Origin of the sequence: Amycolatopsis sp. WQ 127309 (assembly GCF_023023025.1) — a bacterium.
Lineage (GTDB): Bacteria > Actinomycetota > Actinomycetes > Mycobacteriales > Pseudonocardiaceae > Amycolatopsis.
In genome coordinates this window covers 2,091,748-2,148,834 of sequence record NZ_CP095481.1, presented here as the reverse complement: position 1 = coordinate 2,148,834, position 57,087 = coordinate 2,091,748, and the positions used below count along the sequence as shown (strand labels likewise).

Here is a 57,087-nt window from a genome sequence, read left to right as displayed (position 1 = left end):
CCGCGGCGATTCTCGAGGCCGTCAAATCGCTCTAGCGCCGCGCTTCACGCTGTAGGTGATCACCGAACCCAGGACCAAGGCGACGCCGAGGGAGAGCAGCATGCTGATCCCGGGTTCGGTGATGATCTGGCCGCCCGCGTAGCCGAGGAAGGCGACGTAGGACGTCCAGAGCGTGACGCCGACGGCCGACGCGGTGAAGAACTCCGCCATGGGCCACCGGAGGGAGCCGGCGAGGAGGGCGCCGACCGTCCCGCCCGACGGCAGCCAGCGGGCCACCACCAGCACCGGCCGCGGGTGGCGCTGCAGGCGGCCGTCGAGCCAGCCGATGCCGGCGGCGATCTTCTTCCGCCGGCTCAACCGGTCCAGCGCCGCCCGGCCACCGAACCGGCCGAGGGCGTAGAGCGCCTGGTCGGAGACCAGGCACCCGGCCGTGGCCACGGCGATGACCAGCGCCAGCGACGTCCCGCCCTGCGCCGCCGCGATGCCCATGCCGAGGAGTGTCACCTCGGTGGGCAGCAGCGGCACCAGCGAGACGACGAACAGCACCAGCAGTCCTGCCGTAGTCGCGTCCACACCTCCATTAACCGCCCGCGCGGCCCGGATGAATCCCGATCAAGGGGGACTCACAGGAAGCCGACAGCTCTTCCACAGATTGGGTGAACCATGTCAGGAGTTGTCATGGTTCGGGGTGATCGTGAGGTCATGAGCACCGAATCGAACACCCTGTCCGGAAAGGTCGCGCTGGTCGCCGGCGGCACCCGCGGTGCGAGCCGGGCGATCGCGGTCGAGCTGGGCCGCGCGGGCGCCTTCGTCTACGTGACCGGCCGCAGCAGCGGCACCACGAAGTCCGAAGTGGACCGTCCGGAGACCATCGAAGAGACCGTCGAGCTGATCGAGCAGGCGGGAGGCCAGGCCGAGGCCGTCCGGGTCGACCACCTGGAGCCGGCGGAGGTCGCGGCGCTGGCGAAGCGGGTCGACGCCGCACACGGCGGCCTCGACATCCTGGTCGACGGCATCTGGGGCGGCGACCAGCACCTGGGCTGGGGCAAGCCGGTCTGGGAGCACGACCTGGACGCCGGCCTGCGCATGATCCGCCTGGGCATCGACGCGCACCTGATCACCGGCCACCACCTGCTGCCGCTGCTGATCCGCCGCCCGGGCGGCCTGGTCGTCGAGATGACCGACGGCACCGCGGAGTACAACGCGAACTACCGCGAGGGCACGTCGCTGCCGTTCTACGTCGCGAAGGCGTCGGCGCACCTGCTCGCGATCGGTGAAGCCGCGGAGCTGTCGGCGCACGAGTGCACGGCGGTCGCGTTCACGCCGGGTTACCTGCGCTCGGAGGCGATGCTGGACATCTACGGCGTCACGGAGGAGAACTGGCGCGACGCGCTGGAGAAGACCCCGCACTTCGCGATCTCGGAGTCCCCGACCTTCTGCGGCCGCACAGTGGTGGCCCTGGCCACGGACCCGGAGCGGCACCGGTGGGCCGGGCAGACGGTGAGCAGCGGCCAGCTGGCGCGGGAGTACGAAGTCGACGACACCGACGGCAGCCGCCCGGACGCGTGGCGCTACATGGTCGAGGTGGTCGACGCGGGCAAGGAGGCGGATACGACCGGCTACCGCTGACCGCGGCCCGGCCTGTGGACTACCCGCTGTTGCGGGCCGCGACCTCGGTGCCGATCGCCGCGAGCGCGGCCCGGATCTCCGGCGGCGTCACGACTTCCACGCCGGGGCTCAGTGCGACCAGCTGGCCGAGGCCGATCTCGGTGCTTTCCAGGGCCAGTTCGGCTTCGGCCCAGCCGTCGGCTGTCGGCTCGCCCAGCGCTATCACCGTGTGGGCCAGGTCTTCGGCGCCGAACACGCGTCGCAGGCCGCGTACCGCTGTCCGGTTCAGCCGGGCTGTCACCCGCAATGGGCGGTCCACCTGCTCGAACGTCGCCGATGCCGCGCGCCACCAGCCCGCCAGGTCGAAATCCGGTGGCCGCTCGAAGCGCGCTTCCAGCTCGGCGGCCGTCAGGATCCGGGAAACGCGGTACGTGCGGCGCGCGTCGTCGTCCGGCACGCCCGCGACCAGGTACCAGACGCCCGCCTTGAGCACGAGACCCAGCGGTTCGAGCACCCGATCGGCGACCTTGTCGCGGCGCCGGTAGCTGATCGCGATCCGCCGTTGCGCCCAGACCGCGCGGGCCACCGTCGCCAGCTCGGGTGAGGAGTCCGCGGCGCCGAACCAGCCCGGCGCGTCCAGGTGGAAGCGGCCCGCGACGAGCGCGGCCTGCTCGTGCAGCTCCGGCGGCATCCCCGCCGACACCTTGGCCCGCGCCGCGCTGCCCGCGGTGTCGAGGCCGAGCCCGGCCAGCGCCTCCGGCACGCCCAAGGCGAACAGCGCGACGGCTTCCCGCGCGGTCAAGCCGTCGAGGCCCGCGCGCCAGCCGTCGACCAGGCGGAAGCCGCCGTGCCGGCCCGGCTCCGTCCACAGTGGAACGCCGGCGTCCCGCAACGCCGTCAGGTCGCGGTGCATGGTGCGCTCGGAGACGCCCAGCTCCTCCGCGAGTTCAGCGGCGGTCGCGCTGCGCCGCCGTTGCAGCGTGAACAGCAGCGCGACCAGCCGCTCGGCCTTCACCGGTTGGCGCGGTTCACCGCCGAGACGACGGCGCGCAGCGACGCCGTGACGATCGACGGGTCGATCCCGATGCCCCAGAACACCCGGTCCGAGATCGCGCACTCGATGTACGACGCGGCGCGCGCGTCGTCGCCCGGCGAGAGCGTGTGCTCGGAGTAGTCCAGCAGGCGCAGGTCGAAGCCCACCGTCGAGAGCGCGTCGAAGAACGCCGCGATCGGCCCGTTGCCGCGGCCGGTGACCTCGTGCTCGTCACCTTCCACGCGCACCGTCGCGGTGATGTCGTACTCGCCGTCACCGTTGTCGCGGACGTGCTGGCGCACCAGCTCCAGCGGCGTCTTCAGCTCCAGGTACTCGGCCGAGAAGGCGTTGTACATCGTGGTCGGGTCGACCTCGCCGCCCTCGGTGTCGGTGTAGCGCTGGATGACCTTCGAGAACTCGATCTGCAGGCGCCGCGGCAGGTCGAGCTGGTGCTCGGCCTTCATGATGTAGGCGACGCCGCCCTTGCCGGACTGCGAGTTCACCCGGATCACGGCCTCGTACGTGCGGCCGACGTCCTTCGGGTCGATCGGCAGGTACGGTACCTCCCACGGGTACTCGTCGACCGGCACGCCCTGCTTGCCGGCGGCGTCCTTCAGCGCGTCGAGACCCTTGTTGATCGCGTCCTGGTGCGAGCCGGAGAACGCGGTGAACACCAGGTCGCCGCCCCAGGGCGAGCGCTCGGGCACCGGCAGCTGGTTGCAGTACTCGACCGTCCGCTTGATCTCGTCCATGTCCGAGAAGTCGATCTGCGGGTCGATGCCCTGGCTGTAGAGGTTCATGCCCAGCGCGACCAGGTCGACGTTGCCGGTGCGCTCGCCGTTGCCGAACAGGCAGCCCTCGATCCGGTCCGCGCCGGCCTGGTAGCCCAGCTCGGCGGCGGCGATGCCGGTGCCGCGGTCGTTGTGCGGGTGCAGCGACAGGATCACCGAGTCGCGACGCGCCAGGTTCCGGCTCATCCACTCGATCGAGTCGGCGTAGACGTTCGGCGTGGCCATCTCGACGGTCGCCGGCAGGTTCAGGATCACCGGCTTCTCCGGCGTCGGCTGCCAGATCTCGGTGACGGCGTTGCAGACCTCGAGCGCGTACGACAGCTCGGTGCCGGTGTAGGACTCCGGCGAGTACTGGAAGCGGAAGTCGGTGTCCGGCTGCTTCGCGGCCAGCTCGACGACCAGTTCCGCGGCCTGCGTCGCGATCTTCTTGATGCCTTCGCGCTCCTCGCGGAAGACCACGCGGCGCTGCAGGATCGACGTCGAGTTGTAGATGTGGACGATCGCGCGCGGCGCGCCTTCGAGGGACTGGAACGTCCGCTCGATCAGCTCGTGGCGGCACTGGGTCAGCACCTGGATGCTGACGTCGTCCGGGATGGCGCCTTCTTCGATGATCTCGCGGACGAAGTCGAAGTCGGTCTGCGACGCGGCCGGGAAGCCGACCTCGATCTCCTTGTAGCCCATGCGTACGAGCAGGTCGAAGAACTTGCGCTTGCGCGCGGGCGACATCGGGTCGATCAGGGCCTGGTTGCCGTCCCGCAGGTCGACGGCGCACCACAGCGGCGCGCGGTCGATGCGCTTGTCCGGCCAGGTGCGGTCGGGGACGTCGATGTTCTCGATCAGGTCGTACCAGGGGCGGTAGCGGTGCACCGGCATGGACGTGCCGCGCTGGGTGTTCCAGGCGGGCTGATCAGCGGGCGCGGTGCGAGAGGGTTTGCGGATGCGCGAACTCATGGAAAGGGTTCTCCTGAAAAACGGGTGCGGACGACCGGCACCACGAAGCCCCGCGACGGGGAGCCGGTCCGGTCAGGCCCCGTCGCGGCAGCGAAGCAGGAGAGCACGCGCCACGCCCCCACCATAACCATCGAGCCAGGCCGGGGGGAAGTGAGGTCGCGATCCAACCGTTACGTCATCATCCGCCATCCGAGTTACCAGCGGGTAGCAATCGGCCCAGTGCCGTGCGAAACTGCGGGCATGGCTGAACACGCAGAGTCGTCGGCGTCTTCGGAGGACACGGAGACGCGCGTCGCCCGCCGGGCACCCGTCGACTGGCGTCGCGCCGGGGGCAAGGTGGCCAACGCGGTGGCGTCGATCGTGCGCTGGGTGGGCTTGGTCTTCGCCGCGATCCTGGTGATCCACGTGATCTTCACGGTCGGCTCGGCCAACCCGGACAACGGCATCGTCTCGTTCGTCCACTCCTGGGCGGACGGCTTGGCGCTGGGCTTCAGCGACCTGTTCACACCCGCCGACGCCAAGCTGCGGGTCCTGGTGAACTTCGGCATCGCGGCGATCTTCTGGCTCGTGGTCTCGGGAATCCTGGCGAAGGTGATCCGCCGGGTGGGCGGCGGTTCCTGATCTCACGGTGATCACGATCGGCTGACCCGGGGCGCGACCTCGTAACGCAGTGTCGTCGCCAGGCGACATCAGCACGCCGGAAGGGGTGCTGATCATGTCCGTTTCACAGCCTGTCGCGACGGTGCCGAGTGCGGTCGTCCGCCTCGGGAGCCGTTGGTACTTCGTCGTCACCATCGCCACGATCGGGTTCTTCGCGTGGGTTCCGTTCGTGCACGCCGCCGTGCGGCTGGGCCGGAAGTCGCTCTACGTCAAGGCCGCCGTCTTCGGAGTGGCGGCCGCGCTCATGGGCGTGCTGATGTCCCTCGCCCCGAAGGACGCCGCGGGCAAGGTCGTGGGGTCGACCGGGAACCTGCTCACGTCGATCGCGGTGGTCCTCGGACTCGTCGTGGTCGCCGTCGGCTGCGTGCAGCAGGCCAAGCTGCGCCGCGAAATCCTGCGCCAGGTCCCCGGCGAGCGCCTCGACGGCCCCGATCCGGCGCTCGCCGCCGCGCTGGCCGCGCGTGATCGCCGCACCGAAGCCCGGAAGCTCGCCACCGAGGATCCGCTCATCGCGCGCGACCTGCGGGTCGGCCGTCCCGACCTGCCGCGGAACTACGACGACGGTGGCCTCGTCGATCTCAACAACGCGCCGGCGGACGTGATTGCGTCGGTTTGCGGGCTCGACGCCGCTACCGCCGAAGCCATCGTCGACATCAGGGCGACCGTGGGCGGGTTCGCCGCCGTCGACGACGTCGGCGCCGTGGTGCCCTTCGGGACGCTGGACCGCATCCGCGACCGGGCCGTGGTCCTGCCGGTCTAGAGCGCCGGGTTGCCCCACTTTTCGGTGAACGCGAACTCCTCCAGCGGGATCCGGACCCGGTCCGCCTTCTCGCGCTCGATCCGCCAGTCCTCCTCCAGGACCTCCGGGTGCGCCGGCGAACCGACCGCGATCGCCACCTTCGGGACCGCGTCCGCAGGCAGTGCGAACGTCGACTGGACCGCCTCCGCCGAGAAGCCCGCCATCTGGTGGGCGATCAGCCCCAGCTCCACCGCCTGCAGCACGAGGTTCTCCGAAGCCAGCCCGAGCCCGTACTCCGTGTAGGGGACGTCGCCCTTCGCGTTCGTCGTCACCATGACGCCGATCAGCAGGAGGCTCGCCCGCCGGGCCCACGCCTGGTTGCCCGAGTTGAGCGTCGCCAGGATCGCGTCGAACGCCGGCGTGCCGCGGACGCCCACCAGGTACCGCGCCGGCTGGGTGTTGCCGAACGACGGTGCCCAGCGGGCCGCCTCCAGGAGGGCTCGCAGCTGGTCCGGGGTGACGACGGCAGACGCGTCGTAGGCCCGCGGGCTCCAGCGCTCGGCCATCAGGGAGGCGATCGGGATGCTCGTCACAGCTGGTTTGCGCACGATCGAAAAGCTACAGCGGCGCGAAGCGCCTCCGCTGAGGGTGGTGGCGGGGGCATGGATGGAGGTTCCGAGGAGTGCGCTGCATCACTCGGAAGGAAGGGCTCCGCGCATTTCCTTGGTGTTACGGAAGATTTACTTCCGCGCTGCCCCGAGCCGGTGGCCGGCGCCACTCGATGGTGTGGCAGGCCGCTGAACCCCCGGTAGGCTCCTTCTCAACTATGGGACGCGGGGGCTCTCCGGTGCCCACCAGGGAGCAGACCCGGCCCGTCGAGGAGGTTCGGGCGTGGCCCTCGTGGTCCAGAAGTACGGCGGATCGTCGCTGGAAAGTGCCGACCGGATCAAGCGCGTCGCGGAACGGATCGTCGCCACCAAGAAGGCCGGCAACGACGTCGTCGTGGTCTGCTCGGCGATGGGTGACACCACCGACGAGCTGCTCGACCTGGCGCAGCAGGTCAACCCGGCGCCGCCGGAGCGGGAGATGGACATGCTGCTCACCGCGGGTGAGCGCATCTCGAACTCGCTGGTCGCCATGGCCATCGCGGCCCAGGGGGCCGAGGCGTGGTCGTTCACCGGTTCGCAGGCCGGCGTCGTCACGACGTCCGTGCACGGCAACGCGCGCATCATCGACGTCACGCCGAGCCGGGTCACCGAGGCCCTCGAGCAGGGCTACGTCGCGCTGGTGGCGGGGTTCCAGGGCGTCGCGCAGGACACCAAGGACATCACCACGCTGGGCCGCGGCGGTTCGGACACCACCGCCGTCGCACTGGCCGCCGCGCTGAACGCCGACGTCTGCGAGATCTACTCCGATGTGGACGGTGTGTACACCGCCGACCCGCGGGTGGTGCCGGACGCGCGCAAGCTCGACACCGTTACCTACGAAGAGATGCTTGAGCTGGCCGCGAGCGGGTCGAAGATCCTGCACCTGCGGTCGGTCGAGTACGCGCGCCGCTACGGCGTCCCGATCCGAGTCCGTTCTTCCTACAGTGACAAGCCGGGCACCACGGTGACCGGTTCTATCGAGGAGATCCCCGTGGAACAAGCGCTGATCACCGGTGTCGCGCACGACCGCTCCGAAGCCAAGATCACGGTCACCGGCGTACCGGACCACGCCGGTGCCGCGGCCCGGATCTTCCGCGTGATCGCCGACGCCGAGATCGACATCGACATGGTGCTGCAGAACGTGTCGAGCACCATCTCCGGCCGCACCGACATCACCTTCACGCTGTCGAAGGCCAACGGCGCCAAGGCCGTCAAGGAGCTGGAGAAGGTCAAGGCCGAGATCGGCTTCGAGTCCGTGCTCTACGACGACCACGTCGGCAAGGTCTCGCTGGTCGGCGCCGGGATGCGGTCGCACCCGGGTGTCACGGCGACGTTCTGCGAGGCGCTGGCCTCCTCCGGCGTCAACATCGAGATCATCAACACCTCGGAGATCCGCATCTCGGTGCTGATCAGGGACGCCCAGCTCGACGACGCCGTACGCGCGATCCACGCCGCGTTCGAGCTCGGTGGCGACGAAGAAGCTGTGGTCTACGCGGGGAGTGGTCGCTGATGGCGGACGGGCTGCGGGTCGGGGTGGTCGGCGCGACCGGCCAGGTCGGCGCGGTGATGCGCAAGCTGCTGGCGGAGCGGGAGTTCCCGATCGCCGGGCTCCGGTACTTCGCTTCGGCGCGCTCGGCGGGGTCGAAACTCCCGTGGCGCGACAGCGAAATCACGATCGAAGACGCGTCCACAGCGGACCCGTCCGGATTGGACATCGCGCTGTTCTCCGCGGGCGGCTCGACGTCGAAGGCGCAGGCGCCGCGGTTCGCCGACGCCGGCGTCACGGTGATCGACAACTCTTCGGCGTTCCGGATGGACCCGGACGTGCCGCTGGTCGTCAGCGAGGTCAACCCGGAGGCCATCAAGGAAGCGCGGAAGGGGATCATCGCGAACCCCAACTGCACGACCATGGCCGCGATGCCGGTGCTCAAGCCGCTGCACGACGAGGCGGGCCTGGTCCGGCTGGTCGCGTCGACCTACCAGGCGGTGTCCGGCAGCGGGCTGGCCGGCGTCGACGAGCTGGCCGGTCAGGTTCGCGCCGGAGCGGAGCACGCGGCGCTGCTGACGCACGACGGCGCGGCGATCGCCTTCCCCGCGCCGAACAAGTACGTCCGTCCGATCGCGTTCAACGTCCTGCCGATGGCGGGGTCCATTGTGGACGACGGTGAGCTCGAGACGGACGAGGAGAAGAAGTTCCGCAACGAGAGCCGCAAGATCCTGAGCATCCCGGGGCTGGGCGTGTCCTGCACCTGCGTGCGGGTCCCGGTGTTCTCGGGGCACTCGATCTCGGTCAACGCGGAGTTCGCGCAGCCGCTGACGGTCGAGCGCGCGACGCAGCTGCTGGCCCACGCGCCGGGCGTCGAGCTGTCCGACATCCCGACCCCGCTGCAGGCGGCGGGCAACGACCCGAGCTACGTCGGCCGCATCCGCGTCGACCAGGGCGTCGGCGGCGGCCGCGGGCTCGCGTTGTTCATCGCGAACGACAACCTGCGCAAGGGCGCGGCGCTGAACGCGGTGCAGATCGCGGAGCTGATCGCGCAGCAGTAGGTCCGACGTCGAAGGCCCCCTCGGTCGTCGAGGGGGCCTTCACGCGTCCCGGGCCGCGTTCCGGCAAGCCCGCGCGCGCAGGGTCGCGAACTGCTTCACCGGGTTCGCGGACCGCTTGACGTCGGTGTCGAAGTTCCAGACGTAGCCGTCGGCGTGCCCGCCGAGCCGCCGGAACTGGGCGACGGCTTCGTCGTGACGGCCGTTGTGGTGCAGAGCGTAGATCGCGTAGCCGCGGTCTTCCCGGGTAGCGGGGTGCTCGGCGCCTTCGCCGTCCAACCAGGGCAGGGCCGCGTCGAGGGCGTCCCGGACGTAGCGGCTTCGCCAGATCGGGTTGCCCTCCATGGCCATTTCGAAGGCCGCGTGCAGAGGCAGTGGCGTCAGCGACGGCGCGAAAGCCGCAGCACCGGCGGCGAAATCGAGCAGGCGCTCTTCGGTGCCGTGCCACTTCGGGCACCAGTACTGCAGCGCGCGGTTGTGGCCGAGGCGGTGGGCAGGCGCGCGGACGAGCAGACCCGACCAGATCCCGTCGAAGGGCTGGTACCGGACTTCGAGCCCCATGCAGATGGTGACGAGGGTCGCCCAGGGTGTCGGATCCGTTCCGGCGAGTTCGGCCGCCTTCCAGGCGGTGTCGCGGGCGTATTCCAGCAGTTGGTAGAAGGGCACGAACTGCTGCCGGTCGGTGTGCCGGGCGCCGGCGTTGCCCCGCCGCTGCCAGGCCAGGGCGACGAACGTCTGCGCCTGCACGACAACGGCGTCGGGATCGTCTTCCCGCTCGGCGAGCCAGTCCCGCAGCCATTGGCGTTCGGTGGTGGCCGTCTTGGCGAGGGCGTCGACGACGGCGGTGCGCCGGTCCCAGTCACCGTTCAGGGTGGCGACGAGGGTGGCCGCGGGGTGCCAGTCACCGGCGAGGGCGGCGGAGACGGCGGCGGCGAGACCGGGCTCGTCGAAGTGCGGCTCGGCGCTGAGCCCGGCGTCCGGAACCATCCCCCGGGCAGCGGCCGCGGGGCCGGGTAGCAGGCCCATGTCCGTTCTCCTCCACAGTGGACGATCGGAAATCGCCTTGTCCGATTCCCCGTCAGGGGGGATTCTAAGTCCCGAAACCATTTCCAGGGGAGGAAATCATGTACACGGCTGTCGACGGTGCCCGCGTGCCGATTCGGATGTGGGCTGATCCCGCGTCCGTCGAAGAGCAGGCCATGCGGCAGCTGCACAACGTCGCGAACCTGCCGTGGGTGCACGGGGTCGCCGTGATGCCCGACGTGCACTACGGCAAGGGGGCGACCGTCGGCAGTGTCATCGCCATGCGTGACGCCGTTTCGCCCGCCGCGGTCGGCGTGGACATCGGGTGCGGGATGAGCGCGGTGCGGACGTCGCTGACCGCGGCCGACCTGCCCGACGACCTCGGGAAGCTGCGCCGTCGCATCGAAAACGCCGTGCCGGTCGGGTTCGGGTTGCACAAGACGCCCGTGAACCCGGCGAAGGTGCACGGCGTCGGTGGCTGGGACGCCTTCTGGAAGGGCTTCGGCGAGCTGCACACCGGCGTCCAAGAGCTGCACGACCGGGCCGCGCGGCAGATCGGGAGCCTCGGTGGCGGGAACCACTTCATCGAGGTCTGCCTCGAAGAAGGTGTCGGCCGCGTCTGGCTGATGCTGCACTCGGGGTCGCGCAACATCGGCAAGGAGCTCGCGGAACGGCACATGGCCGTCGCGCGGAAGCTGCCGCACAACGCCGACCTGCCCGACCGGGACCTCGCGGTGTTCGTCGCGGGCACCCCGGAGATGCAGGCGTACCGGCGTGACCTGTTCTGGGCGCAGGACTACGCGGCGCGCAACCGCGCCACGATGGTCGCGCTGGTGAAGCTGGCGCTGGCGGACGTCGTGCCGGGCACGACCTTCGACGACGCGATCTCGTGCCACCACAACTACGTCGCCGAAGAGACCTACGACGGCGTCGAGCTGCTCGTCACCCGCAAGGGCGCGATCCGCGCCGGCTCGGGTGACCTGGGGATCATCCCGGGCAGCATGGGGACCGGTTCGTACATCGTCCGCGGGCTCGGCAACCAGTCGTCGTTCCAGTCGGCGTCGCACGGCGCCGGCCGCCGGATGTCGCGGACCAAGGCGAAGAAGCTCTACACCGCGGACGACCTGGCGGCGCAGACGGCGGGCGTCGAATGCCGCAAGGACTCGGGTGTCGTCGACGAGATCCCGGCGGCGTACAAGGACATCGACTCGGTCATCAAGGCCCAGACCGACCTGGTCGAGGTCGTCGCCCACCTCAAGCAGGTGGTCTGCGTCAAGGGCTGAGCGGTACCTTGGGTGATATGACAAGTTGGGGGAGGACGGCCGCGTTGCTGGCCGGGGCCGCACTGCTGCTGAGCGGGTGCGATCAGGTCAGCGACGCGGTCGACCAGGGCAGCAAGACCGCGGACAAGGTCGGCGCCTGCGCCGAGGCGCTCGGGCTGGCGGACCTGAATCCGCTCGTCGACCCGCAGCGGCTCAAGGAGCGGGCCGCGGACAAGGCGCAGCGGCTGCGCGCGCTGGCCGGGAACGTCGGCGACCAGGACGTCAAGAACGCGCTCCTCGGCATGGCGGACTCCTACGTCGAGGTGCAGAAGGAACGCATCGAGGACGCCGGCGTCGTGGCCCGGTGGGCCAAGCGCAACGTCGGCAAGCTCGACGCGCTGCGCACCGCCTGCAGCTGACGGCGTCAGCAGGTCTCGGCGAGCGCGGGTACCGGCGCCGGTTCGGGCCTGCGGGGCCGGCGTAGGCCGACCAGGCCCGCCGACGCGATCACCAGCCCGCCGATGCCGGCCGCGGCGAAGCCCCAGGCCGGGCTCGAGTGGTCGATCGCGAAGCCGACCACCGGGCTGCCCGCCGCGAGACCGAGCCGGGTGAACCCGTCCATCAGCCCCATCGCCTCGCCGCGCACCCGCGGCGGCGCGAGCCGGCTGACCGTCTCGGTGGTCGCGGCCAGCGTCGGCGCGCAGAGCAGGTTCGTCGGGATCAGCACGAGCGTCAGCAGCCACCACGGCTGTTCGGCGAGCCCCACGGGCACTACCAGCAGCGCGAGCAGCAGCATCAGCACGCCCTGGGGCAGCGACCGCTTCACCGAGCCGTGCACGATGCCGCCGGTGATCGACGCGGCGCACATCACCGCGATCACCAGCCCGGTCACACCGATGTCGCCGTGCGCGCGCAGGGTCGCGAGTGTCGCCAGCTCGGTGCCGACGAGCACGAACAACGCGCCCGCGGCGACCATCAGCGTGCCCACCAGCCTGCCGGTCAGCCAGCTGCGCAGCGGCGGCCGGGCGGTGGCCACCCCCTGTTCGGCGGCGTCGCGGATCGGCGGGTTCACCAGCCAGATCAGGAACGCCGTGCCGCCGAAGAGCACGCCGAGCGCGCTCAGCGTCCACGTCGGTGAGAACGCGGTGATCGCTGCGATCCCGGCTGCAGGGCCGATCATGAACGTCGCCTCGATCGAGATGGTGTCCAGCGAGTACGCCGCCCGGCGCTCCTCGACCGGGACGAGCGTGGCCAGCACCTGCCGGGCCAGCGAGCCCGCGGGCACCGAGAGCATCCCGGCCGGGACGGCGACCGCGGCGAGCGCTTCGAACGGCAGGTGCGGCGCGAGGATCCAGAACGCCGTGGTGCCGGTGCCGCAGACGGCGACGATCGGGCGCAGCCCGTACTTGTCGAAGGCCCGGCCGAGCAGCGGCGCCCCGAGGGCCATCCCGAGCGTGACGCCGGCGCCGACCAGCCCGGCGGCGCCGTAGCCGCGGCCGAGCCCGGTGACGACGTACAGCGTCAGCAGGACGCCGTTCATGGTCATCGGCAGCCGGGCCAGGAACATCATGGCCATCGTCGAGGGGACGCGGGGGACGGAGAGCACCCGGCGGTAGGGCTGCAGAGGCACGCCTCGATGAGAACCCAAGGTGGTACGCGCGTGCAACTTATTTCTCGGACCTGGCGCCCGGACATCGTGAGAGCTACTCTCATTTGGTAGTCACTACCAAATGGGGGTCACTATGAATCAGCTGTATCCACGCAGGTGGTGGGCGCTCGGGGCGCTCGCGGTGAGCCTGCTGACCGTCGGCCTGGACCTGACTGTGCTGAACGTCGCCGTACCGACGCTGGCCGTCGACCTCGGCGCCACGACCACGCAGCTGCAGTGGTTCGGCAACGCCTACACGCTGGCGCTGGCCGCGCTGCTGCTGCCGGCGGGCCTGCTCGGTGACCGGTTCGGCCCGAAGAAGCTGCTGCTCGGCGCGCTCGCGGTGTTCGGGCCGGCGTCACTCTGGTGCGCCTACGCCGGCTCACCCGGCGAGCTGATCGCCGCCCGGGTCCTGCTGGGCGTGGGCGCCGCGTTCCTGATCCCGCTGTCGCTCTCGCTGCTAAACATCCTCTTCCCGCCGGAGGAACGGGCGCGGGCGCTGACGACCTGGGTGCTGGCGACGTTCGTCGGCATCCCGCTCGGCCCGCTGCTCGGCGGCTGGCTGCTCGACCACTTCGCCTGGGGCTCGGTGTTCCTGATCAACGTCCCGCTGACGGTCGTCGGCCTGGTCGCGGTGCTGTTGCTGGTGCCGCTCACCCGCGGCTCCGGCCGGGGCGGGATCGACTACCCGGGCATCGCGCTGTCGGCGGCCGGGCTCGTCGCGCTCACCTACGGCTTCGTCCACGCGGGCGAGCACGGCTGGGCCGACCCGGTGACGTACGGGCTGCTCGGGCTCGGCGCCGTCCTGCTCGCGGTGTTCGTCCGGGAGCAGACGCGGGTGGCCGCGCCGCTCGCCGACCTCGCGCTGTTCCGGGAGCCGCGGTTCGTCTGGGGCGCGGTGCTCGCGACCGTCGCGTCGTTCGCGTTGATGGGCCTGCTGTTCGTGCTGCCGCAGCTGTTCCAGGCGGTGCAGGGCGCCGACGCGCTGCAGACCGGAGTGCGGCTGCTGCCGCTGATCGGCGGGATGCTGGTCTCGGCGAAGATCGCCGAACGGCTGGTCGCCGCGTCCGGCGTCCGCGTGGTCGTCACCGGCGGGTTCGTGCTGCTCGCGGCGGGGCTGGGCTGGGGTGCGACGGCGCCGGCCGCGGCCGGGTACGGCCTGACGATCGGCTGGGAGAGCGTCATCGGCCTCGGCACCGGGTGCACCCTGCCGCCGCTGATGTCGATGGCGATGGGCGCGCTGACCGAGGGCCGCTCGGGCGCGGGTTCGGCGTTGATCCAGGTGCTGCGCCAGGTCAGCGGCACCATCGGCGTCGCGGTGCTCGGCACGGTCCTCAACGGCGTTTACCGCGACGGCGTCGTCGTCGCGGGGCTGCCCGCGCCGGTGGCCGACGCGGCCCGCGGGAGCGCGTCCGCCGCGGTCGCCGTCGCGGCGAAGCTGCACCTGCCCGGGCTGGCCGATTCCGCACGGGCGGCGTTCGCCGACGGCATGGCCGCGACGCTGTGGGTCTGCGCCGGGCTCGGCGTGGCCGGCGCGCTGCTGGCGGCGCTCTTCCTGCCCGGCCGCGCGGCCGCCGGGACCGAGCCGCGAGAATCGGAGCATGACGTCGTCGCCGGCTGAGCCCACGGGGTTGCGAGAGCGCAAGAAGGCCAAGACGCGGGCCGCGATCCAGCGGCACGCGTTGCGGCTGTTCCGGGAGCAGGGCTACACGGCCACGACGGTCGACCAGATCGCGGCCGCGGCGGAGATCTCGCCGAGCACCTTCTTCCGGTACTTCCCGACGAAGGAGGCGACGGTCCTCTACGACGCCCTCGACCCGATGATGGTCGAGGCCGCGCTGGCCCAGCCGCCCGAGCTGAGCTTGATCGGCGCGCTGCGGGCGACGTTGCGCGACGTCTACGAGGCACTGCCGGAGGACGCCTGGCAGGACGAGCGCGAGCGGCAGCTGCTGGTGTTCAACGAGCCGGAGCTGCGTGCCCCGATGCTGGAGCAGTACGGCGCCGGCATCGACCTGCTCGCCGACCTCGCGGCCCGCCGCGCCGGCCGGTCCGCGACCGACTTCGAGGTGCGCAACTGGGCGGGCGCCGTGGTCGGCGTCGTGCTCGCGGCGTTCTACACCGCAGGCGGCGACCCGGACCTGCTCCTGAACTCGCTCGACGAGGCCTTCGCGCACCTGGAGGCGGGCCTCCCGCTCTGAAGCATTTTCCGGTTCGTGCTCCCACCACGGGGAACGCGGTTTTCGGCGCACCTTGTGGGTGGCGGTGCGAGCGTGCGGGCCGCCCTTCTGGAGCAGTTGCGACACGCGGTCCCACGGAGTGATGAAGCCAATTGATCACCAGTTGCACCCGGATGAGTGGCCGAACTGTTCCATAGTGGACGGCCGTGACCCGTGGTGGCGAACGGGATCGTCTCGGATGATCTTCAGGGGTATTGGCAAGGTTTCGGCGTTAATCAATTGCGGGTGAGTTCGCCGTTTCCGCATCCGGCACGTAAGGGTAGGAAAACGTCACCAACCGGTGAGAGGGTGGCTTATCTCCGATACGGCGGGTATCGCTTTAACCCGTCAGGTCTCCCGAGGCCAGGAGGTAAAGGTATGAAAGGCAAGTTCGGGCGGTCCATCGCCCTGGTAGCCGCCGGCAGTCTGCTGGCTGTCGCGACGGCGGGCATCGCTTCGGCGAGCCCGGACGGGGGCAAGGGTTCCTCCAGCACCCAGGCCCTCGCCGCGCAGGTGCTGCAGATGCGTGACGACCTGACCAAGGTGGCTTACGCGGGCAACGTCGGCGCGACCCGGTCCGACCTGGGGCAGATGAGCCCGGTGATGTCGGACATCGCCGCCGGGAAGCGCTACACGATCCAGACCGACACCCAGCAGCTCGCCGGGCTGGCCAAGGGCCGCGCGGACGAGTCCGTCCGGCTGCTGACCGACCCGACGGCCAAGGCGCGCCAGCTGCCGCCGTTGCCGCTGCCGATCCCTTCGCTGCCGGACCTGCCGGGACCGCTGAAGATCGTCAGTGACCTGGTGAAAGCACTGCTGGGCGCGGTAACGGGCATTCTCGGCGGCCTGCTCGGCGGGCTCCCGGTGCCGCCGTTGCCGCTGCCGGTACCGCCACTGCCCGCGGGCTGAGCCATCGGAGGAACAGGGGGACCCGGAGCCCGGCGGCGGACATTCCTCCGCGCCGGGCTCCGGGTCGTTTCCCGGGGCGCCGGTCAGTCCTCAGTGGACTGATCCGGCCCCGCGTCAGTCGCGAATGGACAGACCCTGGCGCAACGCTCCCGCCGTCTCGGCGAGGGCTTCGCGGAACCTCGTGCCCACGCCCGTGAAGTTGATGAACCCGTGGATCAGGTCCTCGTGCCGGCGCAACGCCACCTCGACCCCGGCGTCGGCGAGCTTCTTCGCGTACGCCTCGCCTTCGTCGCGCAGCGGGTCGAAGCCCGCCGTCACGACCAGGGCCGGCGGGAGGCCGCTCAGGTCGTCCGCGCGCAGCGGGGAGAGGCGCGGGTCGGTCAGGTCGCTGCCCTTCGGCACGTAATGGCCTTCGAACCACTTCATGTGCGCGTCGGTCAGGAACAGGTTCTCGGCGAACAGGTCCTGCGAGCGGTAGCGCTGCGCGAAGTCGGTGGCCGGGTAGATCAGCAGCTGGAACGCCGGCGCCGGGCCACCGCGCTTGACGGCCTGCTGGGCCGTCACCGCGGCGAGGTTGCCGCCCGCGCTGTCGCCGCCGACCGCGATGCGGGCCGGGTCGGCGCCGAGGTCGCCCGCCTTGGCGTGCGCGAAGTCGAACGCGGCCAGCGCGTCGTCGGCGGCCGCCGGGAACGGGAACTCCGGGGCCAGCCGGTACTCGATCGACAGCACCCGCACCCCGGCGTGCTTGGCCAGGAAGCGGACGGCGTTGTCGTGGCTGGCGCGGGTACCGATCACCCAGCCGCCGCCGTGGAAGAACACCAGCAGCGGCGACTTCTCCGGCAGCCCGACCGGCGTGTAGAGCGTCGCCGGGAGATCGCCGTCCGGGGTCGGCACGGAGAGTTCGCGCACCGAGACGGGCTCGATCGACTTGCCGCTCACCAGGTGCCGGCCGACGTCGAGCAGGGCGCGGGAGCTGTCGACCGAACCTTGGACCAGCTCCGCGCCGGAGAGCTTCTGCAGCCGCAGCAGCAGCTGGGCGTCGAGGGCGAGGTCTTGGCCGTCGAGGCGCACCGGGCGCCCGGCCACCGCCCGCCGGACCGGCTCGGGTAGCCAGAACACGAGCTGGGACGCGGCGGCCTGGACGCGGACCGGGAGCGGGATCGCCATCGTTGCCTCCTGTGCATCGGTGCCGCCCAGATGTTACTTGCCAGTAGGTAGCTGGTCCAGTGGGCCACCGGCTGTGACCTGGACCTCCGTCCCAAAGTCTGGTCCTCCACTTAAGTGGAGGGGTTAGCCTGGAAAGCGTGACTTCAGCCAAGACGGTCAATGTGCTCGGGATCGGCGGCTCTCTGCGCGAGGGCTCGCAGTCCGAACGCGCGCTGCAGATCGCGCTCGCCGCCGCGGCGGAAGTCGGCGTCCGGACGCGGCTGCTCTCCGGCCCGGACCTGGTGCTGCCCTTCTACGACGCAGGCGAGCCGGCGCGCGACGAACGCGCGATGCAGCTCGTCGACGCCGTCCGCCACGCCGACGGGCTGATCGTCGTCTCGCCGGGCTACCACGGCGCGCTGTCCGGCCTGGTCAAGAACGCCTTGGACTACGTCGAGGACCTCCGCGACGACGCCCGCCCCTACCTCGACGGCCGCGCCGTCGGCCTCGCCGCCGTCGCGTACGGCTGGCAGGCCGCGGTCACCACCCTCGAGCAGCTGCGCACGATCACGCACGCGCTGCGCGGCTGGGCCACCCCGCTGGGCGGTTCGATCAACTCGGCCGAGACCAAGTTCGACGACGGCGGCGGCGCGTCCGACGAGAAGAGCACCCGCACGCTGCGGCTGATCGGCCGTCAGGTCGCCGAGTTCGCGGTGTCGCGCCACTCCTGAGCGTTTCGCCCGGCCGGTGCCGGGTAACCGAAGCACGTGATGCCTGCCATGTAGGGGCACTGTTCCGCAGGTGCGGGATGTTGTACCCACTGAGACGCTCGACGCGGAGCGTCCCCGGAAGAAGGCAGGCGAAGCATGGGTCAGGCGATCTACACCGCGGTGGCGACGGCACGCGGAGACGGCCGCAACGGCGAGGTCACCTCGTCCGACGGCGTCATCGACGAGTCGTTGGCCATCCCGAAGGAGATGGGTGGCCCGGGCGGGGACAAGACGAACCCCGAACAGCTCTTCGCCGCCGGCTACTCGGCGTGCTTCCACAGCGCGCTGCAGCTGGTCGCGCGTCAGGCCAAGGTGGCACTGCACGACACGACCGTCACGGCCGAGGTCAGCGTGCTCAAGCAGGACGTCGGTTTCGGTCTCGGCGTCGCGCTGAAGGTGTCGCTGCCGGGTGTCGAGCAGGCCCAAGCCGACCAGCTGGTCGAGCAGGCCCACCAGGTCTGCCCCTACTCCAACGCCACCCGCGGGAACATCGAGGTCGCGCTCTCCGCGACCGTCTGATCCCGCTCCGGCTTCCAGGAAAGGATCAAGCATGGCCAAGTCCCCGATCAAGAGCCCGCTGGCCGAGGCCGACAAGGAGATCACCGGCAACGCCCTCCAGGCGACGCTGGTGGACCTGGTCGACCTCTCCCTCATCGCCAAGCAGGCGCACTGGAACGTCGTCGGCGCGAACTTCCGCAGCGCGCACCTGCAGCTCGACGAACTCGTGACCACCGCGCGCGAGTACGTCGACCAGGTCGCCGAGCGGGCGAACGCCATCGGCGTCTCACCGAACGGCAAGGCGAAGACCGTCGTCGAGAGCTCCGGCGTACCCGACTACCCGGACAACTGGCAGTCGGTCGAGTCGACCGTCGCCGCGATCGTCGACATCCTTTCGACCCTCATCGAGCGGCTGCGCAAGCGCATCGACGAGACCGACAAGAGCGACCTCGTGACGCAGGACCTGCTGATCGAGATCACCCGCGCCCTCGAAGAGGCGCACTGGATGTGGCAGGCCCAGCAGGCCTGACCCCGTCTCGCGAACGGCCGGTTCCTCCGGGAGCCGGCCGTTCGCGCGCTCAGTGGTGGAACGCCGTCGCCTTGGCTGGGTCCTTGGAGCGGCCTCCTTCCTTCTCCAGCTCCGGGACCACCCGGGCCAGGTCGGCCAGCAGCAGGTCCGCCAAGTCGTGCGTGAAGCCGTTGCGGACCACGATGCGGAGCACCGCCAGGTCCGTGCGATTGGCCGGGAACGTGTACGCCGGCACCAGCCAGCCGCGCTCGCGCAGCCGGCGGGACACGTCGAAGACGTCGAAGTTCACGCCGGGGCGGGTGGTGACCGCGAACACCGGCAGCTGGTCGCCGTGGGTCAGCAGCTCGAACGGGCCCAGGTCGGCGACGCCGGCCGACAAGTGCGTCGCCACGTCACGCGAGGCCTGTTGCACCGCGCGGAATCCCTCGCGGCCGAGCCGCACGAACGTGTAGTACTGGGCCGCGACCTCCGCGCCCGGGCGGGAGAAGTTCAGCGCGAACGTCGGCATGTCGCCGCCGAGATAGTTGACGTTGAACACCAGCTCCGACGGCAGCGCCTCCTTGTTCCGCCAGATCACCCAGCCCACACCCGGGTACACCAGCCCGTACTTGTGGCCGGACGTGTTGATCGACGCGACCCGCGGCAACCGGAAGTCCCACTCCAGCTCGGGGTCGAGGAACGGCGCGATCATCGCGCCCGACGCGCCGTCGACGTGCACCGGGATGTCCCAGCCCGCGCGCTCCTGCAGCGCGTCGAGCGCCGCCGAGATCTCCGCCACCGGCTCGTAGCTGCCGTCGAACGTCGAGCCGAGGATCGCCACCACGCCGATCGTGTTCTCGTCGCAGCGCGCCACGGCCTCCTCGGCGGAGAGGTGGTACCGGTCGCCCTCCATCGGCACCAGCCGCGGCTCGACCTCCCAGTACTCGCAGAACTTCTCCCAGCACACCTGGACGTTCACGCCCATCACTAGGTTCGGCTTCCCGGTGCGGCCCAGCTTGGACCAGCGCCGCTTCAACGCCATCCCGGCGAGCATGCAGGCCTCGGACGACCCGGTCGTCGAGCAGCCCATGATGTCGGTGAGGTCGGGCGCGTGCCACAGGTCGGCGAGGATGTTCACGCAGCGCCGCTCCAGCTCGGCGGTCTGCGGGTACTCGTCCTTGTCGATCATGTTCTTGTCGACGCACTCGGCCATCAGCTCACGCGCTTGCGGTTCCATCCACGTCGTGACGAACGTGGCGAGGTTCAGCCGCGCGTTGCCGTCGAGCATCAGCTCGTCGCGCACGAGCTGCAGCGCCGTGTCCGGTGGCACGGGCGCGTCGAGCAGCTTGTCGTGCGGCATGACGAAGCCCGCCGCGAGCGCCGGGTTCGCTCCGGCGTACATCGGATTCGTGCCGCCGACGCGGTCCGGGCGGTCGGTTTTTCCCTGGTGCAGAACCATGAAACCGACGGTAGCGCCATCCGCCGGCAGCCGCGTGCGCGAACGGTCGGTCCCGGTCCGAAAGAGACCGCAACCGACCTTTCGCGGCAAAAGTCAGTCCCGCCACGGCCCCGGAACCCGCGTGATCAGAGCCGGAACCCGCGTGTCTGGACCCGGAACTCGCGTGTCTGGACCCGGAACTCACGTGATTGAAGCCGGAACTCGCGAGTTCCGGCCCCAATCACATGGGATACGAGTCCAGTCACGTGGGATACGGGTCCAGTCACGTGGGTTACGGGAGTCAGTGCCAGGACCTGGCTCGGGCGTATTGGTTCGGCCATGGCACGTCGGCGCCCAGGACGTTCGCCGCTCGCAACGGCCAGTGCGGGTCGCGCAGCAGGGCTCGGGCCAGGAACACCGCGTCCGCCGAGCCCGAGGCCACGATCTCCTCCGCCTGCTCCGGGTCCGTGATCATGCCCACCGCGCCCGTCGGCAGGCCCGTCTCGGTGCGGATCCGGGCGGCGAACGGGACCTGGTAGCCCGGGCCGACCGGGATGTCCGGGTTCGGGGTGTTGCCGCCCGAGGACGCGTCGACCAGGTCGACGCCGCGCTCGGCCAGCAGCTTCGTGAGACGCACCGAGTCCTCGATCGTCCAGCCGCCCTCGGTCCAGTCCGACGACGACAAGCGCGCGAACAGCGGCACCGATGAGCCCACTTCGGCGCGCACCGCGTCGGTGATCTCCAGCGCCAGCCGGGTGCGGCCCTCGAAGTCGCCGCCGTAGCGGTCCGTGCGGGAGTTGGACAGCGGCGACAGGAACTGGTGCACCAGGTAGCCGTGCGCGAAGTGCAGCTCCAGCAGGTCGAACCCGGCGTCCAGCGCGTGGCGGGCGCCGGCCGCGAACGCCGCCGGCAGGGCGCTCACCTCGTCCGTCGAAAGCGGCCGCGCCGGGTCGTACGAGCCGAACGCCTGGGCGTCGGCGCCGACGCTCGGCCAGCCGCCGTCCGAAGCGGCGACGCTGCCCGAGCCGTCCCACGGGCGCTTCGTCGAGCCCTTGCGGCCCGCGTGGGCCAGCTGCATGCCGATCGCGGTGCCCTGGGCGTGCACGAATTCGACGACCCGGCGCCACGCGTCGGCGTGCGCCTCGCTCCAGATGCCGGTGTCCTGCGGGCTGATCCGGCCCTCAGGGGTGACGGCCGTCGCTTCGGTCAGCACCAGGCCGGCGCCGCCGGTGGCGAACTGGCCCAGGTGGACGAGGTGCCAGTCGCCTGGCAGGCCGTCGGTGGCGGAGTACTGGCACATCGGGGACACCCACGCGCGGTTCGGCAGCGTCAGGCCGCGGACGGTGATCGGGCTGAAGAGTCGGCTCACATCCCGGTCAACGACACGTGCTCGCGGTCTCTTCCCGTCGCCGACCCGGGTACCGGCGAGTAGCGTCACACACATGGGTGTCGCTGCTGACGAACGCCAGGCGTTGAGCTCGCTCTTCGAGGACCTCGGGCCCGACGCGCCGACTTTGTGCGAAGGCTGGACGACGCGGGATCTCGCCGCGCACCTCGTCGTGCGCGAGCACCGGATCGACGCCGCGCCGGGCATCGCGGTGCCCGCGCTCGCCGGGTACACGAAGAAGGTCCAAGACCGCTACGCCGCGAAGCCGTGGGCGAGCCTCGTCGACCAGGTGCGCCAGGGGCCGTCGAAGTTCTGGCCCACCTCGATCGGCCCGCTCGACGAGCTGACCAACGGCGCCGAGTTCCTCGTCCACCACGAGGACGTCCGCCGCGCGCAGCCGGACTGGCAGCCGCGCCCGGCCGACCCCACCCGGGACGCCACCGCGTGGCGCTCGGCCAAGGGCGCCGCGAAGCTCAACCTCCGCAAGTCGCCGGTCGGCGTCACCCTCCGGACCACCGACGGCCGCGAGGCCGCGGTCAAGACCGGGCCCGACCCCGTGACGGTGGTCGGGGACCCGGTCGACCTGCTGCTGTTCGTGTTCGGCCGGGACGCCGTGAACCTGGACTTCCAGGGCGACCCGGCCGCGGTCACGAAGCTTCAGTCGGTGAAGCGGGGACTCTGAGCGCCCGGTTCACCCACCGGCCCACCGGCAACGCGACGACGATCGCGGCCAGCACCAGGTGCACGGCCATGAACGCCACCGCGGCGGGCACGCTCGGCGGCCCGCCGAGGAACACGATCATGTGCGACGCCCACTTCAGCTCGGTCGGCTTCGTGCCCGCCGCCCAGACGTCGTTGAGCGCCCAGAACGTCAGGTCGTTGACGCCCGAGATGACCACCAGGATCGACGCGACGCCGGCCTTGAGCACGTTCGCCGTCCGGCCGCCGCCGAGGCGGTAGGCCAGCAGCGCGAACAGCACGATGAACGTCGTCACGAACAGCTCGAACTGGTAGACGGGCTGGAACGCGTCGTCGTCCGTGGCCGCGTCGCGGGCGAACGCCTGGACCCGCATCACCAGTTCGGTGTCCAAATAGGACATGTAGACGAACACGGCGAACACGATCAGCGCCGGGCCCAGCTTCGTGCGCGGGAACAGCGCGACCGTGAGCACCGCGAACAGGAACGGGCACAGCTTGAACGCCCAGTCGCCGACGTTGTCCAGCGTCTGGTCCGGCGGCAGGATCACCATGATCAGCAGCGTCGTGACCACGGCCGGGACGGCGGCCACCAGCCACAGCCACCGCCGCCGCCGGTACAACGCGCCGACCCACCCCTGATCGGGGGTGACCGGGGCGGGTGCGGAGATCGTCATTCGGTGTCTTCCTCCAGCCGCGGCTTCTCGACCCAGAACGGGCCGAGGGCCAGCGCGTCGACGTCGGTCTTCAGGTAGCAGGCGATGGCGTCGGCCGGGCTCGCCACGATCGGCTCGTTGTTGTCGTTGAACGACGTGTTGACGACCATCGGCACGCCGGTCAGCTTCTCGAACTCGCTGATCATCCGGTAGTACAGCGGATTGTCCGCCTCGCTGACCGTCTGCACCCGCGCGGTCCCGTCGACGTGCGTGATCGCCGGCACCTCGGCGCGCTTGTCGGGCAGGACGTCGAACACCAGCAGCATCACCGGTGACGGGTAGTCGCTGACGAAGTACTCGCCCGCGCGCTCGGCCAGGCACGACGGCGCGAACGGCCGGAACGCCTCGCGGTGCTTGACCTTCTCGTTCATCCGGGTCTTCGACTCCGGGTCGCGCGGGTCGGCGACGAGCGAGCGGTTGCCCAGCGCCCGCGGCCCGCACTCCATCCGGCCCTGCACCCAGCCGACGATCCGGCCGTCGGCGATCTTCGCGGCGGTGTGCGCGGCGATGTCGTCGACGTGGGTGTACTCGACGCCGGCGTCCTGCAGCGCCACCTCCATCTCGGCCTCGGTGTAGTCCGGGCCGGTGTAGGTGTAGCCGTCACGCGGGCGCGGCTTGCCGTACTTGCCGACCGAGACCTCCAGCGCCGCGCCGAGCGCGCAGCCGTCGTCGGCCGCCGCGGGCTGGGCGAAGAAGTCCTCGAACGGCGTCTCCAGCAGGATCCGGCCGTTCATGACGCTGTTGAGCGCGACGCCGCCGGCGACGCACAGCCGCTTCGAACCGGTCTCGCGCTGGAGCCACCGGGCCAGGTGCAGGCCCGCTTCCTCCAGCGTCACCTGCAGCGCGTACGCGATGTCGCAGTAGTGCTGGGGAACGGGATTCTCAGCCGTGACGCGGGTTTTGGGCCGCGCCGGGCCGAAGGTGCGGGCGAACTTCTCGGCCATCACGTGCTTGCCGGTGCGGTGGTGGGCGAACCAGCTCAGGTCCAGCTCGAAGCCGCCGTCGTCGTCGAGGTGGATGAGCTGCTTGAACGCGTCGACGTAGGTGTCCTCGCCCAGCGGCGCGAGGCCCATGATCTTGCCCTCGTCGCGGGTCGGGTAGAAGCCGAGGTAACCGGTGACGCCGGCGTACATCGCGCCGAGCGAGTGCGGGAACTTGATGCGCCGCAGGTCGACGATCTTGTTGCCGCGGCCGTGCGCGAGGTAGGTCGCCGTGCCGTCGCTGCCGATGCCGTCGAAGGTGAGCACGGCCGACTCGTCCCACGGCGAGATGAAGTAGCCGCTGGCCGCGTGCGCGCGGTGGTGGTCGACGAGGTGCGTCTTGAACTTCGTCGGGCCGGTCCACCCGGTGGCGTCCTTGACTTCCTGCTCCAGCGTGTAGGACCGTTTGATGTGGGCCAGGACCGCGCCGCCGACGTGGTAGTCGTCGTGGCCCGAGCCGCCGCCGGTCTTGAAGGTGTCGACCATGCCCGACGAACGGCCGCCTTCGTCGCCGTTGGCGTTGCGGAAGACGTCCAGCGTGCCGGGGAAGTAGCGCGCGAACACCTTGGCCGCGTGGATGCCTTCCTTCCAGCGCTGCCAGTAGTAGGCGACGTGGTCGACGTCGGCCAGCGTGATCCCGGCGCGCTCCAGGCAGAACTTGATGGCCTCGGCGGGGAAACCGCCGTCGTGCTTCTTGCGGGTGAAGCGTTCCTCCTCGGCGAAGGCGATGATCTCGCCGTCGCGCACGAGTGCCGCCGCCGAGTCGTGGACCCTGCTGATGCCCAGTACGTACATGATTCTCCCAGTTCAGAACGAGTGACGGCGGTGGAGCAGGCGCCGCAGGACGGCCGCCTTGACCGCGAGCGCGAGGACGAGGGCGGCGAACCCGCCGACCGGCCCGAGCGGGGGCACGAGCAGCGCGGCGCCGACGGCGGTGGCGGCGAGCGCTACTACGGCGGTGCCCGAGGTCAGGGTCAGCACCTTGCTGTTGGTGTTTTCGATGAGGAAGCTCGCGTAGAGCCCGGTCGCGTACAGCCCCGTCTCGACGAGCACGAGCACCCCGAGCACGACGTAGCTGTCCTCGGTCATGAGCAACGCGCGTGTCGACGGCACGGCGAGACCCGCCCCGAGCAGCACGGCGAAGCCGATCCCGGCCCGTTCGACCAGCTTCAGCAGCTCCGACGCGCGCGCCCGGCCGGCCACCGCGCCGGTGCCGCGCATCCGCCGCGACGCCGTCGGCTGGTGCAGCTTCAGCTGGTAGAACAGCAGCGAGCAGAACGCGCTCGACACCAGCAGCGCCAGGTAGAACGGGCCGCTGTCGGTCGTCCGCCCGGACAGCGCCAGCACGCCGAACACCACCGACGTCGAGATCACGTCGAGCAGTTCGGTCAGGCCGAGCAGGACCGTGCTGCGCCCGTACGCCGGCAGGAGCCGGTGCCCGGGCACGCCGCCGCCGCGCAGCCACGGCCTCGGCAGCAGGGCCACCGACGCGCCGAGGATCACGACGAGCCCGGCGAGCAGCAGCGCGAGGTGCGTCTCGGGGGACCACCGCACCGCCCAGGTCACGCACGTGATGATCCCGACGACGACCGAGCCCGCGGCGAACGCGAGCGCGTCCAAAATGGACTTGTCACGCAGCCGGTGCAGACCGGACACGGTCATCAGCAGCCCGCCGGCGATCGACCACGCGGCCGCCGTCAGGTACAGCGCCGCGTCCGACTCCGGCGCGACGACGAGCGCGACGACCATGGCGGCCAGCACCACCAGCACCGGCACGGCGGCGATCCGGACCGCGAGCGCGGCGACCGCGTCCCGGGTCAGGCGCAGCCGGGGCAACGCCTTGAGCGCGGACTTCTCCGCCGCGGCCGGCACGAAGTTCAGCCACGTCATCAGGCCGAGCGCGTTCGTGAAGCGCCCGTAGTCGTGCGCGCCCCACGCGGTGAGCAGGACCAGCCCCATCAGCTGGACCGACAACCGGAACACCCCGCGGCCGGCGAGCAGGCGCAGCACCACCGCCGGCCGTGGCGGGGCCACGACCGGCGGGGCGGCGGGGGACAACCCCGTCACGGCAGGGGTACCGCCATGTCCTGCTCGTGGAGCAGGAACTTCAGCGTGCCGCGCACCTCGTTCTCCGCGGCGAGCACCTCGGGCACGGACCGGGCGGTGAGCACGACGTAACCCAGCTTGTAGCCGGCCTGCTCGTACGGCTTGACGTAGGACCCTTCGTCGGCGAACAGGTGCAGCCCGACCACGCCGGGCATCGTGCGGACGTCCTCGACACCGTCCACCCGGGACAGATGACCACCGCGGTCGGACGCGAGGATGTGCACCAGCGTCGGCTTCGCCGCGTGCAGGTCCAGCTCCACCGCGTCACCGGTGGCCGCCGCGATCCCGGCGGCGATCAGGTCGGCGCCGTAACAGTGCTGGATCGCTTCCGCGAGGCCGTTCCCGCCCATCCGGGCGCCCATCTCGATGAGGTAGAGCTGCCCGTCGCGGCCCAGGACGGCGTCCAGCGTGAGCGGCCCGGTCCGGTAGCCGAGCTCGGCGCAGATCAGGTCGAGCGCCTCGATCAGCCGCAGCTCGGCGTCCGCGGGCAGTTCGCCGGGCAGCAGGTGCGACGACGTCACGAAGAACGGCGGCGGCGTGAGCGTGCGTTCGGTGACGGCGTGGAAGACGATCCGGCCGTCCACGACCAGCGCTTCGATCGTGTAGTGCGTGCCGTCGAGGTGCTCCTCGACGACCAGGCGGCCGGACGGCGAGAACGCGAGCGACTCGGTGAACGCCTTGGCCAGCCGGCCGGGGCCGGAGCAGGAGACGACCCCGCGGCTGCCGGACGAGTCGACCGGCTTGACCAGCGTCGGGAACCGCAGCTGCTGGGCGGCGTTGACCAGCTCCGGGCCGGGGCGGCCGGCGACACTGCGGTAGCCCGGGAGTCCCAAGTGGTCACAGAGCGCGCGGAAGACGGACTTGTCCGTCGACGCCTGGACCGCGTACTCGGGCAGGGGATCCGGCAGGCCCCAGTGCCGGGTGAGCCACGCGAGCGTCGGCAGGCCGACGTCGCTCGCCGGGCAGAGCACCCCGGCGATGTCGGGCCGGCCGTCGAGCGCGGCCGCGATCTGCTCCGGCGCCCGCACGCTGACCTGCAGGAACTCGTCCGCGAACGCGACCCCCGGCGCGCCGAGGCGGACGTCGACGCAGATCGTGCGGAAGCCCAGCTCGCGGGCCCGTTCGTAGGTGCTCACCGCACCGTCCGCGCCGCCCAGGATCACCAGGGTTCTCGCGGAGCCTCTCTCGGAACTTGTCACGCTGAAATGCCTTTCCCCAGTTGCACATCGATCCGCCGGGGCCCCTCGGGGTCCTCGGTCGTGAAGAGCCGGTCCTCGACGTCGACCACGACGTTCGCCTCCCGGATGTAGAACTGCCGCGGCTTCGGCTGCCCCGCGCCGACCACGACGAGGTAGCGCACGGTCAGCGAGAGCACCAGCAGCAGCACGGTGAGCAGCATGAAGAGCGTCACGGCCGTGGCACTCGAGCCGAGCAGGCCGGACGCCGCCGCCGCGGCGGCCAGCACGCCGAAGCCGGCGGCGAACAACGCGGTCGCCGAGGCCACGGTGGTCAGCCGGCGGGTGAACCCGACGAACAGCTCGATGGCGTGCGACGACAGGAAGCTCATGCCCACTTTGGACTCACCGCGCTCGCGGGCCCGGTGTGCGACCTGGACACAGGTGTAGCGGCTCGTCAGCCGCGGGACCGTGGCCAGGAAGTACGGCGTGCCGAGCCGCAGGTCCACGATCTTCCGGGCCAGCTCGGCCCGGACGAGCCGGAACGCCGTGGCGCCCGGCGGGATCTCGATGCGCAGCAGGCGGGCGCCGATGAAGTGGAACGCGGCGGTGCCCCAGCGCCGCAGCCGCGGGTCCTGCCGGTTCGTGCGGACGCCGAACACCGCGTCGTACCCCTGTTCGGCCGCCGCGATGAGCTTGTGCGACTCGGCGGCGGGGAACTGCTGGTCGGCGTCGATGTGCAGCACCCAGGGTTGGGACGCGTACCGGTAGCCGGCCGAGAAGGCGGCTTCGAAACCGAAATTGCGACTGAAGGACACATACCGCACCCGGGGGTCGGCCGCGGCGAGTGTGCGGATCTCGCCCAGCGTTCCGTCGGTGCTCCCGTCATCGATGTAAAACAGTTCGAGTGAATAGTCGGACAGTTCGTTGGTTATTTCCCGATAGGACGGTCCGACGTTGTCGACTTCGTTGAAGCACGGAATGACTACGGTGAGTCCGCACGTCGCCGGACCAGGGAATGCCCTGGTCATCTGCAACGCCGGGCGGGTGATGCCGGATTCGTGTCCGTCCGATCACCGACAGTGCGAATGGTGCTCATGAATACCCCAGTTGGATCTGCTCAGACCGCTTGTCGATGCGCGGCGTTGCGGAGTTATAAGCAGACCGATCGACGTTTGGGGACAGCTTTACTGCGAATTCCTCCGTTCAGACCCAGACCAAAGTATTAACCCATCCGGCATTCGGGGTGTCCTGCGGACGAAGTCCTTCCACTACGCCTCGCGATGGCGCAGACTCCCCGGCCATGTGGAGTCTGGGGGCTGGTGTTGTGTGGCGTGCTGCCTACGCGCGGGCGGTGCGCTCGGCGTTCGCCACGGTGCCGTTCTACCGCGAGCGCTGGGCGCTCGACGGCCGTGAAGATCCAGTGCTGGTACCGGGTCGCACCGGGACGAACGGCGGCGCGGCGCCGCTCGCAGAAGCCGTGCACAAGCTCGTGGACCTGGTCCCGCTCGCCGGGGGTGCGCAGTGGACCGACCCGTCGCGCGGCCTCGGCCGGGTGCTGCGGACGGCGCGGCGGCCCACGCCCGGCAGCTTGATCGTCCTTTTGGGACAAGACGATCTCCGCCCGCCTTCCGACCTGCCGAAAGGCGTTCGTGGCTGCGTCGCCGATCCCGACGCGCCGAGCGCGTCCGTGCTCCGCGAGCTGACGGCGGTGCTGGCGCGCGGTCACCGCGTGCTCGCCGTCGGCGACGACAAGGCGATCACGACGTTCACCGCCGCCCTGCCCGAAGACAGCGCGCACCGTGTCGAAGCCGTGCCGCACCGTGAACTCGACTCGCTGGACGCCGGCCCGTACGGCGTGCTGCACGACCCGGCGCTCGGCTACCTCGGCGCGCTGGCCGGTTGCGGGCGGTGGCACCTCGACTGGCCGCACGTCCACGCCCGGCCGACCGCCGGCGGGCTCGCCTTCACCTTGCTGCGCCAGGAGTCCCCGCGGTTCGTCGACGTCATCCCGGCCGGTGGGGTGCCCGGCCGGATCGAGTCCTGCCCGCGTCACGGCAGCCCGGTCGTCGTCGCATGAGGTTCGTGTTCCACGATCCCCGCACGGACCCGGCGCCCGCGGGCTGGGTGGACTTCTCCCGGACCGCACGGCTGCACCCGGTGTGGGACTACGGCTTGATGGGCCTCGAGGCCTGGGGCGCGCGCAACCCGCAGCTGGTCGTCGCCGCCGTCGAGGGGGACGAAGTCGTCGCCGGGATGTCCGTTCTGGTCTGCCGCCTGCCGTGGTCCTCGCGGTTCGCGCCGGCGCCGGGACGTCGTTCGCCGCGCCCGTGCTGGGCGGAGGTCTACCAGCCGTGGCTGAGCGGCTTCCCGGGCATCGTGTTCGCGCCGGCGCTCCCGGCCGCCGACCGGCAGCCGCTGGTGCGCGAGTTCGAACGGCAGCTGCGCCGGCACCTGGGCCCCGGGCTGCTGGGCGTGGTCTACCGCGCGATCGGCGAGGAGTTCGCCGCCGGCGTCGGCGGCCGGGCCCGGCTGGTCAAGCCGACCGACCCGACGACCGTGCTGGAAAACCGCTTCACCACCGAAGACGACTGGCTCGCGACGCTCCCGTCCGCCCGCCGATCGAGCCTGCGCCGCCGCGGCCGGCGGATCGCCGAGGACCCGGCGCTGGTGGTGCGCGGCGGCCCCGGCCGGGACGACGTCGACGGCGTCGAGGTCGCGTCGCTGATCAAGGTGCACCGCGAGCGGTACGGGAAGCTCCCGCTGGACACGCGCACGATGCCGTCGGCCGGGTTCCTGCACCGCTACGTCCGGCGTCCGGACGTCCACACGCTGACCTACCGCGACGCGGACGGCCGGCTGCTGGCCGTGAACACCATGCTCGACCACCCGGACAGCCCCAGCCTGCAGCACTGGGCGGCGTTGCCGCTGGACGAACGCGGCCGGGGCGCAGGGTTGTATTTTGACGCGTATGTCCGCGCTGTCCGATTCATGGCGCGGCGCGGGGCGAAAGAACTTTCGGCGGGCCGGGGCATGGTCGAACTGAAGCGGGAATTGGGGTTCCGGCCGCGCGCGCTCTTCGCCGCGGCGGTGCCGAGGCCGGTGCTGGGCCGATGACCGCGACCGCGACCATGGTGTCGCAAGTGGACGTCGTCGACCCCCGCGTCGACCCGCAACCCGACGGCTGGGCGGCGTTCCGCGCCCGGTGCCTGCCACCCGTGTGGGACTACGAACTACTGCGCCGCGAGGCGTGGTTGGCGAAGAACCCACCGGTGCTCGCCGTCGTCCGCGAGGGCGAGCGGGTCGTCGGGGCGCTGTCGGTGATGGTGTGCCGGGGCTGGCGGTCCCGCGAGTTCGGGCCGCTTTCCGGTGGCCGGCTGCGGCCGCGCTGGGCCGAGGTCTACCTCCCGTTGCTGAGCGGCTACCCCGCGTGCGTCTTCGACGACGGCGTCGACGAGCGGGCCGCCGTCCGGCGGTTCGAACGCGCGCTGCGCGACTACGTCGGGCCCGGGTTGCTCGGGGTGATCTACCGGGCGATGAACCCGGAACTGGTGCCGGCGCTGGACGGCCGGGGCCGGGCGGCCCGCGAGATCGACCCGGCCGCCGTGCTGCGCAACACGTATTCCACAGTGGACGAATGGGAGCGCGGGCTGGCTCCCGAGGTCCGGCGGTACCTCCACCAGGACGTCGGCACCGAAGCGGCGTTCGGCCGCACCGACGTCGACCCGCACGAACTGGCCGTGCTGCTCAACGCCCACCGCGCGCGGCAGGACGAGCGCGCGTGGGCGGGCGGACAGCGGTCGCGGATCGGCGGGCTGCGCATGGACACCCGCAGCCCGGTCGCGCCCGGTTACCTCGACACGCTGGTCCGCCGTTCGGACGTCCTGACCCGGACCTACCGCGACAACGCCGGCCGCTTGCTCGGCTTCGCCACGATGATCGACCATCCCGCGGGGTGCGCGGTGCACCACTGGGCGGCGCGACCGAGCGCGGCCGGCGGCCGGAAGGGGCTCTATGTCGACTGTTACGCCCGTTGCGTGGCGCACATGATCGCCGAAGGGCGGCCCGAACTGACCGCGGGCCGGGCGATGCTCGCCGAAAAGGTCGCGCTCGGCTTCGGCACGCGCTCGTTGTGGTCGATCGCCGTGCCGCGTCCGGTGCTGGGCCGATGACCTTCGCCGTGCGGGTGCTCGACCCGCGCACCGATCCCGAGCCCGCCGGCTGGGCCGCGTTCCTGCACACCCAGCAGGCGCCGTTGACCTGGGACTACAGCCTGCTGTGCACGGAGTCGCGGCACTCGCGCAGCCCGTACCTGCTGACCGTGGTCACCGACGGCGGCGCGATCGTCGCCGCTGTGCTCGCCATGCTGTGCCGCCCGGGTTCGGCCACCGGTCCGGGCCCGGTCGGCGGGGTCGCCCGCTGGGGGCCGCGCTGGCTGGAGGTCCAGCACGCCTGGCTGAGCAGCTACCCGGCGTGGCTGTTCGCCGAAGACGTCGACCCGGCCGGGCAGCGCGAGATCCTGCGCCGGTTCGAGCGGGCGGTGTGCCGGTTCGCCGGGCCGGGCTGCCTCGGCGTGGTCTACCGCGCGGTCGCGCCGGACGCCACCGGGCTGGTGTCCGGGCGGGGCCGGCTCGTCCGGGAGATCCAGCCGACGCTGGTGCTGGAGAACACCTTCACCGACCTCGACGGCTGGCTCGCGACGCTGAGCCGCAACCGCCGGTCGAGCCTGCGCGGCCAGATCCGCAAGATCGCCGCCGACCCCGGCCTGACCGTCCGCGCAGGCACCGCCCGCGACGACCTCGACGGCGCCGAACTGGCCGCGATGCTGCACGCGCACCGCGCGGCCAAGGGCCCGGTGAAGTTCGACCAGCGCGGCCCGGTCACCGGCGAGTACCTCGACGAGCTGATCCGGCGCCCGGACGTCGTCACGACGACCTACCACGACGCCGACGGCCGGCTGCTCGCCTTCACCGACCTGCTCGACCACCCGGTGATGCCGCTGCACCAGCACTGGGCCGCCCTGCCGCCCGCCGAGGGCCGGCCGAAGCACCTCTACTTCGACGTCGTCGCGCGCGGGGTGGGGCACATGATCGAGCACCGCCGGAAGTTCCTGTCCCTGGGCCGCGGGGTCACCGACCTCAAGACATCGCTGGGGTTCTCCCCGGCCCCGATGGCCGGGGCCGTCGTGCCGAGGCCGGTGATCCGATGGTGACCGACGTGCTCGACCCGCGCCACGACGCGGAACCGGCGTACTGGACGGCGTTGCGCGAGCGCGCCGGGCTCCGGGCCGACTGGAGCTGGGAGGTGCTCCGGACCCAGGCGTGGGCCGCGCGGACCCCGCAGCCGGTCACCGTGCTCCGCGACGGCGACGAACCCCGCGGTGTCGTCTGCGCCGCGTGGGTCACCGGCCGGACCCGCCGCAACCGCTTCGGTTCCGCGACCGCGCGCCGCGGCCGGCTCGGCGGCCTCGACGTCCGCGGGCCCGGCGCGAGTTCCCAGCCCGGCTGGTGGTTCGCGGACCCGGGCGACGACGGCGGCGTGACGCGGCTGCTCGAGACGTACGTCCCGGCGATCCGCGCCGAGCTCGGCCGCGGGTTCCGCGGGATGCTGGTCCGGCAGGTCGGCGAGGCCGGGCTCGACGCCGTCGGCGGCCGGTTCCGGCTGGTGCGGCGGACCGAGGACATCGCCGTGCTCGACGTCAGCGCGTTCGGCTCCCGCGACGACTGGATGCACTCGCTGGCTCGCAAGCGCAAGCAGAACCTGCGCAAGATCTTCCGCACCTTCGACGCCGACCCGAGCGTCGAGGTGCGGTGCGTGCCGGGCAAGGAGGCCGACCCGGTCGCCATCGCGGAAGTGTTGCGGCACAACGAACGCAAGCACCACGACGTGCCGATCGTGCCGCTGCCGCACTTCACCGGCTACCTGACGGAGCTGCTGCGCCAGCCCGACGTCACGGTGATCGAGTACCGCGACACCGGCACCGGGCGGCTGCTCGCCGTGGCGACCCTGCTCGACCACCCGGAGCTGCCGATCGCGCGGCACTGGGGCGCGCTCGGGCCCGAGGCCGGCGGGCGGCCCAACCTGTACTTCCACTTCTACGGCGAGGCGGTGAGCTGGGCGATCGCGCACGGGCGGTCGTCGGTGGTGTTCGGCAAGAAGATGACCGAGATGAAGGCGACGCTCGGGGCGCGGCTCGTCCCGCAGTACGCGGCGGCCGTCCCGGTTTGCTAGCTTCGCGGCATCTCACCCGCCGCGCTTCAGGAGAGCCCCGCCATGCCGATGATCAGCGTCTCGATGTTCCCCGGCCGCACGCCCGCCCAGAAGAGCGCCCTGGTCCGGGAGCTGACCGACGCGTTCGTCCGCACCTGCGGCGGCAAGCCCGAAGGCGTCCAGGTGACGCTCATCGAGGTCGGCGCGGACCACTGGTCGACGGGCGGCGTCCTGCACTCGGAACGCTGAAAGCCGTGAAGGGCACCTTCAGGGCTTATCTGTCCCTGAAGGTGCCCCTCACGGCACTTGGTGTGGGTCAGCGCAGGCCGAGGGCCCGCTGGGCGAAGTTGACCTCGATGGACGTCTGCTTGATCGTCTCGGCGATCACCAGCGAGCCGTGGCCGGCGTCGTACCGGTAGAACTCGTGGTGCAGCTCGCGGCCGCCGAGCCGGTCGAGGTAGTTCTCGATCTGCCGGATCGGGCAGCGCGGGTCGTTGTCGCCGGCCAGCACCAGCACCGGCGCGGTGACGGCGTCGACGTAGGTGATCGGCGAGCACTCGGCGTACACCGCGGGCACGTCGTCGGGCGAACCGCCGAAGAGCGCGCGGTCGAACGAGCGCAGCTGCTCCATCTCGTCTTCGTACGCGGCGACGTAGTCCGCCACCGGCACCCCGGCGACGCCCGCCGCCCAGCGCGCGGGCTGCGTGCCGAGCGCGAGCAGGGAGAGGTAACCGCCCCACGAAGCGCCGTTCACGACGCACTTCTTCGGGTCACTGAGTCCACTTTGGACGGCCCAGTCGTGCACCGAGGCGACGTCTTCCAGCTCGGTCAGCCCGGGCCGGCCCTCGATGGCGTCGCGCCAGGCCGAGCCGTAGCCGGTCGAACCGCGGTAGTTGACCTCGACCACGGCGAACCCGGCGTCGAGCCAGGTCGCGCGGTACGCCGAGAAGCGGTCCTCGTCGGCCGCGTGCGGGCCGCCGTGCAGCGAGAACACCGTCGGCAGCGGGCCCTCCGGCGCCCCGGACGGCCGCGAGACCAGCGCGTGGATCCGGCCGCCGACGCCTTCGACGAACGCGTCGGTCAGCGGCTCCGACCCCGGCGCCCGGTCACCCGGCGGTGACAGCAGCACCGCGTCGGCGCCGTCGGTGGTGCGGGCGCGGACGGCGGCCGGTTCGGCCGCGCTCGACCAGGAGTACTCGACGGTCCCGTCGGGACGCACGCCGGCGCCGCCGATCCGGCCCGCCGGAGTGTCCACTGAGGACAGCTCGGCTGAGTCGAGGTCGTAGCGGTACAACGAGCTGCGGCCCTCGTGGAAGTGCACGACCAGCAGGGCGCGCGCGTCCGGGTACCAGCCGGCGACGACCTCGCCGGGCAGGTCGAGCTCGATCTCCGTCTCGGTGTCCGCCCGGACGTCCCAGACCAGCAGCTCTTCGCGGCCCCGCCGTTCGTGCAGCACCAGCAGGCGCTGGTCGCCGGGCAGCGGGGAGAACTCGAGGGCGGACAGGGCCTTGCCCTCGCCGTCCCACTTGTCGGCGACGGTGGCGAACCCGTCGGTCGCGAGGATCCGCAGCGCCGGGTGGCGGGAGTCGCCGTGCTCGGAGTGCGAGATGGCGATCAGGCTCTCGTCACGCGAGAGCGACGTGATGCCGGCGTCGTCCGCGTGGCTGTAGAAGCGGTGCGTCTCGCCGCCGATCCGGGCGAACAGCTCGCTGCCGTCGTCGGTCGAGACGCCGATCGCGATGAGGCCGGTGCCGATCTCGAGGCCGGCCGGGTAGCCGTCGTGGACGTCCGGAACCGCCTTCTCGGGCTTGCTGCCCTCGGTCGCGGCGAACGGCTCGCGCACCCACGAGCCGAACTCGTCGCCGTCGGTGTCGTCGAACCACCAGATCCACTCGCCGTCCGGCGAGGGCGTGGCGTGCATGGTGCCGTTGGGCCGATCGGTGACGCGGCGGTGCTCGCCGGTCGCGCGGTTCCAGGCGTAGACCTCCCAGACACCGCTGGAGTTGGAGACGTAGACGTTTGAATCGGGGGCGTCGCGGGCCCAGTCGGGCACGGAAATGCGCGGCGCGTGGAAGCGGGCGCGCCAGCGGGCTTCGGTCTCGGCCTCGTCGAACAGCCGGTCCGGGACCACCGCGGGCGGATATTGGTTGGCTGACTGCGTGCTCACCCCTCGATCCTGCCACCTTCTGGCCGTACTGTGTGCGGGGTGCTGGAGGGTTACGCGCCGGGCTACGGGCGAGACGCGGTTTCGATGATGTCCGCGCGCACGGCTGCCGAACGCGCGACGTTCGCCCAGCCGCTGTTCGGGCCGGGGATGTGGGTGGTCGACCTCGGCTGCGGCCCGGGTTCGATCACGCTGGGGCTGGACGCCGGGTCGCGCGTCACCGGCGTCGACGTCGACGCCGGTCAGGTCGCGATGGCCCGCGACTCCGCGCGCCGGGCCGGCCGGTCCACAGTGGACTTCGTGGTGGCGTCGGCGTACGCGCTGCCGTTCGACGACGGCTGCGTCGACGTCGCGTTCTCGCACGCGCTGTTCGAGCACCTCGCCGCGCCGGTGGACGCGCTGGCGGAGCTGCGCCGCGTCCTGAAGCCGGGTGGCAGGCTCGCGCTGTCCACTTCGGACTGGAGCAAGGCCCGGCTGCGCCCGAAGACGGCGAACGTCGACGCCGCCCTGCGCGGCCACTACCTGCTGCGCCGCCGCGCGGGCGGCGACCCGTTCGCCGGCCGCAAGATCGCCGACCACTGCGCGGCGGCGGGGTTCACGGAGATCGTCTCGCGCCCCCGCTACCGCGAGGACATGACCTACCGCGACCTGGCGAGGTACGTCGAGTCCCGGTTGGACGCGGCGATCTCGGACCCGGACTACGGGCGCGACCGCGACCAGCTGGCGAGCGCGGCCCGCTCGGCGTGGACGTGGGTCAGAAGCGGTGACGGCGACTTCAGCCAGTGCTGGGTGGAACTGACCGCGACGAGAGTGTGAGAACCCCGGAAACCAGAAGAGCCGGTGTCCGAAGACACCGGCTCTTACTCGTCGGGGTGGCGGGATTCGAACCCACGACCTCCTCGACCCGAACGAGGCACGCTACCAAGCTGCGCCACACCCCGAGGTACTGCTTAACGGGTCGTGGAGAAGTCTAGCGGACGTTGTCGCGGGCTTTACGGCGGGCTGCCTTACGCGACTCCGAAGCCTCCGAGCCGCGCGGGACCAGCGTCAACAGGCTCGCTTCGGGCGGGCAGGCGAACCGGGCCGGGGCCCACGGCGACGTCCCGAGGCCGGCCGAGACGTGCAGCCACATGTGCGCGCCCCAGCGCGAGGCGCCGCGGGCGCGACTGCGATCCAGGTCACAGTTGGTGACGAGCGCGCCGTAACCCGGGAGGCGCAGCTGGCCGCCGTGGGTGTGGCCGGCCAGCACGAGGTCGTAACCGTCCGTGGCGAACGTGTCGAGGACCCGCGGCTCCGGCGAGTGCGTCACGCCGAGGCGGACGGCCGCGCCGCTGTCGGCCGGGCCGGAGATGTCGGCGTAGCGGTCGCGGCGCAGGTGCGGGTCGTCGACGCCCGCGGCGAACACCCGCTGGCCGCCGACGTCGATCGTGCGGCGCACGTGCGTCAGGTCGGTCCAGCCGTGCTCGACGAACGCCGCCCGCAGGTCGCGCCACGGCAGCTGGACGCCGTGGATGCGCTTCTTCTTGCCCTTCGGCATCAGGTAGCGGGCCGGGTTCTTGGGTTTCGGCGCGTAGTAGTCGTTGCTCCCGAAGACGAACACGCCGGGCCGGTCGAGCAGCGGGCCGAGCGCGCGCAGCACCGAAGGCACGGCCTGGTGGTGCGACAGGTTGTCACCCGTGTTGACGACCAGGTCCGGGTTCAGCTCGTTCAGGGCCGCGACCCAGCGCTGCTTGCTCCGGTGGCTCGGCAGCATGTGCAGGTCCGAAACGTGCAGGATGGTGAACGGCCGCGACCCGGGCGCCAGCACCGGGAGTTCGGCGGTGCGCAGGGTCCAGAGGCGCCGTTCGATGCCGACGGCGTAACCGAGGGTCGCGGCGCCGAGCGCCACTGTCCCCGCGGCGAGGCGGATCGCCTTCGCCCCCGACGTGGGTTTGTTACTGAGCGTGCTCACGGGCTCCAGGATACGTGCTCAACGGTTGGATGACTTCGCCCCCGTTCCGGGGAACCTGCGCCTTAGCATTTGCGTCGGCCCGTAGACGGGTTTCGAGCCGGGGGGCTTGGGGAGAGTGATGGAGCAGTTCGGGCCGTACCGGATCGAAGGCCTGCTGGGCCGCGGTGGCATGGGTGAGGTCCACCGCGCCTACGACACGGCGCACGACCGCGTCGTCGCGTTGAAGCTGTTGTCCGACCCGTACGTATCGGATGAGGCCTTCCGCGCGCGCTTCCGGCGCGAGTCGCAGATCGTGGCGCGGCTGCGCGAGCCGCACGTCATCCCGATCCACGCGTACGGCGAGATCGACGGGCAGCTGTACCTCGACATGCGGCTGGTCGAGGGCAAGGACCTGAAGGAGCTGCTCGAAGAGGGGCCGCTGACGCCCGATCGCGCCGCCGGCATCGTCGAGCAGGTGGCGGGCGCGCTCGACGCCGCGCACGTCGACGGCCTGGTGCACCGCGACGTCAAGCCGTCGAACGTGCTCGTCACGAGCGGCGACTTCGTGTACCTCGTGGACTTCGGCATCGCGCGCTCGATGAGCGGCGAGGCGACGTCGCTCACCGGCACCGGCAACGTGATCGGCACGCTCGACTACATGGCGCCGGAACGCTTCGGCGACGCCCCGATCACCGGCCTCGTCGACGTCTACGCGCTCGCGTGCGTGTTCTTCGAGTGCCTCACCGGGCACCGGCCGTTCCAGGCGGAAGGTGCGGCCGCGCAGATGGGCGCGCACCTGACCGCGCCGCCGCCCGTGCTTTCGCAGGCGCGCCCGGGCGTGCCGAGCGCGCTGGACGCCGTGGTGGCGCGCGGGATGGCGAAGAACCCGGCCGACCGCTACCCGACGGCGGCGGCGTTCGCGGCCGCCGTCCGGACCGCGCTGGCGGCACCGGCACCCGCGCCGATCCAGACCTGGCAGAAAACCCTGCCCGGCCCGGTGACCCCGCCGCGCCCGACTTTGGCCGCGCAGCACGGCATGTCCGCGCCGATGACCCCGCCACGGCCGATGCCGGCCTACGCGGCTCCGCCGACCGGCCCGTACCCGGGCCCGCCGACGGGGCAGTACACCGGCCCGCCGACGGGCCCGCGGCCGCTGACCGGCCCGGCCCCGCTGACCGCGCCGTCGCAGCCTCAGCCGTCGAAGTCCCAGCGGGGCCGGTGGATCGCGTTGTGCAGCGCGCTCGCCGGGATCGTCGTGGTGGCGTTGCTGGTCACGTACTTCGTGAGCAAGGACAAGACGCAGACGGGCAGCCCGTCGCCGACCGTGCCGGTCACGGTGCCGCCGGGTTCGTCCTCGACTCCCCCTGCCACTTCTTCGTCTTCACAGCCACCACCGTCCACTTCGGAATCTTCGCCCCCGAAGCAGGAGCACGACATGGCGCTGTACAACGCCCTTCCGGCCGTCTACAAGCAATACACGTGCGTCGACGCGGCCGCACCCACCGGCACGGCAGCGGCGGTCGAGTGCACGGATTCGAACGTCGGCGACGTCAAGATCGGCAACGTGGTCTTCCCCCAGCCGACCGGAGCGAAGTTCTACCGCTTCGCCGACGCGGCCGCGATGGACGCCTACTTCCAGAACATCGTCAAGACCCAGGGCCTGACCCGCAACGACGCGCAAGGCGCCTGCCGCCCGGAAAAGTACCCGAAGATCTGGGGCACGTACTACCGAGCGGAAGTCCGGAACCCGATCGAGGGCGAGTACCTGACGTGCTTCCTGGGTGACCCGGCGCAGCTCGTGTGGACGGAGAAGAAGAACCTGATCGCGGGCGTCCTGCTGTCCACGAAGGTCGCGGACACCAACCAGCTGGACATGCTCTACCAGTGGTGGAACACGGAGGTCCTGTCGGAAATGCCGCAGAGCTGATCGAAAGGTCAATCTGTAGCGAATAGGGTTTTATGTCGCATTGATCCGATTGGGATCATTAGGGCACTTGCGCAGGAATTAGTGCCTTCGGCGGGCGTTCATGATCGTTCGACCATTCGGCTCTTGCCAGTCGCCTGGCGCCGTACTTACTGTCCTCCCTGGATCTTTCACGCGGACCGCGTGAACAGAGGGGGCAAATCAATGTTCGGCATTAATAGTCGTGCACGCTCGAAGGCGAGACGGTCGAAGCTGCGCATGGCGGGCGTCTTGCTTGTCACCGGCGCGCTGGTCGGCGGACTCGTCCAGCCGGTGGCCGCGGAGGCCGCGCCTTCGTCTCCGGCGAAGCTGAACGCGGCCGTCGCCGGTGATTTCGGCAATGGCGCCGCAGCCTCGCCCGACGTCGCACTGGACGGCTGGGGGGACGCGTCGGGCTACCACCTGCTCTTGGGGCGTGAGGCCGCCGGATTCGCCTGGCAGGAGGTGGCGCTCCTGCGCCCGGCCGGTCGGGACGAGGCCTCGTGGACGGGCTATCAATGTCTCTCCGGCGACGGCCGTTACGCAGCGGTGGCGATCCTGCCCGGGTCGGCGGTCAACCAGCAGGCTGCCCGTGACCACGGAGCGTTCGCGTACTCCGTCGACTTGGCGGACGGTGTCGTTCACCCGCTGGCCAGTGGGGTGGGCCTCAAATACTTCTCGCCGGGTTGCGGTACCGGCGACAAAGCCGTCTTCACCTTGGACACCGGAACCGACGATCGGGACACCGGGCTGCTCCAGACGGATCTCGCCCGCGGCACGATCGACGCCTCCGTGACCGTGCCGGGACAGATCACGTCCGCTGTCCCAGCCGACATCGGCATCGTCGGGGTGCAGGGGCGGCAACTGGTCGGCATCGACAAGGACGCCCGGATCACATCTGTCGCCCAGGTCACCGGGGATGCCTACGAACTGCGTCCGGTCCCGGGCGGCGTCGCCTACCTGGACACCAAGGCCGGATCGCACACGACGACCGCGATGCTGGCCAAGGGGGGCACCACCACTTCCCTCGGTACTGGGGCCCTGGAACGGGTGCACCTGTTCCAGGGGCGTGCGGGCGCCGCCGTGCTGGCCGGCGCCACCACCGCCGACGCGAAGGCCCTCTCGGCCGCGCACCTGCTGGCGGTTTCGGATCGCGGCCTCGCGCGGGGCGCAACCACTTCGTCCTTGGATGGCGACGCGCTCGCCGGTCCGGACGCAGACGGGGGCAAGGACGTCCCGGTAGTACTGGCGACGCGGACCGGAAAGGTGCTCGCTCGTGCGCGTCCCGCCGAACCGGCACGCACCACGACCGCGACAGCCGGCTACGCCCCGACGTCGACGGCCGCTACGCCCATGGCCCCGGTCGGCAAGCCCGAGCCGCACGGTGACGTCGCTCCGAGTGCAGTGGCGGCTCCGAAGATCGCCGCGGCTGCCCAGACTCCCGTGTGCGCGGTACCGCGACTGAACTCCAACCGCCAGGTCATGCAGCCCAATCCGGCCCAGGTGAACTGGGCGATCCAGATGGCGGAACAGGGCTTGCTCACCGGCTCGACGTACACCCGCCCAGCAGGGTTCGCCAACCTGGGTCTGGCCGCCTACGCGCCCAACGGCGACTTTCCGCTGATCCCGCTGTCACACCCAGCGGGCGGTACCTGGAGCACCGTGCCGAGGTCGGTCTACGAGGCGATCGTGGCCCAGGAATCGAACTGGTCCCAGGCGTCGTGGCACGCTCCGGCCGGTACCGCGGGCGGACCGCTGGTCGCGGACTACTACGGCGCGGGTGGTGACATCAAGTCGATCAACTACGCCGGTTCCGACTGTGGTTACGGCCTTGGTCAGGTCACCACCGGGATGCACGTCGGCGACCACGTCTACTCGGTCAACGGGCAGACCAAGGTCGCGATGGACTACCAGGAGAACCTGGCCGCCGGCCTGCAGATTCTGGAGAGCACCTGGAACCAGCTGTACTCCGCGGGCATCACGGCCAACGGCGGCGACCCGCGGTACCTCGAGAACTGGTACTTCGCTGCCTGGGCCTACAACTCCGGTATCCAGCCGAACGCCGCGAACGGCAACACGACTGGGTGCACCCCGGGGCCGTCTTGCACCGGCCCTCACGGCACGTGGGGTCTGGGTTGGACGAACAACCCGGCCAACCTGGACTACCCGCCCAGCCGCGACCCGTACCTGCAGGACACCTACGCCGACGCGGCGCACCCGGCGAGCTGGCCGTACCAGGAGCGTGTGCTGGGCTGGATGGCCAGCCCCCTGTTGCGCTACGGCTCGCGTGCCTACGCGACGCCGGAGTACCACGGCGGCCACAACTGGGTGCAGCCCGCGCCATTCACGGCGATGTGCAGCGCGGACAACCACTGCGATCCCGTCAACACCAATCCGACGACGCCGGGCGCCAGCCATTGCATGCTCGACGACTTCCAGTGCTGGTGGCACCAGCCGGTCACGTGGATCGGCACGTGTACGACCACCTGTGCCACAAGCGGATACGCGGTCAGTGCGGGATCGTCCGAGCCGGCCAACCCGACCCGCAATCCACCGACGTGCACGGTGGACAACAGCAAGGTCGCGGGCAACGCGATCATCGTCGACGACGAACCGAGCCGGTTGAACCTGCAGGGCTGCGGCGCGGCCAACTGGACCAGCAACGGCACCTTCACCTACGCCTACGGCACGAATTCCGCCGGCGATCCGATCGGGGCGATCGACACCCATCAGCTCGGTACCGGGCTCGGCGGGCACGTCTTGTTCAGCCACACCGAGGACGGCACCAACCCGGCTTTGATCAACACCGGGACGTGGACACCGAACTTGCCCAGTCTGCAGTACTACAAGGTCAAGCTGCACATCCCCGGGCTCGGCGCACAGGCGACCAACGTCGTGTACAACATCAACCCCGGCGGTGGCGTCAGTCCCTGGCGTATCCGCGTGAACCAGGCTTGGAATTCCGAGCAGTGGGTCACGATCGGCACATTCGCGATGACCAACGGCGGCAACGTCACGTTGAACAACAACGGCAGTTCCACCACGACCGGTGGCGTGAACAACTCTGACTACGACGTCGCGTTCGACGCCGTGGCGTTCATCCCGCAGGGTGGTATACCCGGTTCGCCGATCGGGGGACCGCCCGGGATTCAGGACGCGCCGAAGGGCAGCAACCCGGCGTTCATCGCGTGCGGTTGCGTCCGCCGGACCGCGGGCGACCCGGTCGACACGAGCACGGGCTACTTCGGGCAGGACTTCACCGACCTGAACACCCCGGGCCGCGGTGTTCCGCTCGAGGTGACGCGGAGCTACGCGGAGAGCATCGCCGACCCGAACGGACCCAACAAGGCGCTCGCGGCGGATGGACCGTTCGGCTGGGGCTGGACGTTCACCTACAACATGTCCGCCACCACCGACGGTGCGACCGGTAACGTCACGGTGCGGCAGGAGGACGGTTCGTCGGTCACCTTCGTCAATAGCGGCGGTGCTTACGCCCCGGCCGCGCCGCGCTATGACGCGAACCTGGTGAAGAGCGGTTCGACGTACGTCTACACCCGTCGTGGGCAGACGATCTTCATGTTCGACCAAGCCAACGGCCGGTTGCTCGCACTCGCGGACCTGCCCGGAAGCAAGGCGAACCCGCAATACCGGACCACCCTGGCCTACGACGGGAACGGCCGTCTGGCGACGGTGACCGATCCCGGCGGGCGGACGTACACCTTCACTTGGACCGGCGGCCACGTCACGGCCGTGGCCGATCAGACCGGGCGCCAGGTCACCTACGGCTACGACGCCGAAGGAAACCTGACCGATGTCTACGGCGTCGGTACCACCCGGACGCCGGTGCTGCGCGACGACGACCACGCCCGCTACACCTACGCATCCGGCACCCACCTGATGACGTCCATGCGCACCCCGGGCAACTTCGCAGGCCCAGCGTCGGCGGTCACGTCGATGACCTACGACGCCGCGGAGCGTGTGACGGTCCAAACGGACCCCGACGGACGCGCCACCAAATTCACGTACGGCCCCGACGGCGGACTCTCCGCCGGGCAGACATTGGTGGCCGACCCGGCCGGGCACAAGGACCTGCAGACCTACCAGAACGGCCTGCTGGTCAGTGAAACGCGCGGCTACGGCACCCCGGACGCCGGTACTGCTTCCTACACCTACGACCCGGTCACGCTGGGCGTGACCACGCAGACCGATGCCGACGGCGGTGTTCAGACATTCGCCTACGACGACCACGGGAACCGGATTTCGGCGTCGGACGCGCTGGGTTACACCACGAACTACGCCTATGACGACGCCGGCAATGTCGTCGAAGTCATCACTCCGGACGGCGTCGCCACGGTGAACACCTACGACCAGGCGGATCACCTGCCCACTGGGGTGAGCGGGCTCCGCGTGCTCACGACCACCACTGTCACAAAGGCCAATAACGTGGTCGAGTCGACCACCGGCAACTTTGGCTCGGAACCGTTGCGCACCAACGGTTTCTTCTACGACGACGCGGCACATCCCGGCGACCGGACACGGGCCGTCGACGCTTTGGGCAAGACGACCGCGACGACGTTCGACGGTTTTGGCAACGTGACGTCGTCGACCGACCCGGCCGGCGACCGGACTGGATACGGCTACGACACCGCTCGCGGATTCCTCACATCCACGGTGGATGGTGAAGGGAAGACCACAACCTACGAATATGACACGCACGGGAGGCGTACGCAGACGGTCGACGCACTCGGCCACGCCAGTTCGGTCGGATACGACGCGGATGGCCTGGTGCTGTCGGCGACGGACGAGAACGGCCGGACCACGGCCAGCGTCTACGACGGGGACGGGCACCTGATCAAGGAGACCCAGGCGGACGACACCACCCGGCTCACCCACTACAACCTCGACGGCACCGTCTCCGACACCGTGGACGGTCTCGGGGCGGTGACCCGGTACGGCTACGACGGGCAGGGGCGGCAGACGAGCCGGACCGACGCGGACAACAGCGTCTCGACCACGGTCTACGACCCCGCAGGATGGCCGAAGACCGTCACCGACGCGGCCGGCCGCGTCACGACCTACACCCACGACACGGTGGGGCGGACGACGTCGCTGTCGTATTCCGACGGGGTGACGCCGAACGTGACCTTCGGCTACGACGCGGCGGGCCGCCGGGTCTCGATGACCGACGGTACCGGGACGTCGACGTGGACCTACGACACGTTCGGCGAACTCACCGCGGCCAAACAGGGCTCGGGCGCCACCGTCTTCCACGGCTACGACGACAACGGCAACGAGACCGCGACCACGTATCCGGGTCAAACCAAGCCGGTGGCGCGCACTTACGACGACGCCGGGCGCCTGCGTACGGTGACGGACACGAGTGGCAACACCACCACCTTCGGCTACACCAAGACCAGCAAGCCGCGGACGACGGCGTACCCGAACGGCACGACCATCACCAACACCTACGACGACCGAAGCGGACTGACCGGTACCACCGCGGTCACCGGGACCACGACCGTGATGGCCCTGGCCTACGGCCGGGACAACGCAGGCCAGTTGTCCACCCAAACCGTCGGCTCCGGGCCGCAGCAGGCCTTCGGTTACTCGCAACGGGAGCAGCTGGCGTCGGCCGGCGCGGCGAGCTTCACCTACGACGCCGCAGACAACCCCGTGAAGGTGGGAACCGCCACTCAGGCTTTCGACGCGGCAGGCAGGCTCTGCTGGAATCTTTCCAGTGGTACCGCCGCGTCGCCCACCTGCGTGACCGCTCCGGGCGGGAGCACGACGTACTCCTACGACGCACTGGGCAACCGCACGAAGGCGGGGGCGAAGACCTACAGCTACGACCAGGCCGGCCGGCTGACGTCGGTCACGGGCACGGCGACCTACCGCTACAACGGGGACGGCCTGCGGGCGGCCAAGACAGTCGGGACGGCGACGACCGCGTACGTCTGGGACGGTGCGGAGGTCCCGAGCCTGCTTTCCGACGGGGCGTCGAGCTACCTCTACGGACCCGATGGCCTGCCGATCGAACAGATGGGGCCGGGTGGGATCGCGTTTTTCGTGCACGACCAGCTCGGTTCCACCGTCGGACTGCTCACCGCGGCCGGTGCTCTCGGGGGAACCTACGCCTACACGCCTTATGGCGTCGCGACCGCGTCGGGTGCCCTGACGTCGCCGCTGCAGTACGCAGGCCAGTACGTCGACGCCGAGTCCGGCTTCTTGTACCTACGGGCGAGGTACTACGACCCGGCTACCGCGCAGTTCTTGACTGTCGATCCGTTGGTGTCGAAGACCCGCCAGCCCTATGTGTACGCCGGCGGGAACCCGACCACCTTCACCGATGTCACCGGTCTGAGCTTCTGGGGGGACCTGGCGACCGGGCTGGGGATCGCGGGGGCCGTACTGGGCGCGGGAATCTGTTTCGTGGCCGAGCCCTGCGGTCTCGGGTTGGTCGCGGTGGTCGGCGGTGGGAGCGTGCTCGTCGGCGCCGGTGCCGGAATTGCGGCCGCCGGTGCCGGGGCCGCAGCCGGGATCGGTCTGGCAGGTGGGCTCTACGCCGCAGCCAACTCGGGCCGGGGCTCCGGTGGGGGATCGGGAAGTTCTCCGAAGAAGCCCATGATCGGCCAGAACGGCACGCGGACAACGAGTACGACCACCTGGAACAAGGGGCAGTACCGCATCGACGTCGAGAACCCGAATCCCGGGCAGCGTGCGGGCCAGCTGCACTTCCAGGACCAGAGCGGCAAGATTCCCAAGTGCCAGTACAATTTCGAAACCGGCGAATTCGAAGGGCTGCCGAGCAAGCTGGCGAAGCAACTCGCCAGTGACCCTGGGTTCCAGCGTGGAATCCAGCAAGGACTCAAGATTCTGGGGAATTGACCCGTGGTGATCATGACTGACGCGATGCGTGAACTGGCCACGCGAGCGAAACTGGACACTGTCACTTCGGTGGATTTGCCGCCTCGGGCCGGTGAACTTCTGGATGCGGGCTGGGTTCGGGAAGGGGACGGAGCCTGGGTGCTCGCGGCCCTGCGGAGGTCCTATTCGGGGCGGCGCGCGGCGTTCGACGACCTGACCGGGTACGAAGCGGCGGTGAACGGCCGCGCGGTGTACGACCTGGACTTCCCGCGCGGTGAGGAGCGGGCGGCACGGCTGCTTCGCCGGGCCTGCGCAGTGAGCCGAGCTGCTCTGGATCAGCTCCGGAGTGTTCCGGACGCGCCGGTGGTAACGGCGCTCATCACGATTTCCAGGTCGTTCACCGAAGATCCAGAGTGGGTTGGCAGCCAGACATTCTGGGCCGAACACGAAGGTGAACAGCCCTACGTTGAAATCGACGGTGGGGCCAGTGATGAATTGTTGATGTCGATGAGTTCGCGCTTTCCTGATTCTGTCGGCTGTTGAGTCGTCGGGCACTGGGTGAAAGAGGGGTTCGCATGGGAATCATTTCGCGCAAGGTGACAGTGGCCGCAGCCGTGGTGGCTGCGCTGGCCTCTGCGATCGTTGTCCCCGTGGGGACTGCATCCGCGAGTGCAGCCGACTGTGCCGGTGGGGCAAACGGCTTCGTCGACATTTCGGACGATGGTGCCGCCGACTACCGCCCGGTCGGACCTGAGCTCTTTGGTCTGACGGGACCCGGGTGAACCTGTTCTTCGGCACGTTCGGTGGACGGACCCGCGGGTATGCCGAGCTCTGGAACGGAACCTGGAACGTGCCAGTGTCCGGGACGGTGTGGATGGACTGGTCACGTGACGGTGGTCGAACCTGGCTCCAGTGTGGTCCCTTCGGTAATCCGAAGAACAAGGCCAGCATCACTTCCGCGGCTCAGCTGACGAACCCGAGCACGAGCTGGGTGTTCCGGGCTGGGGGCTACCACAACGGGCAGCAGATCCTCACCGGCTGGTTCTGACCGCTGGTACGTCGAAGGGGGCCCGCGGGCCCCCTTCGACGTACTTCCCGGTGCTAGCGGCCCGGGCCGCCCATGTACTGCGGGTCCGGCTGGGGTAGGCCGACGACCGGCTGGCTGGCGTCCATGATGTTCTTCATCGCGCCGAACCACGTTCGGGCCGGGGCCTTGCCGCCGAACATGTTTCCGCTGCCGCAGACCCGGACGTTGCCCGGGCCGGCGTCGCAGAGACCGCCCGAGCCGCCGCCGCCGAACTTGAACGTCATCGCCGCGCCCGCGAGCTGCGGGGTGCCGCCGACGAACGTCGCCGAGACGTTGCCCTGGGTCGTGCCCGTCTTGCCGATGATCGGGCGGTTCCACCCGGCCGCGGCGGCCGCGGCCGCCGACGTGCCGCCCGGCTGGTCGTCCTTGCTCATGCCGACCGCCAGGGTGTTCGCCAGGCCTTCGGGCACCGCCTGCTCGCACCCGGCTTCCTTGACCGGCACCGGCTGGCCGTTGCGGTCGGTCACGCCGGCGATCGGCGTCGGCGGGCACCAGACGCCGCCGGAGAGGATCGTCGCCGCGACGTTGCCCAGCTCCAGGCCGCTCAGCGGGCTGAAGCCCAGGGTGAACGCGCCGAAACCGGGGCTTTTGTCGTTCGGGCCGTAGAACGTCGCCTGGGTTTCGCGCTCCTCAGCCCGGGGCGCGTTCGGGTCAGGCGTCTTGCCCGAGGCGTTCGTCGCCATGGTGTCGCGCATGCCGAGCCGCTTGGCCATGTCGATACCCGGCGCGGTGCTGCCGAGCCGGTCTTCCAGCTCCACGAACGCGGTGTTCGGCGACGTCGCGAGCGCGGTCTGGACGGTCGCGCCCTGGGCGATCCGGCTGTAGTCACCGGCGTTGCCCACGCAGTACCAATTCGAGCGCAGCGGCGGCCCCGTCGGCGGGCAGGTCTTCGCGCCACCGGTGAACACGTGCGAGGTGTAGGAGTCCGGCACCTCGACCGGCGAGTAGATCCCCGCCACGCCCTTCTCCATCGCCGCGGCCGTGGTGAAGATCTTGTACGTCGACCCGGCGCCACCGGTGTTGTAGACACCCGCCGGCAGCGCGTACGTCGTCTGGCCCTGGTCCGGGTCCTGCCCGTAGTCGCGGTTGGCCGCCAGCGCGACCACCTCGTGCCGGTTCTTGCCCGGCTTGATCAGCGACAACGTGTTCGCCACGTACTGCTGGGTCTTCTTGACCTGCGTCTCCGCCGAGACCTTCGCCTCGTGGTTGGCGCGCTGGTCCAGCGTCGTCTTGATCGTGTAGCCGCCGGTGTAGAGCTGGTCCTTGCTCATCCCCGACTTGATCAGGTAGTCCTCGACGTACTGGCAGAAGAACCCGGCCTCCGGGCCCGCGCCGATGCAGTTGGCCGGCGGCTTCGCCGGGAAGTCCGGCACGACACCCAGCGGCTCGCCCTTGAAGCGGTCGGCGTCGGCCTTGGCCAGCTTCTTGTTCTCGACCATCCGGTCCAGCACGATGTTGCGGCGCGCGGTCGCCTTGTCCGCGTGCTTCCACGGGTCGTTGTTGATCGGGTTGTTCACCAATCCGGCGAGCAACGCGGCCTGCGGCACGGTCAGCTTTTCCGGCGTGGTGTTGAAGTACGCGTGCGCGGCGGCGCCGATCCCGTAGATCTGCCGGGAGAATTCGACGATGTTCAGGTAGCCCGCGAGAATCTGCTGCTTGGTCAGCTTCGTCTCGAGCTGGATCGCGATCCGCGCTTCCTTCAGCTTGCGGGCGACCGACTGTTCCTGCGCTTTCTTCTGACCCACCGTGTCGCCGCGGTAGACGACGTTGATCAGGTAGTTCTTGACGTACTGCTGCGTGAGCGTCGACGCACCCTGCGTGTCCGCGCCGGTGCTGTTGCTGACGGCCGCGCGCAGCGTGCCCTGCCAGTCGACGCCGTGGTGGTCGTAGAACCGCTTGTCCTCGACCGAGACCAGCGCCCATTTCATGGCTTCGTTGATCTGGTTCTCGTTGATCGGCAGCCGGTACTGGTCGTACATCGTCGCGATCGGGGTGCCGGCGCTGTCGGTGACGGTCGTGACCAGCGGCGGCGGGATGTCCGCGAGGTCCGACGACGTCTTCTCGACCGTCTCGCTGGCCTGGTTGGACATGACACCGGCGGCCCCCACGACCGGGAAGAGCATGCCGGCGACGAGCACCCCCGCGAGCAGGCAGAGGCCGATGAGCTTGAACAAACCATCCGCTTTTCGCACGAGGGCCAGCCTACGCGGGGCGGGTCAGGCGCCGGTGACGCCGTGTCCCCGAAGATGTGAATTCAGTGACAAACGCGACCCCCTTCGGTGACATCTGGTAACGGAAGGCATTCTAGGTCTTGGCGGAGGGAACCGAGGGCACTTACAGTCCGTCAACGTCTCACGAAGAAAGCCGACAGGCGGATCACCGCGAGTGGGAGCTCGCGCGGTCCGGCTTCCGGCACCGGCACCGGGGAGGTGTCCGGCAAACCGACGTGAGCTGAGGGAGACACGCTCGCGGGGGCGAGGAGCGCAGTGCCTTTGTCCCCGCTGGTGCGTCGATCACCAGGGTAGGGAGCTGGGGGTATGGAAACCAACCAGTCGAGCTGGCGAATCAACGCGTCCTGCCGGGACGCCGATCCGGACGGCCTGTTCGTCCGGGGTGCGGAGCAGAACCGGGCGAAAGCCGTTTGCATGGGCTGCCCGGTCCGCACGGAATGCCTCGCCGAAGCACTCGACGGCCGGATCAACTTCGGTGTCTGGGGTGGCATGACCGAACGGGAACGGCGGGCGTTGCTGCGCCGTCGTCCCGACGTGCTGAACTGGGCCGAGCTGCTCGAGGCGGCCAAGAGGGACGCCCTGGAGCGGGTCGAGGTCGGCTGACCGCTCGTGAGTGTTCAGGGCGGTCGGAACCGCCCTGAACACTCACGAGGAGGCGAGCTTGGTGCCGATGTCGCGCAGGCCGTCGAGGTCGTGCACGTCACCGGCCAGCGCGGGCACCCGGGCCAGCGCCACCTCGGGGTGGGCCCGGGTGAACCGCGCGAGCAGCCGTTCCTCGCGGGCGGCGAGGTCGACGCGGTCGGCGTGCAGCCGCAGCACGGCTTCGGCCAGCGGCGCGTTCACGTCGCCCTCCTGCAGGGACTCGGCCGCGGCGAGCGCTTCGGAACCGGACAGCTTCGCGAGCACCGGGTGCGTCCGGTTCGCGATCAGCCCGCCCAGCGGCATCGACTCGGCCGAGAGCCGTTCGACGAAGTAGGACGCCTCGCGCAGCGCGTCCGGCTCCGGCGCGGCCACGACCAGGAACGACGTCCCGGACGAGCGCAGCAGCTCGGCCGTCTTGCGGGCGCGCTCGCGGAAGCCGCCGAACATGCTGTCGAAGGCCTGCATGAACGCCGACGCGTCGGTCAGCAGCTGGCCGCCGATGATCGTCGAGACGGCCTTGGCGAACATCGAGAACCCGGCGTTGACGACCTTGCGCAGGCCCCAGCCGCCGGCCTTCGCCGGGCCAGTGAGCAGCCGGATCATCCGGCCGTCCAAAGCGGACGACAGGCGCGTCGGCGCGTCGAGGAAGTCCAGCGCGGAGCGGCTCGGCGGGGTGTCGACGATGATCAGGTCCCAGTCGCCGGTGGCCGCGAGCTGCCCCAGCTTCTCCATCGCCATGTACTCCTGCGTGCCGGAGAACGACGTGGAAATGGTCTGGTAGAAGGGGTTCTGCAGCAGCTGCTCGGCGCGTTCCGGGCCGGCGTGCACGCGCACCATGTCGTCGAACGTGCGGCGCATGTCGAGCATCATCGCCCACAGCTCGCCCTTCGGCTCGAACCCCTCGACCTGCACCTGCCTCGGGTGGTTGCCCAGCTCACGCAGGCCGAGCGCCTGCGCCAGGCGGCGCGCGGGGTCGATGGTGAGCACGACGGTCTGGCGGCCGCGCTCCGCCGCGCGCAGCGCCAGCGCCGCCGCGGTGGTCGTCTTGCCGACGCCGCCGGAACCGCAGCAGACGATCACGCGGCTCTTCTCGTCGTCGAGCAGCGCGTCGATGTCGATGGTGGTGGTCACAACCGCACCCCCTGGTCGGTCAGAGCCTCGGCCAGCTCGTAGAGCGCCCCGACGTCGACGCCGCCGGTGAGGTCCGGCAGCTCGAGCGTCGGCAGGTCGGCTTCGGCGAGCTGCTCGCGGGCCCGCTGCTCGGCGGCGACCCGCACCGCGTGCTCGACGGTCTCCTCGACCAGCGCGTCCAGCGTGGTGTCGGGCAGCTTCAGCCCGGCCGACGCGAGCCCGGTGCGGACGCGGGAGGCGTCGACGCGCCCGTCGGCCGCGGCCAGCACCGAGCGGGCCGGCAGCCGCGGCGGGCGGACCCGGTTGACCAGCACCGCGCCGGGGCGCAGGTCGGCACCGTCCAGCTCGGCGACGGCCTCGACGGTCTCGCGGACCGGCATCTCCTCGAGCAGCGTGGCGATGTGGATCACGGTCTCGCCGGAGTGCAGCAGCCGGACGACGCCGTCGGCCTGGCCGCGGATCGGGCCGGTCTTGGCGAGGTCGGTCAGGGCCTTGGTGACGTCGAGGAACTTGACGACCCGGCCGGTCGGCGGCGAATCGACGACGACGGCGTCGTACGTGTGCCGCCCGTCGGACTCGGTGCGCCCGACGCACTCCTTGACCTTCCCGGTGAGCAGGACGTCGCGCAGGCCGGGGGCGAGGGTGGTCGCGAACTCGATCGCGCCCATCCGCCGCAGCGTCCGGCCGGCGAAGCCCAGGTTGTAGAACATCTCGAAGTACTCGAGCAGCGCGGCTTCGACGTCGATGTGCAGCGCGCGCAGCTCCCCGCCGCCGGGAACGGAGGCGATCCGCTGCTCGGCGTAGGGCAGCGGCTCGGTGTCGAAGAGCTGCGCGATGCCCTGCCGGCCCTCGACCTCGATCAGCAGCACCCGGCGGCCCTCGCGGGCGAGCGCGAGGCCGAGCGCGGCGGCGAGCGTCGTCTTGCCGGTCCCGCCCTTGCCGGTGACGAAGTGCAGCCGGGCGCGGGCAAGCTCGTCGGTCCAGCCGGCATGGGAAGTGGTCACTTCTTCACCCTAAACCGGTGTTCAGCTGGCCAGCAGCATGACGCTGACCGCAGCCGCCACGGCGGCGACCAGCAACCAGGTCGCCAGGCCGGGCAGCACGGTGAGCATCAGCACACCGAGCACGACCAGCAGGGTGAGGGTGACCACTCCGCCGAGGGCGACCTGCCCCGAGCTCCGCGTCCGATCGCGCACCTTCGCCATCACGACCAGCACGAGCGGCAGCCCGGCCGCGGCCAGCAGCGCCGTCGCGATCACCCGCCACGTTTCCACGCGCCCACGCTAGCGGGCTCCGGCCGGATGTGAGGTGCCCCACAACGAGTGATCGTTCACTCGGACGGGGTCACCCGGACCTCGGCGCTTTTCCGACGGCGGACCCCGGCGCCCTTGCCCGCTTGGCTACGCTCCCGAGCTATGAGCGCCACCAAGTGGGAGTACTCGACGGTCCCCCTGCTGATCCACGCGACGAAGCAGATCCTCGACCAGTGGGGCGAGGACGGCTGGGAGCTGGTCACCGTCCTGCCGAACCCGACGGGCGAGCAGCACGTCGCGTACCTCAAGCGTCCGAAGGGCTGAGCCGCAGTGAGCTGGAGCGAACGGCTGAAGGAACTCGGCGTCGAGCTGCCCGGCGTGGCCGCACCGCTGGCCGCCTACGTGCCCGCCGTGCAGAGCGGCCGGCACGTCTACACGTCCGGCCAGCTGCCCTTCGTCGACGGCGTGCTCGCCGCGACCGGCAAGGTCGGCGCGGAGATCAGCCCCGAGGAGGCCAAGGGCCACGCCCGCACCTCGGCGCTCAACGCGCTCGCGGCGGTGCACGCTCTGGTCGGCATTGACAACGTCACGCGGATCGTCAAGGTTGTCGGCTTCGTGGCTTCCGCGGAGGGCTTCACCGGCCAGCCCGCGGTCGTCAACGGCGCGTCCGAGCTGCTCGGCGAGGTCTTCGGCGACGCGGGTGTCCACGCCCGCTCGGCCGTCGGCGTCGCGGAGCTGCCGATCGGCTCGCCGGTGGAGGTCGAACTGATCGTGGAGGTGCAGTGATGGACCCGGACATCGAGCAGTCCACCCACGAGCTGCTGCTCCGGCTGGCCGGGCGGCTGCCCGACCAGCTGCTGTGGCGCTTCCGGGACTGGCTCGGCGAGGGCGCGATGGGCACTCTCGCCCGGACCCTGCCGAGGTCTTTGCTTAAGCACAGGATTGACCTCGACCAGACGGAGTACCGCCTGCTCGTGGCCGGGCTCATCCCGCACGGCGCCGACTGGCACCAGGTGAGTTCGACCCTGGGGGTAGACGACGTCACCGAGAACAGGTACACATTCACGTCGAGTGCGCCCGAATGGGTTAACTCGGTCGACTCCGTGTCCGTGTTGATCCACGCAACGTTGCGGGGACGTCCGGACGTGGGGGAAGTGCGGCAGAGCTGGCGGCACGTCGGTGTCGTCGGGCAGGGAACGGCCAAACGCGTCCTGCTGATCACCGCGCTGTCGGGGCTGCCGAGGTTGACCGGCGAACTGCAGCGGGTGCTGCGGGTCCTGGGCGACGAAGAGCCCAGCGTCGAGGTCATCCCGCCGCGCTTCGACCTGCCGGGCTACCACCGGGCCGCGCTGGCTGATTCCGAGCTGGTCTGCGTGGGCGCGGTGGCGGGCAACCGGCTCGTAGCCGCTTAACGCTCGCACCGCCAGCGAGCCGGGAGGGAGCAAGGCAATGGTGGAGGTCCACGACGGCCCGCCCATGGACGGGTTCTCGGTGCCCCTGCGCCTGCACAACCTGTTGCTGGCCTTGGCGGGCCGGATCGACGACAGCGCGCTCACCGAAGCGCGGGAGCTGATCGCCCGCGCGCATATCGACGAGGCCGTCGAGCTGACCACCGGCACGCTCATCGCGGGCCGGATCCCGGTCAGCTCCGCCGAACAGCGCGAGCTGGCGCTGGTCCTCGAGATGAGCCGGTCGGACGCGACGCTGGCGAACGACCTGCTGGTCGACGAGGCCGAGCCGGTCAACACGCACCGGTTCACCGGCGAGAACGCCCCGGAGTTCGGCATCGCCGAGGCGCTCGACCGGACGCTGCAGGTGCTGCCGGACGTCCGGTCGGTGCACGCGGTGTGGCGCAACACCCCGGCCGGCAGCGTGCCGGGCGCGCTGCCGCAGCGCGTGGTGCTCGTCGAGCTGGGCCCGGAGGGCAACCCGCCCGCCGTCGCCTTCCGCGTCGACACGGCGCTGCGCCGGGCCGGCATCCACTCGGTCGTCGAGGTGAGCGGCCCGGGCGTCGCGCACTCCGAGTACCACCAGGCCGCTTCGGCGGCCGCGTCGCCGGCCTGGGTGACCGGGAGCGCGACGTCCAGCACGTCCTCCTACCGGCCCGAGCCGGTCGTGAAGCCGCCGGCGCCCGCCGTCTCGGCGGAGCCGGTTGCGGAGTCGGGCAGCCGGCACAGCATGCGGGCGAACGCCCCGACGACCACGGCGCCGGAGCCGGTCGCCCCGGTGGTGCCGATCGTGTCGCCGCCGCCCCCGGTCCCCGAGCCGCCGCGCAAGGCGCGGTCGGAACGGCCCGAGACGCGGGCGGAGCGCACGGCCGACCTGACGCCGGCCGAGGTCGCGCAGCTGCGGCAGGCGCTGGCCGAAGACCCGGAGAAGGGCCGCGAGATCGCCGCGGGCAAGCCGTCGATGCACGAGGTCGTCGAACTGCCCGCGCTGGACCTGGACGACCCGAGCCTGAGCGAGCGCGACCGGGCGCTGCTGCGTGAGCTGCACGCCGAGCTGGCCGAGCGCGAGCGGGCCGAGGCGGCGAAGATGCGGCTCAACGGCGCGTCCCGCTCCGGCGGCGACCAGCGCGGCTGGACCGCCCCGTAGGTTTTGCGGCAAAAGGCGGCACTTTCACGTGAAAGTGCCGCCTTCGCTGTGTCCGGGACGCCACAACTGCGCGACGGAACGTCGGGTGTCGGAGGTATGTTTCCCGGGTGGAGCAGCCCAAGGAGTTCGTCTTCGACATCCCCGTCGGCGCCGGGATCGCCACCCGCGCCAACGCCGATGGACCACCCGCCGTCCCCAAGGACGCGGCCACGGTGATCCTCGTCCGCGACGGGGCCGAGGGCGTCGAGATCTTCCTGCAGCACCGGGTCAAGGGCATGCCCTTCGCCGGCGGCATGACGGTCTTCCCCGGCGGTGGCGTCGACAAGCGCGACGCCGACGCGTCCGTGGCGTGGGCCGGTCCGGCGCCGTCGTGGTGGGCGGCCCGGTTCGGCTGTGACGACGCGCTCGCCCGCGCGCTGACCTGCGCGGCGGTGCGCGAGACGTTCGAGGAGTCCGGCGTGCTGCTCGCGGGCAGCGCCGAGGAGGTCCTCACCGACGTCACGCCGTACGCGTCGGCCCGCCACGCCCTGGAGACCCGCGAGGTGTCGCTGGCCGGGTTCCTCGCCGACGCCGGGCTGACGCTGCGCGCGGACCTGCTGCGCCCGTGGGCGCACTGGATCACTCCCGAGCAGGAGCCGCGCCGGTACGACACCCGCTTCTACGTCGCGAAGCTGCCCGACAGCCAGCAGGCGGACGGCGCGACGTCCGAGGCGTCGAGCTCCGGCTGGCAGCGCCCGGAGGACGCGATCGCCGACGCCCGCGAAGGCCGCCGGATGCTGATGCCGCCGACCTGGCTGACGTTGAGCGAGCTGGCCGGGTTCGCGACGGCCGACGACGTGCTGAACGCGCAGCGCGAGATCGTCCGGATCGCGCCGACGCTGGTCCGCGAGAACGACCAGGTCCGCGTCGTGTTGGAGCGGCGATGAGCGCCCCGGCCTACGGCGTCCTGCGGCGGGTGTCGGAGACGGCGTCGGTGCTGCTGGAGAACAACCCGTCGTCGATGACGCTCGAAGGCACGAACAGCTGGGTGCTGCGGGCGACGCCGGAGCGGTCGGCGGTCGTCGTCGACCCGGGCTACCGCGACCTCGATCACCTGGAGCTGCTGGCCGGCGTCGGCGAGGTCGAGCTGATCGTGCTGACGCACTTCCACCCGGACCACGCCGAGGGCGCGCCGTGGTTCGCCGAGCGCGTCGGCGCGCCGGTGCGCGCGTTCGACCCTTCGCTCTGTCTCAATGCGACGTCCATTGAGGACGGTGAGCTGATTTCCGCTGCGGGCCTGGAGATCCGGGTGCTGCACACGCCCGGCCACACCGCCGACTCGGTGTCGCTGGTGCTCGAGGGTCAGGTGCTGACCGGCGACACCGTGCTCGGCCGCGGCACCACCGTGCTGCACGACCTCGGTGACTACCTGCGGTCGCTGCGCAAGCTGATCGAGCTGCCGGCGGGCACGGTGGGGCTGCCGGGCCACGGTCCGGAGCTGCCCGATCTGCCCGCGACGGCGCGCGAGTACCTCGCCCATCGGGAACAGCGGCTCGACCAGGTGCGTTCCGCTTTGCAGGTGCTCGGGGCGGACGCCACACCGCGCCA

General features: G+C 70.7%; 53 protein-coding genes and 1 tRNA gene (2 of these 54 cut by a window edge). 33 read left to right on the top strand and 21 right to left on the bottom strand.

Annotated features, from left to right (window positions below; translation table 11 throughout):
* On the top strand, positions 1-35 hold the final stretch of the coding sequence (locus MUY22_RS09635; protein ID WP_247058925.1) for a peroxiredoxin-like family protein. The gene continues 610 nt to the left of window position 1, outside the view; 35 of the gene's 645 nt are visible here — the last part of the coding sequence; its start codon lies beyond the left edge, outside the window; its stop codon occupies positions 33-35.
* Here the strand turns inward: MUY22_RS09635 and MUY22_RS09630 are convergent.
* The gene (locus MUY22_RS09630; RefSeq protein WP_247058924.1) at positions 22-573 is read right to left on the bottom strand and encodes a DedA family protein; all 552 of its coding nucleotides are present in this window, start codon (positions 571-573) and stop codon (positions 22-24) included. The two genes, MUY22_RS09635 and MUY22_RS09630, sit on opposite strands and share 14 nt — an antisense overlap.
* Before the next feature lie 129 nt (positions 574-702).
* Between MUY22_RS09630 and MUY22_RS09625 the strand changes: the two genes are divergently transcribed.
* Positions 703-1,629 (top strand): SDR family oxidoreductase, encoded by a 927-nt coding sequence (locus MUY22_RS09625; protein ID WP_247058923.1) that lies wholly within the window; start codon positions 703-705, stop codon positions 1,627-1,629.
* Positions 1,630-1,648: 19 nt separating this feature from the next.
* Here the strand turns inward: MUY22_RS09625 and MUY22_RS09620 are convergent, their stop codons facing one another.
* Positions 1,649-2,623, bottom strand: a complete 975-nt coding sequence (locus MUY22_RS09620; protein ID WP_247058922.1) for a YafY family protein — start codon at positions 2,621-2,623, stop codon at positions 1,649-1,651.
* Complete coding sequence (gene leuA, locus MUY22_RS09615) at positions 2,620-4,383, bottom strand: 2-isopropylmalate synthase (protein ID WP_247058921.1); 1,764 nt, start codon at positions 4,381-4,383, stop codon at positions 2,620-2,622. Before leuA ends, MUY22_RS09620 begins: the two co-directional genes overlap by 4 nt.
* A 240-nt stretch (positions 4,384-4,623) precedes the next feature.
* Here leuA and MUY22_RS09610 point away from each other — a divergent pair, with 240 nt between their 5' ends.
* Positions 4,624-5,004, top strand: coding sequence for a hypothetical protein (locus MUY22_RS09610; protein ID WP_247058920.1), 381 nt, complete (start codon positions 4,624-4,626; stop codon positions 5,002-5,004).
* 94 nt (positions 5,005-5,098) lie between these two features.
* A complete protein-coding gene (locus MUY22_RS09605; protein ID WP_247058919.1) occupies positions 5,099-5,803 on the top strand; it encodes a helix-hairpin-helix domain-containing protein in 705 nt (234 codons plus the stop codon).
* On the opposite strand, the gene MUY22_RS09600 is transcribed toward MUY22_RS09605, so the two are convergent.
* Entirely contained in the window at positions 5,800-6,390 is a 591-nt protein-coding gene (locus tag MUY22_RS09600) for a nitroreductase family protein (RefSeq protein WP_247058918.1), read from the bottom strand. The genes MUY22_RS09605 and MUY22_RS09600 overlap by 4 nt on opposite strands.
* A 283-nt stretch (positions 6,391-6,673) precedes the next feature.
* Between MUY22_RS09600 and MUY22_RS09595 the strand changes: the two genes are divergently transcribed.
* Entirely contained in the window at positions 6,674-7,939 is a 1,266-nt protein-coding gene (locus MUY22_RS09595) for an aspartate kinase (RefSeq protein ID WP_247058917.1), read from the top strand.
* Positions 7,939-8,976 (top strand): aspartate-semialdehyde dehydrogenase, encoded by a 1,038-nt coding sequence (locus MUY22_RS09590; RefSeq protein ID WP_247058916.1) that lies wholly within the window; start codon positions 7,939-7,941, stop codon positions 8,974-8,976. The genes MUY22_RS09595 and MUY22_RS09590 overlap by 1 nt, the downstream gene beginning before the upstream one ends.
* 39 nt (positions 8,977-9,015) lie before the next feature.
* On the opposite strand, the gene MUY22_RS09585 is transcribed toward MUY22_RS09590, so the two are convergent.
* Positions 9,016-9,999 (bottom strand): DUF4034 domain-containing protein, encoded by a 984-nt coding sequence (locus tag MUY22_RS09585; protein ID WP_247058915.1) that lies wholly within the window; start codon positions 9,997-9,999, stop codon positions 9,016-9,018.
* 98 nt (positions 10,000-10,097) lie between these two features.
* Here MUY22_RS09585 and MUY22_RS09580 point away from each other — a divergent pair, with 98 nt between their 5' ends.
* Together MUY22_RS09580 and MUY22_RS09575 are read left to right on the top strand one after the other, a co-directional pair.
* Complete coding sequence (locus tag MUY22_RS09580; protein WP_247058914.1) at positions 10,098-11,279, top strand: RtcB family protein; 1,182 nt, start codon at positions 10,098-10,100, stop codon at positions 11,277-11,279.
* A gap of 17 nt (positions 11,280-11,296) precedes the next feature.
* Entirely contained in the window at positions 11,297-11,677 is a 381-nt protein-coding gene (locus MUY22_RS09575; RefSeq protein ID WP_247058913.1) for a hypothetical protein, read from the top strand.
* Between the two features lie 5 nt (positions 11,678-11,682).
* On the opposite strand, the gene MUY22_RS09570 is transcribed toward MUY22_RS09575, so the two are convergent.
* Complete coding sequence (locus MUY22_RS09570) at positions 11,683-12,825, bottom strand: MFS transporter (RefSeq protein ID WP_247063778.1); 1,143 nt, start codon at positions 12,823-12,825, stop codon at positions 11,683-11,685.
* A gap of 223 nt (positions 12,826-13,048) precedes the next feature.
* On the opposite strand from MUY22_RS09570, the gene MUY22_RS09565 reads away from it, so the two are divergent.
* The 3 genes from MUY22_RS09565 to MUY22_RS09555 all read left to right on the top strand — a co-directional run bounded on the left by MUY22_RS09565 (position 13,049) and on the right by MUY22_RS09555 (position 16,031).
* Entirely contained in the window at positions 13,049-14,527 is a 1,479-nt protein-coding gene (locus MUY22_RS09565; RefSeq protein WP_247058912.1) for a DHA2 family efflux MFS transporter permease subunit, read from the top strand.
* A complete protein-coding gene (locus MUY22_RS09560; protein WP_247058911.1) occupies positions 14,508-15,104 on the top strand; it encodes a TetR family transcriptional regulator in 597 nt (198 codons plus the stop codon). Before MUY22_RS09565 ends, MUY22_RS09560 begins: the two co-directional genes overlap by 20 nt.
* Positions 15,105-15,500: 396 nt before the next feature.
* Entirely contained in the window at positions 15,501-16,031 is a 531-nt protein-coding gene (locus MUY22_RS09555; protein ID WP_247058910.1) for a hypothetical protein, read from the top strand.
* 114 nt (positions 16,032-16,145) lie between these two features.
* Here MUY22_RS09555 and MUY22_RS09550 read toward each other — a convergent pair whose 3' ends face one another.
* Positions 16,146-17,198: an alpha/beta hydrolase gene (locus MUY22_RS09550; protein ID WP_247058909.1), complete on the bottom strand. Its 1,053-nt coding sequence runs from the start codon at positions 17,196-17,198 to the stop codon at positions 16,146-16,148.
* Positions 17,199-17,335: 137 nt separating this feature from the next.
* Here MUY22_RS09550 and MUY22_RS09545 point away from each other — a divergent pair, with 137 nt between their 5' ends.
* From MUY22_RS09545 to MUY22_RS09535, 3 genes are all read left to right on the top strand, one after another.
* Positions 17,336-17,908, top strand: coding sequence for an NADPH-dependent FMN reductase (locus MUY22_RS09545; RefSeq protein ID WP_247058908.1), 573 nt, complete (start codon positions 17,336-17,338; stop codon positions 17,906-17,908).
* Positions 17,909-18,043: 135 nt separating this feature from the next.
* Positions 18,044-18,466, top strand: coding sequence for an organic hydroperoxide resistance protein (locus tag MUY22_RS09540; RefSeq protein ID WP_247058907.1), 423 nt, complete (start codon positions 18,044-18,046; stop codon positions 18,464-18,466).
* Positions 18,467-18,497: 31 nt separating this feature from the next.
* A complete protein-coding gene (locus tag MUY22_RS09535; RefSeq protein ID WP_247058906.1) occupies positions 18,498-18,974 on the top strand; it encodes a Dps family protein in 477 nt (158 codons plus the stop codon).
* 49 nt (positions 18,975-19,023) lie between these two features.
* On the opposite strand, the gene MUY22_RS09530 is transcribed toward MUY22_RS09535, so the two are convergent.
* Positions 19,024-20,412 carry a glutamate decarboxylase gene (locus tag MUY22_RS09530; RefSeq protein ID WP_247058905.1) on the bottom strand — a complete coding sequence of 463 codons (1,389 nt, stop codon included), beginning with the start codon at positions 20,410-20,412 and terminating at the stop codon, positions 19,024-19,026.
* A gap of 280 nt (positions 20,413-20,692) precedes the next feature.
* Entirely contained in the window at positions 20,693-21,760 is a 1,068-nt protein-coding gene (locus MUY22_RS09525) for an NADH:flavin oxidoreductase/NADH oxidase (RefSeq protein ID WP_247058904.1), read from the bottom strand.
* A gap of 73 nt (positions 21,761-21,833) precedes the next feature.
* Here MUY22_RS09525 and MUY22_RS09520 point away from each other — a divergent pair, with 73 nt between their 5' ends.
* Positions 21,834-22,460 (top strand): TIGR03085 family metal-binding protein, encoded by a 627-nt coding sequence (locus tag MUY22_RS09520; protein WP_247058903.1) that lies wholly within the window; start codon positions 21,834-21,836, stop codon positions 22,458-22,460.
* Here the strand turns inward: MUY22_RS09520 and MUY22_RS09515 are convergent.
* The 5 genes from MUY22_RS09515 to MUY22_RS09495 are packed head-to-tail and all read right to left on the bottom strand — an operon-like array spanning position 22,426 to position 28,482.
* The gene (locus tag MUY22_RS09515) at positions 22,426-23,151 is read right to left on the bottom strand and encodes a hypothetical protein (protein WP_247058902.1); all 726 of its coding nucleotides are present in this window, start codon (positions 23,149-23,151) and stop codon (positions 22,426-22,428) included. The two genes, MUY22_RS09520 and MUY22_RS09515, sit on opposite strands and share 35 nt — an antisense overlap.
* Positions 23,148-24,965, bottom strand: a complete 1,818-nt coding sequence (locus MUY22_RS09510) for a carbamoyltransferase C-terminal domain-containing protein (RefSeq protein ID WP_247058901.1) — start codon at positions 24,963-24,965, stop codon at positions 23,148-23,150. Before MUY22_RS09510 ends, MUY22_RS09515 begins: the two co-directional genes overlap by 4 nt.
* A 12-nt stretch (positions 24,966-24,977) precedes the next feature.
* Entirely contained in the window at positions 24,978-26,237 is a 1,260-nt protein-coding gene (locus MUY22_RS09505; RefSeq protein WP_247058900.1) for a hypothetical protein, read from the bottom strand.
* Positions 26,234-27,475 (bottom strand): ATP-grasp domain-containing protein, encoded by a 1,242-nt coding sequence (locus tag MUY22_RS09500; protein ID WP_247058899.1) that lies wholly within the window; start codon positions 27,473-27,475, stop codon positions 26,234-26,236. The genes MUY22_RS09505 and MUY22_RS09500 overlap by 4 nt, the downstream gene beginning before the upstream one ends.
* Positions 27,472-28,482 (bottom strand): glycosyltransferase family 2 protein, encoded by a 1,011-nt coding sequence (locus tag MUY22_RS09495; protein ID WP_247058898.1) that lies wholly within the window; start codon positions 28,480-28,482, stop codon positions 27,472-27,474. The genes MUY22_RS09500 and MUY22_RS09495 overlap by 4 nt, the downstream gene beginning before the upstream one ends.
* Positions 28,483-28,805: 323 nt before the next feature.
* On the opposite strand from MUY22_RS09495, the gene MUY22_RS09490 reads away from it, so the two are divergent.
* The 6 genes from MUY22_RS09490 to MUY22_RS09465 are packed head-to-tail and all read left to right on the top strand — an operon-like array spanning position 28,806 to position 33,910.
* Positions 28,806-29,531 (top strand): hypothetical protein, encoded by a 726-nt coding sequence (locus MUY22_RS09490; RefSeq protein ID WP_247063776.1) that lies wholly within the window; start codon positions 28,806-28,808, stop codon positions 29,529-29,531.
* Positions 29,528-30,568 carry a GNAT family N-acetyltransferase gene (locus MUY22_RS09485; protein WP_247058897.1) on the top strand — a complete coding sequence of 347 codons (1,041 nt, stop codon included), beginning with the start codon at positions 29,528-29,530 and terminating at the stop codon, positions 30,566-30,568. Before MUY22_RS09490 ends, MUY22_RS09485 begins: the two co-directional genes overlap by 4 nt.
* On the top strand, positions 30,565-31,623 hold the full coding sequence (locus MUY22_RS09480) for a hypothetical protein (RefSeq protein WP_247058896.1): 1,059 nt from the start codon (positions 30,565-30,567) through the stop codon (positions 31,621-31,623). The genes MUY22_RS09485 and MUY22_RS09480 overlap by 4 nt, the downstream gene beginning before the upstream one ends.
* Entirely contained in the window at positions 31,620-32,663 is a 1,044-nt protein-coding gene (locus MUY22_RS09475) for a GNAT family N-acetyltransferase (RefSeq protein WP_247058895.1), read from the top strand. Before MUY22_RS09480 ends, MUY22_RS09475 begins: the two co-directional genes overlap by 4 nt.
* On the top strand, positions 32,657-33,682 hold the full coding sequence (locus MUY22_RS09470) for a GNAT family N-acetyltransferase (protein WP_247058894.1): 1,026 nt from the start codon (positions 32,657-32,659) through the stop codon (positions 33,680-33,682). The genes MUY22_RS09475 and MUY22_RS09470 overlap by 7 nt, the downstream gene beginning before the upstream one ends.
* Positions 33,683-33,691: 9 nt before the next feature.
* Complete coding sequence (locus tag MUY22_RS09465) at positions 33,692-33,910, top strand: tautomerase family protein (RefSeq protein WP_256475987.1); 219 nt, start codon at positions 33,692-33,694, stop codon at positions 33,908-33,910.
* Between the two features lie 67 nt (positions 33,911-33,977).
* Here MUY22_RS09465 and MUY22_RS09460 read toward each other — a convergent pair whose 3' ends face one another.
* Positions 33,978-35,828: a prolyl oligopeptidase family serine peptidase gene (locus MUY22_RS09460; RefSeq protein WP_247058892.1), complete on the bottom strand. Its 1,851-nt coding sequence runs from the start codon at positions 35,826-35,828 to the stop codon at positions 33,978-33,980.
* A gap of 39 nt (positions 35,829-35,867) precedes the next feature.
* On the opposite strand from MUY22_RS09460, the gene MUY22_RS09455 reads away from it, so the two are divergent.
* Positions 35,868-36,641: a class I SAM-dependent methyltransferase gene (locus MUY22_RS09455; protein WP_247058891.1), complete on the top strand. Its 774-nt coding sequence runs from the start codon at positions 35,868-35,870 to the stop codon at positions 36,639-36,641.
* Between the two features lie 51 nt (positions 36,642-36,692).
* Here MUY22_RS09455 and MUY22_RS09450 read toward each other — a convergent pair.
* Both MUY22_RS09450 and MUY22_RS09445 read right to left on the bottom strand, forming a co-directional pair.
* Positions 36,693-36,766: transfer RNA gene (locus tag MUY22_RS09450), tRNA-Pro, on the bottom strand.
* A 29-nt stretch (positions 36,767-36,795) separates the two neighbouring features.
* Positions 36,796-37,776: a metallophosphoesterase gene (locus tag MUY22_RS09445; protein WP_247058890.1), complete on the bottom strand. Its 981-nt coding sequence runs from the start codon at positions 37,774-37,776 to the stop codon at positions 36,796-36,798.
* Positions 37,777-37,894: 118 nt separating this feature from the next.
* Here MUY22_RS09445 and MUY22_RS09440 point away from each other — a divergent pair, with 118 nt between their 5' ends.
* From MUY22_RS09440 to MUY22_RS09425, 4 genes are all read left to right on the top strand, one after another.
* Positions 37,895-39,682, top strand: coding sequence for a serine/threonine-protein kinase (locus tag MUY22_RS09440; protein WP_247058889.1), 1,788 nt, complete (start codon positions 37,895-37,897; stop codon positions 39,680-39,682).
* A gap of 255 nt (positions 39,683-39,937) precedes the next feature.
* A complete protein-coding gene (locus MUY22_RS09435; protein ID WP_247058888.1) occupies positions 39,938-46,582 on the top strand; it encodes an RHS repeat-associated core domain-containing protein in 6,645 nt (2,214 codons plus the stop codon).
* Positions 46,583-46,585: 3 nt separating this feature from the next.
* The gene (locus tag MUY22_RS09430; protein WP_247058887.1) at positions 46,586-47,104 is read left to right on the top strand and encodes a hypothetical protein; all 519 of its coding nucleotides are present in this window, start codon (positions 46,586-46,588) and stop codon (positions 47,102-47,104) included.
* 235 nt (positions 47,105-47,339) lie between these two features.
* Positions 47,340-47,609 carry a hypothetical protein gene (locus MUY22_RS09425; RefSeq protein WP_247058886.1) on the top strand — a complete coding sequence of 90 codons (270 nt, stop codon included), beginning with the start codon at positions 47,340-47,342 and terminating at the stop codon, positions 47,607-47,609.
* A gap of 53 nt (positions 47,610-47,662) precedes the next feature.
* On the opposite strand, the gene MUY22_RS09420 is transcribed toward MUY22_RS09425, so the two are convergent.
* Complete coding sequence (locus MUY22_RS09420) at positions 47,663-49,840, bottom strand: transglycosylase domain-containing protein (RefSeq protein WP_247058885.1); 2,178 nt, start codon at positions 49,838-49,840, stop codon at positions 47,663-47,665.
* A gap of 345 nt (positions 49,841-50,185) precedes the next feature.
* On the opposite strand from MUY22_RS09420, the gene MUY22_RS09415 reads away from it, so the two are divergent.
* Positions 50,186-50,482 (top strand): WhiB family transcriptional regulator, encoded by a 297-nt coding sequence (locus tag MUY22_RS09415; RefSeq protein WP_247058884.1) that lies wholly within the window; start codon positions 50,186-50,188, stop codon positions 50,480-50,482.
* A 42-nt stretch (positions 50,483-50,524) separates the two neighbouring features.
* Here MUY22_RS09415 and MUY22_RS09410 read toward each other — a convergent pair whose 3' ends face one another.
* The 3 genes from MUY22_RS09410 to MUY22_RS09400 are packed head-to-tail and all read right to left on the bottom strand — an operon-like array spanning position 50,525 to position 52,926.
* Complete coding sequence (locus tag MUY22_RS09410; RefSeq protein WP_247058883.1) at positions 50,525-51,652, bottom strand: ArsA family ATPase; 1,128 nt, start codon at positions 51,650-51,652, stop codon at positions 50,525-50,527.
* On the bottom strand, positions 51,649-52,656 hold the full coding sequence (locus tag MUY22_RS09405) for an ArsA-related P-loop ATPase (protein WP_247058882.1): 1,008 nt from the start codon (positions 52,654-52,656) through the stop codon (positions 51,649-51,651). Before MUY22_RS09405 ends, MUY22_RS09410 begins: the two co-directional genes overlap by 4 nt.
* 21 nt (positions 52,657-52,677) lie before the next feature.
* Positions 52,678-52,926 (bottom strand): hypothetical protein, encoded by a 249-nt coding sequence (locus MUY22_RS09400; protein WP_247058881.1) that lies wholly within the window; start codon positions 52,924-52,926, stop codon positions 52,678-52,680.
* A gap of 141 nt (positions 52,927-53,067) precedes the next feature.
* On the opposite strand from MUY22_RS09400, the gene MUY22_RS09395 reads away from it, so the two are divergent.
* The 6 genes from MUY22_RS09395 to MUY22_RS09370 all read left to right on the top strand — a co-directional run.
* The gene (locus tag MUY22_RS09395) at positions 53,068-53,229 is read left to right on the top strand and encodes a DUF4177 domain-containing protein (RefSeq protein WP_020642049.1); all 162 of its coding nucleotides are present in this window, start codon (positions 53,068-53,070) and stop codon (positions 53,227-53,229) included.
* 6 nt (positions 53,230-53,235) lie between these two features.
* On the top strand, positions 53,236-53,691 hold the full coding sequence (locus MUY22_RS09390) for a RidA family protein (protein ID WP_247058880.1): 456 nt from the start codon (positions 53,236-53,238) through the stop codon (positions 53,689-53,691).
* Complete coding sequence (locus MUY22_RS09385; protein WP_247058879.1) at positions 53,691-54,317, top strand: hypothetical protein; 627 nt, start codon at positions 53,691-53,693, stop codon at positions 54,315-54,317. The genes MUY22_RS09390 and MUY22_RS09385 overlap by 1 nt, the downstream gene beginning before the upstream one ends.
* Positions 54,318-54,354: 37 nt before the next feature.
* Positions 54,355-55,500 (top strand): hypothetical protein, encoded by a 1,146-nt coding sequence (locus MUY22_RS09380; RefSeq protein ID WP_247058878.1) that lies wholly within the window; start codon positions 54,355-54,357, stop codon positions 55,498-55,500.
* A 107-nt stretch (positions 55,501-55,607) separates the two neighbouring features.
* A complete protein-coding gene (locus tag MUY22_RS09375; protein WP_247058877.1) occupies positions 55,608-56,426 on the top strand; it encodes an NUDIX domain-containing protein in 819 nt (272 codons plus the stop codon).
* A protein-coding gene (locus tag MUY22_RS09370; RefSeq protein ID WP_247058876.1) for an MBL fold metallo-hydrolase crosses the window boundary here: on the top strand, positions 56,423-57,087 show its 5' portion. The gene runs 106 nt beyond the window's last position; the window shows 665 of its 771 coding nt (coding positions 1-665); it begins with the start codon at positions 56,423-56,425; its stop codon lies beyond the right edge, outside the window. Before MUY22_RS09375 ends, MUY22_RS09370 begins: the two co-directional genes overlap by 4 nt.

Excerpts from the sequence above, each read along its gene's own strand:
- MUY22_RS09625 (WP_247058923.1), top strand. The coding sequence starts at position 703 with ATGAGCACCGAATCGAACACCCTGTCCGGAAAGGTCGCGCTGGTCGCC.
- leuA (WP_247058921.1), bottom strand. The coding sequence starts at position 4,383 with ATGAGTTCGCGCATCCGCAAACCCTCTCGCACCGCGCCCGCTGATCAG.
- MUY22_RS09610 (WP_247058920.1), top strand. The coding sequence starts at position 4,624 with ATGGCTGAACACGCAGAGTCGTCGGCGTCTTCGGAGGACACGGAGACG.
- MUY22_RS09605 (WP_247058919.1), top strand. The coding sequence starts at position 5,099 with ATGTCCGTTTCACAGCCTGTCGCGACGGTGCCGAGTGCGGTCGTCCGC.
- MUY22_RS09590 (WP_247058916.1), top strand. The coding sequence starts at position 7,939 with ATGGCGGACGGGCTGCGGGTCGGGGTGGTCGGCGCGACCGGCCAGGTC.
- MUY22_RS09585 (WP_247058915.1), bottom strand. The coding sequence starts at position 9,999 with ATGGGCCTGCTACCCGGCCCCGCGGCCGCTGCCCGGGGGATGGTTCCG.
- MUY22_RS09580 (WP_247058914.1), top strand. The coding sequence starts at position 10,098 with ATGTACACGGCTGTCGACGGTGCCCGCGTGCCGATTCGGATGTGGGCT.
- MUY22_RS09575 (WP_247058913.1), top strand. The coding sequence starts at position 11,297 with ATGACAAGTTGGGGGAGGACGGCCGCGTTGCTGGCCGGGGCCGCACTG.
- MUY22_RS09570 (WP_247063778.1), bottom strand. The coding sequence starts at position 12,825 with ATGTTCCTGGCCCGGCTGCCGATGACCATGAACGGCGTCCTGCTGACG.
- MUY22_RS09560 (WP_247058911.1), top strand. The coding sequence starts at position 14,508 with ATGACGTCGTCGCCGGCTGAGCCCACGGGGTTGCGAGAGCGCAAGAAG.
- MUY22_RS09555 (WP_247058910.1), top strand. The coding sequence starts at position 15,501 with ATGAAAGGCAAGTTCGGGCGGTCCATCGCCCTGGTAGCCGCCGGCAGT.
- MUY22_RS09550 (WP_247058909.1), bottom strand. The coding sequence starts at position 17,198 with ATGGCGATCCCGCTCCCGGTCCGCGTCCAGGCCGCCGCGTCCCAGCTC.
- MUY22_RS09540 (WP_247058907.1), top strand. The coding sequence starts at position 18,044 with ATGGGTCAGGCGATCTACACCGCGGTGGCGACGGCACGCGGAGACGGC.
- MUY22_RS09535 (WP_247058906.1), top strand. The coding sequence starts at position 18,498 with ATGGCCAAGTCCCCGATCAAGAGCCCGCTGGCCGAGGCCGACAAGGAG.
- MUY22_RS09530 (WP_247058905.1), bottom strand. The coding sequence starts at position 20,412 with ATGGTTCTGCACCAGGGAAAAACCGACCGCCCGGACCGCGTCGGCGGC.
- MUY22_RS09520 (WP_247058903.1), top strand. The coding sequence starts at position 21,834 with ATGGGTGTCGCTGCTGACGAACGCCAGGCGTTGAGCTCGCTCTTCGAG.
- MUY22_RS09515 (WP_247058902.1), bottom strand. The coding sequence starts at position 23,151 with ATGACGATCTCCGCACCCGCCCCGGTCACCCCCGATCAGGGGTGGGTC.
- MUY22_RS09510 (WP_247058901.1), bottom strand. The coding sequence starts at position 24,965 with ATGTACGTACTGGGCATCAGCAGGGTCCACGACTCGGCGGCGGCACTC.
- MUY22_RS09495 (WP_247058898.1), bottom strand. The coding sequence starts at position 28,482 with ATGACCAGGGCATTCCCTGGTCCGGCGACGTGCGGACTCACCGTAGTC.
- MUY22_RS09485 (WP_247058897.1), top strand. The coding sequence starts at position 29,528 with ATGAGGTTCGTGTTCCACGATCCCCGCACGGACCCGGCGCCCGCGGGC.
- MUY22_RS09480 (WP_247058896.1), top strand. The coding sequence starts at position 30,565 with ATGACCGCGACCGCGACCATGGTGTCGCAAGTGGACGTCGTCGACCCC.
- MUY22_RS09475 (WP_247058895.1), top strand. The coding sequence starts at position 31,620 with ATGACCTTCGCCGTGCGGGTGCTCGACCCGCGCACCGATCCCGAGCCC.
- MUY22_RS09470 (WP_247058894.1), top strand. The coding sequence starts at position 32,657 with ATGGTGACCGACGTGCTCGACCCGCGCCACGACGCGGAACCGGCGTAC.
- MUY22_RS09440 (WP_247058889.1), top strand. The coding sequence starts at position 37,895 with ATGGAGCAGTTCGGGCCGTACCGGATCGAAGGCCTGCTGGGCCGCGGT.
- MUY22_RS09435 (WP_247058888.1), top strand. The coding sequence starts at position 39,938 with ATGGCGGGCGTCTTGCTTGTCACCGGCGCGCTGGTCGGCGGACTCGTC.
- MUY22_RS09415 (WP_247058884.1), top strand. The coding sequence starts at position 50,186 with ATGGAAACCAACCAGTCGAGCTGGCGAATCAACGCGTCCTGCCGGGAC.
- MUY22_RS09395 (WP_020642049.1), top strand. The coding sequence starts at position 53,068 with ATGAGCGCCACCAAGTGGGAGTACTCGACGGTCCCCCTGCTGATCCAC.
- MUY22_RS09385 (WP_247058879.1), top strand. The coding sequence starts at position 53,691 with ATGGACCCGGACATCGAGCAGTCCACCCACGAGCTGCTGCTCCGGCTG.
- MUY22_RS09380 (WP_247058878.1), top strand. The coding sequence starts at position 54,355 with ATGGTGGAGGTCCACGACGGCCCGCCCATGGACGGGTTCTCGGTGCCC.